A 42,942-nucleotide genomic window follows, 5' to 3' on the forward strand; every position below is an offset into this window, starting at 1 on the left:
TGGTTGGTCATGGGTGCCTCAATAACCACCTACCCCGAAATTTTGAGGGGATACGAATTACTTTTGGAGTTAATGCGTCGAAACAAAATCCTTAATTGGAATCAGTTGCAACAAAAAACAGGTTTGAGCAGTGCAGCATTGTGGCGATTGCGAGACGGTGACGCGGCTTCGCTGAGTTTGGATGAATTGAGTAGAATTGCGTTATGCCGAAGGCATCATGCGGAGCATATCGCGCTCTCCATCCCGTTGGGAAATTTTCTCGATAAGTTGGGAATTCTTCCACCACATCCGGAATTAGAAATTAAGCGTCGGGAATGTTTGGAATTACAGCAGCAGTTACAGCAGCTTAATCAAGAAAAAGAGACTTTGCGAAAAGATGGTTTGCGATTGCATTCGGAATTGCAACAGCAGCAACTTGAATTAACCCAAGAATTTCGTAAATCAACATTTGAGAAACTGCAAACCCTGCTCGTAAATTATCCCAGCATTGATCAAATGGTAAAGGTAAAACCAGAATTACCCGCGAAAAATCTGCTTTCGAGCTTCACACCCCTAGAAAATTTATTAAAAGAATGGGATTACCAACCCATCGGTAAACCTTGGGAACAAGTTGAATACAATCCCCAAATCCATCAACCAGACACCGGGGATATTGCAGAAAGTGAAATGGTTTATATCCGTTTTATTGGATATCAACATCAAGGTAACATTCTTTGTCCCGCTAAGGTTAGTCGTACTCTTCCGGGTGCGGGGAAATAGGGGGATGGGGAGACAAGGGGAGAAGGAGAAATAAAAACTCCGCGCTCCTTTGCGTTAACCTTGGCGCTCCTCTGCGTTTAAAAAAAAATAACTCCTCACTCCCAACTCCTCACTGATAACTGTTCACTGTTAACTGACTCATGAACACCATAATCATCGACTTCGGAACCAGCAACACGGTTGTTTGCACTATTGACACAATTACTCAACAACCGCGCACTTTAAAATTCGATTCCCTTTCACGTCGCTTTAACGAACAAGTTAGCGTTATTCCTTCTCAGGTATTCGTCAAGTCACATAATAAATTGATTTTTGGCGAGCCTGTACGCGCTCAAAGGTTGGGTTTTAGTCAGCCACAACGTTATTTTCAAGCTTTTAAACGGGATTTAGCGGCGGATTTTGTTCCCCCTCCCCGCGTTTTGGATGATGTTAATTACAGTGCTGAAGCGATATCGGAATTATTTTTAAAAGAAATTTGGCAGCAGGTTAAGCAACAGTTGGAACCCAGTCGGGTGATTTTTACCGTTCCGGTGGGTGCTTTTGAACGATATTTGCACTGGTTTAACGGTTTGGCAGAAAAGCTGGATATTCCCGAATTGCAAATCGTTGATGAATCGACAGCAGCGGCTTTGGGTTATGCTGTCAAGCGCCCCGGTAGCTTGGTTTTGGTGGTGGATTTCGGTGGTGGAACTTTGGATTTAAGTTTGGTGCGTACTGTTAAGAGTAATTCTCAATATAATGCGGTACGTGCTGAAGTAATTGCGAAATCCGATGCTTTTGTTGGTGGGATAGATATCGATAATTGGATTGTCGAAGATTACCTGAGAAAAACGGCTTCGAGTCGGGAAGAAGTGGGCGAAGTTGGTTATCAGAATTTGTTGGAAATTGCGGAAAGATTGAAAATGAAGCTTTCCACCGATAATCAAGCTAAGGAATCTTGGTTTGATGATGAAAATTTTATGTCTCACGAATTGCAGTTAAATCGGGATGAATTGGCGGATATTTTGGAGAATCGGCAATTATTAGAGCAATTGCGACAGACATTAGATGAAGTGTTGGCAATTAGTTTAAGTAAAGGAATCGACAAAGCAGACATCGAACAAGTTTTGTTAGTGGGTGGTAGCTGTCAAATTCAAGCCGTACAGCAACTAATAATTTCCTACTTTGGCAGACAGAAAGTTAAATTAGACAAACCTTTTGAAGCCGTAGCGCATGGGGGTTTGGCTTTAAACGAAATGGTAGAAATAGACGATTACTTGCGTCATAGCTATGCAATTCGGTTGTGGGAACCTCATAGTAAAAATTATTCCTACATGACATTGATTGAAAAGGGTACGAATTATTTAGCAGACAGCGATGAAAAAGCCAGAATTAGCGAACCTTTGACATTACAAGCCGCCATTGAAGGACAAAAAGAGATTCGTCTCGACATCGGGGAAATTGCGGAAATGTCGCAAGCTGAGGTAACTTATGATGCTCAAGGGAGAATGACAAGCAGCCATTTGGTGAAACAGGAAACCTATCGTTCCTTGGATACCCAGCATCAACAGGTTTGTATCGCGCATTTGCAGCCACCGGGAGAATTGGGAATCGATCGGGTTTCGGTGCAGTTTGCGGTTAATGAGCAAAGGATGTTAATTGCGACGGTGCGGGATTTATTGACAGGGAAAGCGTTGATTGTGAGAGAGGCGATCGCTAAGTTGAAGTGATTTGAATTATATCAAATCTGTTGGTGTTGAAGTTATATTTTTAACGCAGAGGGGCGCGAAGGTAAGCGCAAAGGAGCGCTGAGGGAAGAGTTTTAAGAGAGTTTTTTTGTAAGGAGGTAATTATAATGTCGGATAATCAACCTAGGGAATATGACGCGGTGCTTGGTGGTGGAAATCATACAGATTGGGTTTACAGTGTAGCAATTAGTCCAGATGGTAAAACTCTTGTTAGTTGTAGTAGAGATAAAACAGTTAAAATTTGGGGTTTAAAGTAGAAAAATAATCAACTTCAACTCACCGCAAAACCCGTATACTGTCGTACTTTAGGATGCCGAAACCCTAAAATAATATCTTCTTTGGGAACACCTGCTTCCATTAAATCGGTTGCAACACCTTCTTCAGTATCATCGTATTGAATCCAAAATTTATTATCAACTAAATCCAAGTGAATGGGTGTAGTGTGTAAATACTTGTCCCCATTCCAACCAATATCTAATACTAAATAGCGCCCATTTACATCATCAAATACCACTTGAGAATTATAATTGTCTGGTATCGAACCACGGTATTCAGCTTCTGCGGTTAATATTTTTTTGATAATCTCTTGATATTTACATTTGGTATCCATTGATTTATCTCCTGTTTTTGTTCAATAACTATTCATAGAAGTAAGCAATGTCCTTTGATACCTACAAAAACATCGGTGAAGTTTTAAAAGAATATAACATAAGTTCTACTGAAGAAAACTTCATCATCGAAACAGCAATTCTTATTCGCGAAACCTTTCAAGAAGAATTAACGTTTTCATTAAGAGAATTTAACTATCAAGAATCAGAATATGCTATTTGTGAAGCGATAATTTTTCCCGTATTAAAAGAACTTTATCGCAGTTACCGAGATCAATTCACGTTATGGAGTCACAAAGCACTCGTTTATGATGATAAATTATCCGGAATACCAGATTATCTTTTAGCAAAAAAATCTGCTTTAGGAAAAGAAGTATTTGAAAGACCTTTTTTTGTAGCTGTAGAAGCGAAAAAAGATGATTTTATCAAAGGCTGGGGGCAATGTTTATCGGAAATGGTAGCGATTCAAAAGATTAATGATTCAGTTGAACAATCGATATTTGGTATTGTATCCAACGGGCAAGTTTGGCAGTTTGGCAAGTTAACAGATAGTTTATTTACCAAAGAAATCAATCTTTATACTATATCCGATTTGCATAAGTTATTTGCAGCACTTAATTTTGTATTCAAGCAATGTGAGATTCAATTGGAATTCTCAAGCAAAGAAGATACAAACATAAAATAATTATCTATGAGGTGTATTGCTTTCTCCCACAACTGGGAACACTAATAATAGTGAAGTGGTAAAAATGCAATTTTAAACCCATATCAGCCAAAGCTTTAATTAATGCGTCTGTATCTTTAATTTGGGTTTTTATAGCAGTGAAATGTGACATGATTATTATTAGTAATTTAATAATTTTATGATTTATGAAAAACCCCACAAATTAGCGGGGGGTTGGGGGGATCTCAATGTTTGGAACACTATATTTTTTGTCATGGATGTTCCCATCTTAAATTTATAGGAATCCGTAACACACCAAAATCCAGATAATGGTGCGTTACGCTCCGCGATAACACACGCTACAAAAATAGATTTTGAATTCCAAACTGTAAACACAATCCAAAATCCAAAACAAACGCATCCGTTGTTAAAATTTAAAATCCAAAATTATCTAAACCCAACTCCCCACAACAACCCTCACCGTACCATCTTCCAAAACTTCCTCTTCCTCAACATTAAAACCCTGTTCCTCAACAGTAGCCATCAGAGTTTTATGAGCATACTTTTGAGTAATTGAATTCACAAATTGCTTTTGATTAATCTTCGCACCCCAAAAATCAGCTACTATTTCATAACTTTCACCTTGGCGACGAAAACCCAAATCGTAACCATTACTTTGGCGAATTACATATTCAGCTTGAGTGCGATCGCCATTATATCCCCGCACCTTAGCATTGCACTCGACTTGATAACCTAACTCCTGCAACACCTGATGTAAAATTTCACCGTGCTTAATTTGAACCTTAATACTTGTAAAGTGAGACATAATTAATTTGGTAATTGGTAATTGGTAATTGCTAATTGGTGATTGGGCATTGGGCATGGGGCATTGGGGGGGATTGCGAATATTAATGTTATTTATGTAGTGGGAGCATCTTGCTCGCTATTTCTCCCCATCTCCCCCTCTCTCTTCAATCCACCTCCAACGGCGATATCCCATTCCCGGAGCTATACTGTTTCAATTCTTCTACTAGATGCACGTCATTTGATGCACTTCTCGCACCTGCTTGGGCTGCCCATTGTTTTAATCCGTCAATTTGTTCTTTCGCTATGGAAGCTAAAGGTACGGTAACTTCTATTGCTCTAAGAATATCTTCGGTGATAAAGTCGCGACGCTGCCCGTTAACTTTACTCGAAAATGCGTTGTGCATTGCTTCAATTATTACTTGCTCTATCTCTGCTCCACTAAAATTTTCTGTTTTACTTGCTAATAAAGATAAATCAAAATCTCGCACCCGATTTGCACGTAATTTTTGTATATGAACTTTGAAAATGTCTTGTCTTTCGGCTTCGGTGGGTAAATTTAAAAAGAATATTTCGTCAAATCTTCCCTTCCTTAACAATTCTGCTGGCAATATCTGCACGTTGTTGGCTGTAGCAACAATAAATACCGGGCTGCTTTTCTCCTGCATCCAGGTAATCAAGCTACCAAATACCCGTCGCGATGTACCGGAATCTCCATCAACTCCGCTGCTAATATTGCCGAATGCTTTGTCTATTTCATCTATCCACAATACGCATGGTGCCATTGCTTCGGTAAGCTGGATCATTTGGCGCACGCGGCTTTCACTTTCCCCGACGATTCCACCAAATAAACGCCCCGTATCGAGTCTTAATAACGGTAAACGCCATTCGTGAGCGATGGTTTTTGCGCTCAAAGATTTACCCGTACCTTGAATTCCTACGAGTAAAGCTCCTTTGGGATTGGGTATACCGTAACGTCTGGCTTCTTCGGTGAAAGCATCTTGACGCAACTGCACCCATTGTTTAAGTTGATCTAATCCTCCGACTCTTTTTAAGGATTCGGAAGGTGTAAAAAATTCTAATATCCCTGTTTGACGAATGGTTTGCTTTTTCTCTGCCAAAACACCGCTAATATCAGACTCATTAACCTGCTGCTTGGCTGCCAAAGCTTTCGCCAAAACTCGCTGAATCCGGGTGCGACTCAATCCCTGACAGGCTTTCACCAATTGCTCCCGCGCCAAACCTGCTAATTTCAGCTTGTCGGGTACCACCAATTGCTCTATTAAATAGTTAATTTGAGCTACGTCGGGTAAAGGAAAATCAACGACGGTAACTTCCTCCTTTAATTCTTCAGGTACTTCCAAAGTATGGCTGGTAAGAATAATCGACTTGCGACTGCGCTTTAATTCCCGGGCTAAATTTCGCAACTCTCGCACAATCGGCGCACTTTTTTCCGTAGTGAGATTTTTTATATAGGGGTGCAAATCCCGCAACACAAAAATAACCGATTTTTGGGCATCAGCTTTACCAATGCGAGCCAGCGCTGGCATCACAGAGCCTTTATCCGCACCGTTATCGCTCCAACCCCGCACGACATCCCAAAACAATACCTGACGCGCTGGTTGAGAAAGCGCAGCAACTTTAAATAAAACCTCTTCCAATGGCTCTTCTTCCACGGCAACCATATATAGTAGAGGATACCGCGCTCTAATCATCAAATCTATTTGCTCCACAAGCTCAAAGTTAGGAATATCCTTACTTACACCTGCTTTACTTGTATGAGAATTAGTCATAACACCCCTATTCCGAATTGGCAATAAACCAGAGGTTTCACACTCCACATTAGCAGAACATCTGTACTTATTGCTTCAGTTTATTCGCTTTCAAGCAAAGTGCCAATAGCATTTCAGGGAAAATCGCATATCTTATTAAAAGTTTTACAATATGTTTGGGAATTAGGGATGGGGCATTGGGCATGGGGAGTTAATTAGTAGCTAATTAATTATTCTCCCCCCTCTACCCCCTCTACCCCCTCTCCCCCCTCTCTCTTTGCACAAACCAAATCCATGCTGATAAATTTATTACGCCGCTGTTTTGCGATCGCTATTTTATTATTAATTGCAATCGGATTGACTACTCAAGAATCAACAGCGATGCTGCGACAACATCACGATGCACCGGGAGTTTTACGCTATCATTCCCAAGTATCTATCAAAGATAAACAAGAATATAATTGGCAGGTATTGCTGTTTAAAAAGATTAATCCCGGTGTAAAACAAGAATTAAATTTGAGAATAGTTGGCTTTCCCGGTATCTTTGAATTTTCTCATCCTCATTCCTTAGAAATAATTACAGCGTCGGGTAAGTTGCTTAATGCATCCGATGTTTACGCTACTTCATCGCCTGCTGCAAATGTGGGAGAATACAGCTTAACCGATGTCTTACCGAAATTAACCAAAATAGAATCTTTAAAATTAAATTTACCATTATTAGGTACAAAAAAGAATATTTTAGAAATACCCAAAACCGTTGTAACTGAATGGCAACTATTAGTAACAGAAGTTGATTGAGATTAATTGACTTATAAATTCTATTTATTGTAATATATAATACAGGTAATTAGTTTTGAATACTGTCTGTTTGCTTTTAATTAAAGATAATTCTGATGTAGTTATTCAAGACAAATAAAAATTTTACGCAACTTTACAAAAAAATACATTTCAGCTAAGTATGAATAACAGCACTTTCTCTTAGATTAATATTTAAGGGACTGGTTTAATATGTATTTTTTTTATTTTAATTTTTATTCTCTATTTCTTCTCGATCGATGATTATCTTTAAATAAAGAACTTCAACAATATCCTCTGCGATGTTGTAGTTGTGTGTTATTCAATTTTCAACTCTCCTAAGTATTTTAGGAGAGTTTTTTTTCATGCATATATTTATCTTTTAAAATCTCAAATTCCAAATTATCCCAATGCCGATTTTTTAAAAATTCGTTTTTTGGTAACTCGCGCTTAAATTTCATTCCTATTTTCTGTAAAACTTTTCTAGATGCCATATTTTCAGCAATACAGCGCGAGTAAATACGGTACAGTTTCAAACCCTCAAAGCCAAAGTTTAAAATGGTACTTGCGGCTTCTGTAGCGTAACCTTTTCCCCAATAATCTGGTGAAATTTCATAACCAAGCTCGGCTTCATTAGATTCTGTACTTTCTTTACGGATACCGCAGTTTCCAATTAATTTATGCTCAGATTTCAATATTAATGCTAACTGAAACTTAATTCGCGGTAGCTGCTGTTGTTGCTCTATAAAAATTTGAATAAAAGCTTCTACATCTTTACGCTTACGATTTTCCCATTCATAAAATTGTAGATAGCGAGAATCAGATTGATAAGCCAAAACTGCCTGCCAATCTTCAAAGGTAAATTCCCTCAATATTAGTCTTTCGCTAGTAAGGAGCATTGTTTTTTCATCCGAAATTATTACAAATATTATTTGCATTAAATACCGCTCTACAAAACCTCAACAATTCCGCTTCCAAAAAATCTCTCTTTGCATAATTAGCCATCACGCTGACAAACTGGACATTCTCAAAAACATAACCCTTGCAAGAATCGATCCTATCCAAACTAGCTGTTTTCGGATGTAGTATATTACTTTCCCAATCGCTAGTTGTTTCAAGATTGTCTAACTTCCATCCTGTATATGGGCACCTACCATTCTGTTTTTCCCAAAGCTGTTTTAGATACTCCAGGGTAATATTACATTCTCGTCCATTGCTCTTTACTCTTCTTCTTGTAAGTCTATGATGTTGACGAAATGGTGAATATTTGTCTCTTCGGGCATTATTCGCTACTCTTAAACTTATATTATCAATATCTATATAATTATCTTTACCTAAAATCCTATATCTATAAACGTCTATACAGAATTTAATTAAATCTTGTTCACTAAAAATATTTTTCGCAAAGTTGGCAATTACAGCAACAAACTGTATATTCTCAGGAATGTAACCCAAAGAAGAATCGATACGATCGACACTTGCTCTGTCTATTGTCAAAATCGCATTTTGATAATCAGTAGTACTAGGTAATAGAAGTAACTTCCAGCCAGTGTACGGACAAATTCCTTTTTGTTTCTCCCATAATTGTTTTAAATCTGCTAATGTGACAGAGCATTCATGTTTTCTGTGCTTGGCAGACTTTTTCATCACCTTTATATGATTTCGGAAAGGTGAATATTCATCGGTTCTAATGATATCCTTTAAATGGGCAGTTGTTCTATTTGCATTATCTCCAAAATTCGCTAACCCTTGAAACTTTCCGAAACACGATTTAGAACAATAATGAGGTCTTCCTAGTTTCTCGCTTCTATTAAATTCGCTGCGACTTTTATTAAATTCCTTTCCACAAGCAGGATTTTTACAGATAACTATTACTTGCGACTTACTCATAAATGATTTCAAAATTACTTACACAAAAACAAATCCACCTCTACATTTAAGTATAAGGTGGATTAAGTGTTTATGTACTAGTGGATCTGGGCAGAGTCGAACTGCCGTCCCCAATGGGTATTTACCCCCGCATCGTTCACAGGTATAGCCTCGTTAACCCTTAAGGCAGGGACCGTTCATTATCCCGAACGGTGGGATGCTTTGGTAAAGTCTTTTCTAATAAGTCCACCAAAGGGAACTTATTAGAGCATCCGTTGGGGGTTGCTCTCTAATCCTTAACGGAGTCAAACTAGAGAGAAGCGTACGAAAAAAGTTTAAGCAGTTACTGCTTGACGCTTGAATGCTACAATGTTGTTTGCAGTTATTATTTGTTTTGAGACTTGATTTACGAGATTTGACTCACTCTCGACCTGAATCAACGAGTAGCTTTCACCACCAGGTCGAAACCATTACAGACCCATGTGATTCATATTCTATTATAGTGCGCTTTTTTGAAAATTGCCACAACGGATTTTGGATTTTAGATTGGGTGATTGCAGCGAAAAGAGATGAGATATAAATTAGGTTTAAAAATAAATTGTATGATGTTTGTTGAAATGGGAAGATACCAGTTTGGCAAATAGCCCGCAGGCTAAAAGCCTGGGGCTACAAGAACAAAGCCCCACCCTTCCAGGGTGAGGGTTCGATTTGTCCAAAATTGGGATTTTCAATTACCCAAGCGCTTGGGCACCACCCACAACTTCTAAAATTTCTTGGGTGATTGCTGCTTGTCTGGCTTTGTTGTAAGACAATGAAAGACTTTTCATTAGATCCGCTGCGTTGTCGCTAGCACTACTCATTGCTGTCATCCGTGCTGCTAGTTCGCTGGCTGCGGATTCTTGCAATGCTCGCAATAGTTGGTTGCTTAAGTATAGTGGCAGCAAGGAATCCAGAATCTGTACTGGATCTTGTTCAAAAATCATGTCGCGAGGGAAAGCACGCATTTCGGTAGTAACTTTCTCTCTCTCAACTTCAAATTCACCACCACGACTTGTTAAACGGAAGAATTCGTCGTCTGCTGCTAAACCTTTAGGATCTAAAGGAAGCAGAGTTTGTACTACCGGACGTGAACTAACCAAGGAGACGAATTTGGTGTAAACTAATTCGATTCTGTCTACTCCTTCCGATAAAAATAAGGAAAGTAATCCGTCAGCTATATCAGAAGCTTCGGAAGCTGTAGGGATTTGTTCTAAGCCGGTATATGAATTTTCAATCGGTTGTTCGCGACGTTGAAAATACTGGTTGGCTTTACGTCCTACTAGTACAAGTTTGTAGTCTAAACCTTCAGACTGTAATTCTTTGGCGCGATTTTCCGCACGCTTAATTACGTTGGTATTGTAGCCACCACACAAACCGCGATCGCCAGAAATTACCAGCAAACCTACCGTACCAACTTCGCGCTTTTTCATCAGCGGTAAGTCTACATCTTCAAAGGTAAGACGGCTTTGCAAACCAAATAAAACTTGCGCCAAACGATCGGCAAATGGACGAGTAGAAGTTACCTGCTCCTGAGCGCGACGTACTCTTGCAGCCGCAACCAGCCGCATGGCTTCTGTAATTTTCTTAGTATTTTTAACCGAACTGATCCGATCCCGTATCGCTTTTAAATTAGCCATATTCTTGATTTTAGATTTTAGATTTTGGATTTTAGATTTATATCCAATGTCAAATACTGTTGACAGAACATTCCTATTTCACATCGAAACTTGTATGAGATTTTGAACTTTAGATTCAATCCAAAATCCAAAATCCCAAATCCAAAATTGTTATGCAGTTGCCATGAAGGTCTTTTTGTATTCGGTAATCGCTTCTTTGAGTGCTTTTTCTTCGGTTTCACCAAGGGCTTTCGTCTCGGAAACTCCTTGCTTGAATTCAGTTTTGTTGTTCTTCAAGTATTCTTGGAATCCTTCAACAAAATCTGTAATTTTATTAACTGCGATATCACTTAAATATCCGTTAAGACCCGCATACAAGATTGCAACTTGCTCGTATACTGCACGAGGCTGGTTTTGTGGCTGCTTTAAGGTTTCGCGCAAGCGCACACCTTGCGCCAATTGGTCTTGGGTAGTTTTATCTAAGTCGGATGCAAACTGCGAGAATGCTTGCAATTCATCGAATTGTGCTAATTCCAACTTCAACTTACCGGCAACTTTCTTCATTGCCTTGGTTTGAGCGGCGGAACCCACGCGAGATACTGAAATACCGGGGTTAATTGCGGGACGAATACCGGCATTAAATAAGTCAGAAGATAAGAATATCTGACCGTCGGTAATCGAAATTACGTTGGTAGGAATGTAAGCGGATACGTCACCAGCTTGGGTTTCAATGATTGGTAACGCGGTCATGCTACCTGCTCCAAGGTCGTCGCTGAGTTTTGCAGCGCGTTCCAACAAGCGGGAGTGGAGGTAAAATACGTCTCCAGGATATGCTTCACGACCGGGTGGACGACGTAGTAACAAGGACATTTGACGGTAAGCTTGTGCTTGCTTGGTCAAATCGTCGTAAATAATTAAAGTTGCTTTGCCTTTGTACATAAAGTACTCAGCAAGTGCAGCACCAGAATAAGGAGCCAACCACTGTAGAGGTGCGGGTTCGGAAGCACTAGCTGCAACTACGATGGTGTAATCCATCGCGCCTGCATCTTGTAGAGTTTGTACTACGTTAGCAACGGTAGAAGCTTTTTGACCGATCGCAACGTAAACGCAAATTACGTCTTCTGACTTCTGGTTAATAATGGTGTCGATCGCGATCGCAGTTTTACCAGTTTGTCTGTCACCGATAATTAATTCTCGCTGTCCTCTTCCTACAGGAATCATCGCGTCAATAGCGGTAATTCCGGTTTGCATTGGTTCGTGTACGGAACGACGTTCAATAATACCCGGAGCCATCGACTCAATCAAACGACCTTCAGAAGTTTGAATATCACCTTTACCGTCGATCGCTTCACCCAAAGCATTGACAACTCTGCCAATCATGGCATCGCCAACGGGTACCTGAGCAATTTTACCAGTAGCTGTAACGGTACTACCTTCTTGAATTTGGCGACCGTCACCCATCAATACCGCACCAACGTTGTCTTCTTCTAAGTTAAGAGCAACACCAGCGGTACCATCTTCAAATTCTAACAACTCGCCAGCCATAGCTTTTTCCAAGCCATAGATACGAGCAATACCGTCACCTACTGACAACACGGTACCAACATTCTGCACTTTGACCTGTTGGTCGTATTGCTCGATTTGCTGTTGGATAATGTTACTAATTTCGTCTGGTCTAATGCTAATTGCCATTTTTTTTATCTTCTTTCTTACGATAGGGAATATTTGATAATTTTAAATTTTAGATTATTGATTTATTAATACCTAGCAGCTAGCTCCTAGAATCCGAAATAAAAACCAACAGCTAATTACCTTTAATCCAAAATCAAAAATCTAAAATCCAAAATCGTTTTAGTTGTTCAAGCTCAAAGATAAGCGGCGTAACTGACCCCGTAAACTGGAATCAATTACCTGAGAACCGACTTTAATAATTACGCCACCAATAATGTCGCTATTAATCTTACTGTCTAACTCGACTTCGCGAGCATCAGTCATCGACTTAACTTTTTCTTTGATTGTCTGCTTTTGTTCGTCGGTGAGAGGAACGGCAGAAATCACTTCCGCTAATACTGTTTGATTTAGTTCTCGCAACTTCGCCAAATATTCTTGACCTATATCATCCACCAAAGTGATTCGCCGTCTATCTACTAGCAGCATCAAGAAGTTACGAAAGATTGGGTTGGTGTCGTCGCTAAGAATCTTGCTAATAACACCCTTCTTATCTTCACCATCAATAAACGGATTAGCAAAAAAGTTTTGCAGTGGCTGGCTTTCTTTCAGTAAGTTCAACAAAGAACGTACATCAGAGTCAAACTTATCTGCAACGTTGTTTGACTGCGCTATAGACATTAGCGCTTCAGCGTAAGGACGGGATATTGCTGCGGTTGCTGCTGTGTTACTTGCCATGATTAACTTCCTAATTGCGCGATGCTACGGTCAACTAATGTATGCTGAGCATCGTCAGCAATTCCACCACGGAGTTGCGACTCTACTTTTTCCAAAGCCTGAGCGACTACGCGCTGTCGCAGCTGGTTTATAGCTTTGTCCCTTTCTGTATTCAAATCTGCTGCTGCTGTCTGCTTCATTCTTTCCACATCAACAGCGGCTTGTGCGAGGATTGATTCTTTAGCTTTACCAGCGTTTTCTTGTGCTGCTTGCTTGATTCTTTCAGCTTCTGCTTGAGCTTGAGCCAATTTCTTTTGTTGGTCAGCTAAAGCGGTTTGTGCATCCTGAGTACGTTTTTCAGCAGCTTTGATCGCGGCTTCAATCTTCTCGCGGCGTTCTTTTAATTTACTACCTAGAGCTTTCCGTCCAAAAACGAATAGCACTACGATAATAATTGCCAAGTTAATTAAGTTAGTATCAAAGATGTCGGTATTCAAACCAAAACCTTCGTGACTTGCTTCTTCTACTAACTCACTTCCGACGGCGCTGGCTTCCGCCATCAATATTAAAAAAGTCCCCATTTTATCTCATCCACTATTGCGCTGCTTTCAGCATAAAATATACGATGCCGTATCAATCAAGCATCTATAAAAAAACTAAATCTCTCTAGAACCTTTAGGACTAGTAGTAATTTACTTTTTTTATAATTCGTAATTAATCAATATTAGTCAATTTTTATTTTAAGCAGGGCGTTGGCTAAAATATCAAATTGCCCCTACCTTTGATTTCAAGGTATTATAGAACAATCCAAAATCTAAAATTGAATTCACCCTTTAGTTGCATATGGGGTAATAATTACGAATTACAAAGTAGTAATTACTGAATTCGAGCCAAGCAAATTTACAAACTTTCCTTTATGGAGCAAGTTACAGTTTGTTATCGCTGTGCTGCTAAATCCGCTCCTAAAAGCTTTTCTAATATTTGGCGAGAAAGACCATCAACTTCTTTTTCCAAAGAAGCATAAGCCTCTTGTTTTTGCTGCTCGATTTCTTGAGATGCTTTTTCTCTTTGTGCTTGTGCTTCTTGTTGGGCTGCTGCTACTTTTTCGGAAGCAGTACTCTGGGCTTCCTTTTGAGCATCAGCAATTACTTTTTGTGCTGCTCTTCTTGCACCTGCTAATTCTTCTTCATATTGCTGCGCTAATTTTTCTGCTTTCGTCAAGCCTTCTTTTGATTGCAATTGATTATTGCGGATAAACTCGTTCCGCTCATCAATTGCTTTACCCAAAGGCTTGTAAAAAATTGCGTTGAGAATTAATGCTAAAAGTAGAAACTGAATTGCCATTAAAGGTAGAGTCGCATCTATATCAAATAGACCACCTTCTTTGGCAACTTCTTCTACTGCGAATAAAGTTGTCCAGTGAATCATTATTGTTTGCTCCAATTATTAACCTTAGTTCTGAGCCTGAAAACCAAATATTTAAGTTATGAGTTATGAGTTACTAATTAATTCCTAACTCCTCACTCTTAACTCTTAACTTATGTACAGACGTAGCACTGCTACGTCTCTACAACTTTGCTCTCAGTACTCAGTACTTAAACTATGCGAAGGGGTTAGCAAACAATAGTACCAAGGATACAACTAGACCGTAGATGGTTAGTGCTTCCATAAATGCCAAACTTAATAGCAAGGTACCGCGAATTTTACCTTCTGCTTCTGGCTGACGAGCAATACCTTCTACAGCTTGTCCAGCAGCGTTACCTTGACCGATTCCAGGTCCGATAGCAGCCAAACCAACAGCTAGAGCAGCAGCTAAAACGGAAGCAGCAGAAACTAATGGATCCATGATAATTATTCCTTGGTTTACTTAAATAGAATTGGTTTTCAATTTGTTGTTAGTTGATAGTTGTTAGTTGTTAGTTGTTAGTTGTTAGTTTTTAGTTAATAACTAATTATCAAACAATTAACTTCTACTACCAATAACTAACCGCGATTATCGGGGTTTTAATGTTCCCCTTCAGCACCGTGGTGGTCTTCCAACGCTTCACCGATGTAAGCAGCCGCCAGGGTAGCAAAAATTAGTGCCTGAATAGCGCTGGTAAATAGTCCCAAAGCCATTACAGGTAGTGGCACAAATAAAGGTACTAGTAAGACTAATACTCCCACAACTAGTTCATCTGCCAAAATATTTCCGAACAAACGGAAGCTTAGGGAAAGAGGCTTTGTAAAATCTTCAATTATCTTGAAGGGCAACATGAACGATACCGGCTGAACGTAGTTGCCAAAGTACCCTAAACCCTTCTTGCTGAACCCAGCGTAAAAATACGCCAAAGATGTCAACAATGCTAAGGCAATAGTTGTATTGATGTCACTAGTAGGAGCAGTTAATTCGCCTTCAGGTAACTCTATCAACTTGAAAGGAACAAGTGCCCCAGCCCAATTTGACACAAAAATGAACAAAAACAAAGTGCCTACAAATGGCACCCAGGGGCGATATTCTTTCTCGCCAATCTGGTTTTTAGCCAAATCTCGAATGAATTCGAGGGCATACTCCATTAAATTCTGTATACCGCTCGGAATCCGCTTAATATTACTACTTGCTAAAAGGGAAACCAGCACCAGCACGGCAATCACAAACCAGGAGGTAAGAAACACCTGTCCGTGTAATTTTAAGTTACCGATTTGCCAGTACAAATGTTTTCCTACTTCTAATTCTGCAAGAGTCACAGAATTAAAAGAATTCAGAAAATCTATCATTTTGCTGACCATCACTACGTTTCGACCATATTAACTGGATAATAGCTTTTTAAACTTACCCAGCTTTATGCTAGTCAGGATTGAATGCCACACGAATTACGTAGATTATCAGCGTTGCTTTATAGGTTAAAAAGCCTAAAAATATAGGCAATATTTCCAATTGATTCCACTTTCCTGCTAGCAAAATCAACAACACTATTAAAGCTAACCGAGTTTTACTCAGTCCTTGCTTTTCTCTACCCAAGCGCTCAACATCTTTTGCCAACATCCTGAGATAAACTAAACCCGCACATCCTCCAATTAAATAATTTAGAGCAATGTTTAAGGAATAAAATATCCAAACAGAGATAAAAATAATCCCTGTTAAAGCAAGAGTAATACCTAACAACTCCCGATAGAGTTTATAGAAATCTTGCATGGAATCCGATTCTGCATTCTCAGAACCAGCTTGAGCATTTTCTATTGTCGAAGGCGCGGATTCAATCGTATTATCTGACAAGCTCACGGGACTTGAAACCAGTACAGAAGTTTGATGTTGACTGCAAATCCAGTCAGTTGAATCATATCACGGTTGGGTAACATTACTTTAGAAAAAAACAATTAACTTCTTGTTACCTAAAAGCATCATTCAACTAACTGTCTACCTTAATTTTTCGACACATTTACAAGCATAAACAACCTTGGTGAGGAAAAATCGTAGTAAAAAGTACAGGACTACACGGATGACAAACAGAGAATACTATGTGTCTCCGAAGCTATCCGATTCGACATTCTTGGAGAGAAGGCGATAGCCACAGAAAAACGCTTATCAAGGATTTTATCCCCGAATTCACAGAATTGTCATCAGCGATATTAGCATTTGGTCAATGTTTAACTGTTAACTGATAACAGTCTTGGATTGGGAATGGGTAATGGGTAATTGGGGATTGGGAGAGAGGGGGAAGAGGGGGAGAGGGGGAAGAGGGCGTATAAAAATTATTAATTCCTCACTCCTAACCCTTCTAACCTTTGACCTTTGACCTTTGAATTTTAACCTTTGACCTATAACCTTTAACCTTTAACGTGAAGTAAGCATTACTAACTGTTGTTTTTGAAGTTCTTTGACTTTTTCTAAGTCGAGTTTAATGTTATTCAAAATTTCTCTTACGGTTGAGTTTCCGTTGCAGGCTTTCATGAACTCAATTTCGTTTTCTGACAATCTAACTAGTTGATAGTCGTAATTAAATATACTTGATGCCGGAAATCCATCTATACAAGGATTTAATTCTGGAGTTGCTGCCAGGAGTGCATTATCGTCAGTCCAATCGGCTTTATCTAAAGGTGGACGACTCAGGAAAAATTCGTAGTGGCTAATATCTGGGTCTAATAATTCTATCAGTCGGTAACGTTCTCTTTCTCCCAAGTTTCCGGCTCTTTCGATTAATTCTGGTGCTTTTGCTAAAAGTCTTTCTAAATTCCAGTAGCTGGGATTGGAGAAACCAACGAAATCTAAACCGGAAGCGTCAATTAATTCAAATAAGGTTTCGATATTATAATCAATTTCTTGGGGATGAACGTACATATCGGCGAAATTTTCATCGCGCTGGTTTTCTAAAGCCCATCTTTCTTTCTCTCGTTTGACTATACGGTTATTTTCTGGAAGTGAATCAAATATTTTTCTACCGACACTGACACCATCGCGATAATCGCCGCGTTTGTCATTTTGAAGTAGTGCGATCGCATCCTGCATTAACCTAATTTCCCAGCGTCCCAATTCAGCATATACAAAGATGTGCATCAAACCACCGGGGGCTAATTTTTTGGCTAAGGCTTGAATACCGCGAATTGGCTCTGATGTATGATGCAAAACGCCGACGCAGTTAATTAAATCGAATTCACCGGGTATTTTTTCTACATCGAATAAACTCAGGTGATGAAATTCAGCACGATTTGCACCGGAGCGCTGACATCTTTCTTTGGCAACATTTAGCGCACCTTCACTTAAATCAATTCCCACTACCGAGGCTTGGGGATTCAGATGAACTAAATATTCCGTTCCTACACCCGTACCGCAACCCGCATCAAGAATACGAATATCTTGTTTTTGCGGTTTTCTTCCCGTGCAAAAATTGTAAGCAGCCAACCAATTCCAGCGCCAATTGTAACCCGGTGGTGGTTCGTCGAGTAAAGGTTCTGGAGGAAAGGGGTAGGTATTATAAAGGCTGGCTACTGCGTTGCTTACTTGTTGAGTATCTGACATGAGGATTTTGGATTTTAGATTTTTCGTTTTGGATTTTGGATTAGAGTTGTTTTTATATTTTGGTGTAGAGACGTAGCAGTGCTACGTCTCCATAAATTTAGGTTTGTATCAAGAATTTTGTGAAATACTATATGAATCTTTCCTACCATATTTTGTTGAGTTTTGGAAATTGATAGGTAATAAAATGTGGCAGCACTTTAGCGCTACTACGAGCCTTAATATTAATTTATCGCATCTATCTGTAGATATAGTTTTTATTAACTCTTAAATGGTTGTACGCTAGGAACTTCCGGATGATTTCTTAAGTCTTATTAAACGTGAAATAACCTTTTTATGTTAGTTTTCACATATCAATAAATTGATTATTTTTTATGTTTAAATCAAAATCAGCTTCTCGCTACTTATTAGCAATGATCGGATTTGCTTTACCAATATCTATTGCTTTAACTTTAACTTCAGTGCAACCCGCTCATGCTTGTAAACCAGCACCTGGCGCTCAAGCATCAACTTTGGCTCAAAGAGTAAATAAAACTCCGATTGTATTTCAAGGAGTTGTAACAAGAGTTAAAGAAGATACCCTTACAATTCAAGTTAAACGATACTTGAAAGGTGTGGGGCCGAAACTTGTCAATCTGAAAGGATTTAATCAAACTTCTTGCGATAATATTATTCAAAAACCGGGGGGAAATTTTATATTTTTTGCAGAGAATGAAGGAAAGCAGCCGTGGAATGCAGTTTATGATGGTGCATTTGGTTCGGTACGCCCTTGGGATGCTAAAACTAGGGAAGAGTTGAGGGAATTAGGATTAATTGGTAAGAAAACAACAAATAATTCTAAATGCGCTTTTGATAGCCGAAAAACTGTAGAAACGGTAGAAAATCAAGTTGGTAGAATTCAGCGTATCCACGATAAACTTTATATTATTGTAACTGAAGATAATCGCGGCAGATTTGCACCTTGTAATTTCCCTAATAAGTTCAAAAAAGATGGATTGAGGATTGTCTTTAGTGGAGAAATTAAAGAAAGTTATCCTAACGAACGTTGGGCAGCTACGCTCTTTAAATTGACTGATTATAAGCTTTTAAATACCCAGGATAAATCAACAAAAGCTAGTGAATTTAATTCTGTTGATCGCAAAGAATAAAATTGATGATAAATTACGATTTATCGGGGAAAGTCGCTTTAGTAACTGGTGTTAGTCGAAATATCGGGATTGGTGCGGCTATTTCCCGTTATTTAGCCGCATCAGGTGCCAATGTCTTTACAACTTATTATCGACATTTTGACGAACTTATGCCTTGGGGTAGTAACTCAAGTGAAGCAGAAGAAATAATTGAATCGCTGAAGTTAGAAGGAGTTAATGCATCAGGAATTGAAGCTAATTTAGCTGAAGCTGAAACTCCTAAAAAACTGTTTGATGAAATTGAGAAAACTTTGGGAAATGTAGATATTTTAATTAATAACGCTGCTCATGATGAACAAGCGGATATTTATGCTTTATCACCTGAATTGCTTGATACTCATTATGCCGTAAACGTTCGCGGTACAACGTTATTATGTGCTGAGTTTGCCAAACGACATGATGGAAGAAAAGGAGGAAGAATTATTAACCTTACTTCCGGACAAACTTTAGCACCGATGCCAGAAAGTTTACCTTATGCAATTACAAAAGGTGCAATAGAAGCGCTTACGATAAGTTTAAGTGCAAGTCTTGCTAGTAAAAATATTACCGTTAATGCTGTAGATCCAGGTGCTACAGATACGGGTTGGATGAGCGATGAATTCCGCTCAAAACTTGAGAATAAAGCACCTTTTGGAAGAGTAGGGATACCAGAAGATGCTGCAAAGACAGTGTTATTTCTTGCTTCCGATCAATCACAATGGATTACCGGACAAATTATTCGTTCTAGGGGAGGAATGTAAATCAATTAACAATTATCAAATAATTTCTAAAGTTAAAACTAAAAAATAAATGCCATCTTGCTTTCGTTGAAATTTATGAACTTGCTTAAAACCAGCTTTTTCATATAGTCTTATTGCTTGCTGATTAAATTCAGCTACGGTAACGCGAAACAAAGTTGTTGAAAAATGACTTTGAGCGAAATCATATACAGCATTGATTACCCGAAAAGTAATTCCCCGTCTGGTTAAATTTGGACGCATACCAAATCCAACATCTAACGCTTCAATATTGTAATTACCACCTTTGACTCTTGCATCTGTACCAAAGCAACAGTAAGCAATAAGTTCATTACAATTATTGAACATACTGTAGTAGGCGTTTTCAGGATTTAAAAAATCTTGTACGGTTTCTTCAATTTCTGAAAGATTCGGATTATAAAAGTCTAATGATTCATCATAACGCCAACTTAAAATGATTCGGGCGCTTTCCTCGTTCATTGGTGAGAAAATATAAGACATATATTTCGTGACTGGAAGTATAATGCCGCCAACAACACTATAACCTTCATTATTGCATCAGCTAATTTTGGATGAAATTTACTGATTAGAAACATAATTTTTCCGCTAGTTCAAATAAGTAGGATTTTCCATCAACAGTGTTATTCAAGTTTCATCTCCAGAACTTTTTCAAAAGCTGGCATATCCAAGAATGCAGTCACTGAAGTGACTTCTTCACTCTCGAAAGTGAAAAACCAGGCATAGCTGTTCTTATACTGTTTCCCATTAATTAAAGTCGTCTCAGCATCAAAATGAATAATAACAACGTCACCGTCTTGATAAACCTTCCACTGGGTTGGCTTTAAGGGCGCGGCTATGCGCTTGGTAAACGGTTTAATCAGCTTTTCTTCAAAAGGTTTACGTGTGTAAGTACCTGCGTATTTATTAAAGCCACTAATCGTCCAGCGCATATCTTCTGACAAAAGCTCGAAAGGGGAGCCAGTGCCCTTTTGCCATTGCTGAAAACTCTCCTCGACAATGACCTTTTTACTTTGCGCTGTTGTTCCATTTTCAACAGAAGTTTGCCCCACAACGCTACAACTGACCGTGAAAATAAGCGCTATAGCAGCTAGAAAATGAAATGGTTTAATCATGATGATGTCCTTTTTTGTTTGTCGAAGTTATTCAGAGATATCTATCTGTTGAACAGCTAAGCTCTTAGTTTTGCTTTACTGCAATAAAGGTCTGCACTAATGCTCTTCAGAATGCGCTAGTCGTAGGTCGGACAATGATTTCATTTACATCAACATCATTGGGTTGGGATACCGCGTATAGGATAGCTCTAGCAATCGCATCCGGTGCGAGGGAAATTTTGCGAAATTCCTGTAAAGCTTCTTTTGCAGAGGCTTCCGTGATATCTGAACCCAGTTCCGTCTCCACAACACCCGGAGAAATGGTGGTAACGCGAATATTCGGCGATTCTTGGCGTAGTCCTTCTGAAATTGCCCAAACGGCATATTTTGTAGCGCAATAAACGGCACCCGTCGGAACTACAAGATGTGCGCCGATTGATGCTGTATTAATAAATTGACCGTCACCCTGTGCCTCCATAATCGGCAGACCAGCGGCAATTCCGTTCAATACACCATGAATATTTACGTCAATCATCTTGTCCCACTCTTCAACCTTCAAGGCATTCATTGGCGAGAGTGGCATTACGCCTGCATTGTTAAAAATTACATCGACACGACCAAACTTGTCTTTAGCAAAGTGAATGAATGCTTTCATATCTTCGCGGTCGGTGACATTCAAAGCTTTGTATTCTGCTGTACCACCTTGGACACGAATAGCTTCGACAATATTTTCTAGTTTTTGGGTTCGTCGTGCCCCTAAAACAACTTTCGCGCCGTTCTGAGCCAGTAACTTGGCACTGGCTTCGCCGATACCACTACTGGCTCCTGTAATCGCAATGACTTTATTTTTTGCATTTGACATGATGACCCTCCTTTGCTATTTCTCGCAATCAAACAGATATTTTTCTCTTATTTTCGGCTTGGTCTGTTAAGCAAAGCGATTTACGTGGTATTTTGCGACCATTGCCTTATCCTTTCATCGTGTTTTTAGATGAGTTCATCATAGCGGTGACACGGAGGTTTATTAATACACAAACCTCGCAGATAATTGCCTAATTCTCTCAGATGGGGTTTTACCAAAATATTCTTTGTGATTAGTATAGAAATGTGGCTATGGGATGGGAATACTGCATAATGGCTGAAAGACTGAGATTCAGTGGAGTTATGAATTTGTGTCAGGATCTAGCAGCATTATTAACTCAGCATACCGATGGTAAGGGAAACGGTGTTCACAAAACCGCTATCCCTCAGCTGGAATTTATGCGGGAATTGGAAGCCTCAAAGGGGATGTGCGGTGTCACTGAACCCACTCTTGCTATCATGGTGCAGGGCAAAAAAGAAGTGTTGCTAGGAGAGGAGACTTATCAGTACAGCACAGCTCAATATCTAGTAGTCTCGGTGGATTTGCCCCTCAGAGCTTTTGTTGTGGAAGCAACACCAGATAAACCTTACTTAGGCTTCAAGTTAAAGCTAGACCCCATCCAACTTTGCGATATTATTAACCAAATCCGACTTAGTACGGGTAAGAAAGAAGACTCGATGAGAGGCTTGTTCGTGAGCGATGCTGATATCCCACTGATTGATTGCGCTATCCGCTTGACAAGGCTTCTGGATACACCACAAGATATTCCATTTCTGGCACCGCTGCTGATTCGCGAAATGTATTATCGCCTTTTAGTAAGTGAACAAAGTGAAGCGGTTCGCCAAATTACTACATCTGGTAGCAATATGCAGCGTGTTACTACGATGATTTTACGTATCAATAATGACTTTACAAAATCATTCCGAGTTGAGGAATTAGCTGAACAAGCCAATATGTCTCCGGCATCCTTTCATCGTCATTTTAAGAAAGTCACGTCTATGAGTCCATTACAATATCAAAAACAATTGCGACTATTGGAAGCACGTCGGTTGATGCTTGCCGAAAATGCCGATGCAGCTAATGCAGCCTATCAAGTAGGTTATGAAAGCCCCTCTCAGTTCAGTCGCGAATATTCTCGTATGTTTGGCGCACCACCAATAAAAGATATTGAACGTTTACGGCTGGCTTGAATTTGGCACGAACAATAAAATGTCGTTGTAAACTCTGGTACGCAGCCAAATCATATTAAGTCATATAGCTCAGGTTAATTAGAACCATAATATTACCACCGCGAATTGGAACCATTATTATTAATGCCCAATGCCCTATTCCCTCCTTTCTTTTAATTTCAAAACAATTTCTTCATGCTTGGCTTGAGTAATTGGATAAAAATAAGCTATAACCAAATCAATAATTAAAATTAAAGTTGGCAGGGGACAAATTATTAAACGAATTGCCCATAATGCGGAATCTGGCTGTACGGGAGTTTAGTGGCAACTGTAGGAATTAATCCCGACCAATCTAATGTTTTACCAACTAAAAATAAGGCTGCTGCAATACCAAATTTTTGCAATTGTACTACAAATCCGTAAAAAATTCCTTCTCTACGTTGCCCGGTATTTAGTTCATCTAAATCTACTACATCCGGTAACATTGCCCAAGGTGCAATATAAGCAACAGAAATACCAATTCCTGCCATTACTGCCAAAATATACATTAATACAGTTTGTCCCGGTTGAAGAAAGAAAAATCCGGCTTGAGCGATAATTGTTCCAGGAATACCCATACAGTAAATAGCTTTTTTACCAAATTTTTGTCCCATAAAACTCCAGAAAGGCATGAGAATTAATGCTGTTCCCTGCACTGCTAAAGCCATTTGGGTGAAGTGAATTTTGGGTAATTGCATCCAATCTACGACCTAATAAGGTAATATCGCTGCCGTTACTTGGGTTCCCAACCAAGAACAAAGATAAATCCCAATTACGTAAAGAAATGGTTTGTTGCTCAGAGCTATTTTAATTTGTTTTAAAATCGGTTCTGAAGGTGCTTGCTGAATTTTTTCGCGTTCATTTTGGATTATTTTATAGTACTTGTAAGTTCCCCAAACACATAAATAAACCGCTAAAAGTCAGATGAAACCGCTGATTGCTCCTAAATATAAATAGCTTTGAGGAGCTTCAACAATATCTAAAATAACTTGAGCTAATATTAGAGCGAATATACTTCCACCAATTGCAAAAGCAACTTAAGGAATAGATAACAGGGAATAGGGAACAGGCAACGGGAAATGGGGATGAAATTAAAAATAATTTTGCTTCATTTTAATTCACTAAGTTTTATGTGCCAACTTCAAATGGGTAACTCAATTACAAACTCTGTCCCCTCTCCCGGAGTAGAAATGCAGCTTAATTTACCTCCATGTTTTTCTACCACAATAGAATAGCTAGTTGATAATCCCAAACCCGTACCGTTTCCAACTGGTTTTGTGGTAAAAAATGGATCGAATATTTTATTTAAAATCGATTTACTTATACCAACGCCATTATCGGCAATTCTAATAAGAATATTCTGATTATCTTTAGGTGAGGTACTAATAGTTATCTTTGGATTGTCAAAGTTTAAGTCATTTTCCTGTTTCTGACGTAACGCATCAATGGCATTGTCGATGATATTGATCAAGACTTGATTTATTTGGGCAGCATAGCAATTAATATCGGGAAGTTGATTGTATTCTTTAATCACTTCAATTTCTGGATATTTATTATTAGAGCTAATTTTAAGCTGCTTTATTAAAAGAGTGCTATTAATCCCGGAATGAATGTCTACAAGTTTCATTTCGGCTTCATCCAGGCGAGAGAAGTTTCGCAATGACAGAACAATGTCACGGATGCGTTGTGCGCCTGTTTTCATTGAAGCAAGTAGTTTTGGTAAGTCGTCAATTATAAAATCTAGCTCGATATCGGCAATTTTTTCTTCAATTTCAGGTGGAGTTTGAGAAAGAGAATTTTGATATAAATTAATCAAGTCAATTAATGATTCTACGTATTCGTTTGCTGGGGTGAGATTACCGTAAATAAAACTAATGGGATTGTTTATTTCATGGGCGATACCAGCCACAAGTTGTCCTAAACCGGACATTTTTTCGGCTTGAATCAATTGGGCTTGGGTGTTTTGTAATTCTTTAAAGGCTGATTCTAGCTGAGTTGCTTTTTGGGTTACTTCTTGGGTGCGTTGTTCGACTTTTTGCTCCAAAGTATGGGAATGCTCTTCTAATTTGCGATACAATTGAGCATTTTCCAAAGAAATTGCAGCTTGGGTTGTGAGCAAATTCAGGATGTTTACACGATTTTGTGTAAACGCACCAATCGTTAAGTTATTTTCTAAATACAGCAAGCCAATTAATTTTCCTTGATTTAAAATCGGCATACACAGCAGGCTTTTTGGTTTTTGCTGCATTACATAGGAGTCGGCGATGAAATCGTTTTCTGCTGTGGCATCATCTAATACAACTATTTTGAAGCTACGTTTAACATAGTTAACTATTGTGGTGGGGATGTCTTTGCTGTCTTGATATGGTAAATTTAACAGCGTTACATTTTCATTTAGATTAGCTACTGCTTTGAGCATTAGGTTATTTTCTTTAAGCAACACCAAAGCTGCTTTTTTCGCCCCTGCGTTTTCCATCGCTACTTGCATTAACTTTGAAATTAATTGTTCTAGTTGAATTTCATTTGATAACGCTTGTGAGGCTTTAAAAATGCTGGCTAAATCGAGAGATTCGGTTTGAGTGGTGTTAGAACGAGTTGTTTGGATATTTCGATTGAGAGAAGATTTATCAAAGCTTTGAAACTGGGTTTCACTAAATCCAAGGTGATTGTCCTGGTTTTTTAATATTGGTGCGAGTAATTGGGGATAGCGTTTTTCTAAGTCGTCGGTTTTAGCTTCGGCTCCCCAACGGGCGTAACAATAGTATGCTTGAAGCATATACACGGCTGCAAATTTTTCTTTACACCATTCAACAAAGAATTTAGCTGCAAGTTCGTTAGCTAAGGCTTCTTCTTGAATGTACTCATTGGCTTTTGCTCCAGATATAGCCTTTTCGTATAGCTCAATCGCTTCTGCTTTTTGCCCTAAAACTCGTGCTTTTTCTGCTTCTACCAAATCAACCTTATGTTGGTGATTCATGGGAGCATAATCCGCCCATTGTTGTTGTAACCGCATTTGATTTTCTTCCACTCTTTGCAATATCTCTGGTGTCTTGGGAGATTGCGTCAAAGTGGCTAGAGCAGTCAAAGAATCATAGAAATAAAACGCGGGTTCGCAAACAGTTCCAGCAGCACCCATTAAATAATTTCTGAGTTCATCTGCATGGTTTTGAGCAGATTCAATCTCTCCTTGGAGGTAACAAAGCATCAACTTGCACAAATAGAAGAAAGACAACCCATACAAGTCATGGGCAGCTTTGAGCAGTGATAGAAATTCAGACTCTGGGAGGGCTAGAGCTTCCCCAGACAACAAACTAAAATCCTCCCCATCTCCTATCAAATTTAAAATTGATTGCCAATAAATTTGACAGTAATTTGCTACTGTCAATTGATTCAATTCCACCAAGCCACTACAATAATCACTTACCTTGCGCTTGAGGGTGATAAGGGGTTGACCACACCAAAAAGAATTGAAACAAAAAATCTGTGCACTATATCCTGCCATCTCGTGATTTCCCACTTCTAAGGCATTTGTATAGCTTTCTTCTAAAAGCGGTAGCATTTTTTTTGTGTGAGATTTGCGGTGTAAGGTAAATAACGCGGCGGCGTTGATTACCTCTGGCTTGAAAGCTTTAGCATTTAGTTGGGAGACGATCTGGAGCGCTAACTGACCAAACTGTACTCCTGTATTCACATCCAGTGTCATATTACAAGCGATGCTACCATAACAGGCATAAGCAAAGGCTGAAGCGGATGTGTTCCCATATTGAATGGACAGCTTGACTGATAAGGAAATCAGCAATGGAAACAGTGGAGAATCGCAAACGTAAGCCACTGGTATGATGCTATTGGCAATCTGAATAATGGCGATTTTTTCTGCATTCGTCATCTGAGGCAGTTGAACTAAGTCTTCAATTTTTCTGTCTCCAATCAGTTTGCTAATCTCAGCAATTGCTTGTTGAATATCCTTCTGTGACGGTGTTTTTGGAAAGGTGACACCCAATTGTTGTAAAAGTTGTTGGGCAATGGTAATGGCTGAAGTTAGTTGATTTTGGCAGACATTAGATTGAATTCTAATTCGATACACATTTACCTGTTCTAGCAAAGAATGTGCTTGTTTGATGACAATATCAATTAATTGTTCCATTTCCTCAAAGTCACCATTAAGCATTGCCAATTCAGCTGCTAGTTCATACAAAGCAAGGTTTATTTCATATTGCCTTTCCCAAGCATTTTCTCCCAACAAAGATAATCCGATTTTGGCATAGGAGTGCCCTGCTTGATATGCATTAGCACTTTTAGCTTTGCTACAAGCAATGAGATTGAGTTGGGCTAATTGATCCCGTTCTTTTTGTTCGGTAATTAAAGCAGTTCCATAGTTTAATTGATTGACTAGTTCAAAAATGCTGTCTTCTCTTGCTGAGGGAGAAATCTGTTGCAACAACAGTTGTCCAATGTAGTAATGAGTTGTTTGTTTTTGGTTGTCGGGAATCAATGAATAAGCCGCTTGTTGAACCCTGTCATGTAAAAATTTATAGTTTACGATTTGCTCGCTCAGCAATGTATCTTGTGTTTCCCGATCAAGATAAAACTTGTAAACTTCACTACTCGGTAAAATCAAACCGAATTGTAAAGCTTTCCACAAAGACTGGGCAGTTTCAGTTTCCGACTTTTGACAAACTATTGCCAATGTTGTCAAATCAAATTGATTACCAATACAAGCCCCTAGTTTCAACACATCCTGTGTTTCTTCCGGCAATTTTTGCAACTGCAACGCCATAAAATCAACAATATTATCAGTAAGTGCTAATGCCTTTGCCCTTACCTTGGCAATATCGCATTCCCATACTCCTTCGCCCTTAGTAAGGGAAGATTGAGTTATATCAAATTTTATCAACCCATCTTCATACAGTGCTTTCAAAAATTGCGTACTAAAAAATGGATTACCCTTAGTTTTTTGATAAACCAATTGCGTCAGTGGTTGTGCTATGAGGGGTGAAGAATTAAGAGTATCGGCAATCAGTTGATTTAAGCTTTTTGTACTCAGTGATGCTAATGTAATTGTGTTAATTATAGTTTCAGAAGAGGCAATTTCTTCCAAAGTTAACATCAAAGGATGAGCCACAGAAACTTCGTTATCCCGGTAAGCACCAATTAATAATAAATATCTGCTTTGTGACTCGCTCATCAAAAATTGCATCAATTTCAAAGATGCCGAATCAGCCCACTGCAAGTCATCTAAAAATATTACTAAAGGATGGTCTTTGGTAGTAAATACTTGAATAAATTTTTGAAATAATAAATTAAATCTATTTTGGTTCGCAATACCCCATAATTCTGGTACGGGAGGCTGTTGGCCAATAATTTGTTCGAGTTCGGGGACAACTTCAACAATAACCTGTGCGCTATCACCTAAAGCTTGTAAAATTTTATGTTTAAAACTTGACAATTGAATATCACTTTCACTCAACAATTGTCCCATTAAATCCCGAAATGCTTGCACAAAAGCATAATAGGGACTATTACGGTTAAACTGGTCAAATTTTCCTTTAATAAAATAACCGCGTTGCTTAACAATCGGTTTATGAATTTCGTTAACTACAGCAGTTTTACCGATACCAGAAAAACCTGCTACCAGTATTAATTCCGCTTTCGGAATGTTTTCCTCGTTACTAGGCTTTGAACGAGAATCAGTGCCAGCAACCCGCTCAAATGCTGCTAATAGTGTTTGAACTTCTGCTTCTCGCCCATAGAGTTTGTCGGGAATAATAAATCTGTCACAAATATCTCGTTTAGCAATTTCAAAATATTCTATTTTACCTGTATCCTGAAGCTGTTTTAAACAAATTTCTAAATCAGACTTTAATCCCAACGCACTTTGATATCTATCTTCAGCATTCTTCGCCATTAATTTCATTACAATATCGGAAATCACCTGGCTATATGCACTATTAATAGAAGGAGGCGTTTTCGCAATATGACAATGCACCAACTCCATCGGGTCGTCAGAGATAAATGGTAATTGTCCGGTGAGCAATTCATAAAATGTTACTCCTAAAGAATAGAAATCGCTGCGGTAGTCAATTCCTCGGTTCATTCTTCCAGTTTGTTCGGGTGAAAGATAAGCGAGGGTTCCTTGTAAAGCATTAATATTTTTGATTTCTTGGGTTTCTTTCGGAAGTAATGAAGCGATACCAAAGTCAATAAGTTTAACTTGTTTTGTTTCTGGATTAATGAGGATATTTTCGGGTTTTATATCTTTGTGTATGACGCGGTTGTGGTAGAGATGATGAAGAATATTGGTAATTGGCAACGCAATTGATAATATATCTAGTAGAGATGCGATATGTCCTCTCTTCATATACTCACGCAGTGAAATCCCCCCAAAATCTTCCATTATCAAAGCATAGCTATTATGGTAAGATTCAAGAGCATAAGGACGAATAATTCCGGGAATATCTAATTTTTTAGCAATGGTGTACTGATTGCGAAATTGCAAAAGTTCGCTGAAACTGGGATAATCTTGCCGCAACAGTTTAACCACCACCGGACGCGGTTTTTTCCCGGATATCTCTTGAAAAGCCCGATATACCACTATCCTAGAACTACGGTAAAGTTGCTCCACGATACGGTAGCCAGGAAGAGTAATAGTTAAATTTGCTTCTGACATATTGATTAACCTTAGTTTTGAAGTTCACCTCTATTAATCAATATGCCCATTTGTTAGGAGTAAATAACAATTTCAATCATAATAAATATGGTTCTTCAACACTTAGTATGCTAAAAATACATTAAAAAAAGTGAACATAAAGATTAAATAGCGCAAATTGACTCGTTGGAGCGGCGAATTGAACTATCGCTGCGCTTGATTCAATTGCGTTGAGACGGGCTTACAATTAACTCATAAAAACCCTAAATACTCATAGCCCGCCTCAACGCCGCTACGCTATATGCCGCTTCGCTAACGAATCATAGTTCAATTCTTAAATATAAATAAGTATATCAAATAATTACTAAAAATTTAAAAGTAACTAGCTTTGTGTTACTAGTTAGAAAATAAAGTTATAAAATCGGGTATATCTTACTATAATGACTTCAAAAAAAGATATTAAAATATTAACACAACTACTGGATTTGTCAGGAATAAAAGTTATCTCACATCATCAATACAAAGGTGTTGGAATAATATTACAAATCGAATCAATTAATAATGAAAGTATCTGTCCCCGTTGTGGAAAAAAGAGTCATCATTTACATCAAAATCATAAATCTATAATTAAAGATTTACCTCTAGGAGAGCAACAAGTATTTCTAGAAATAAATAAACGACAGTTTAAATGTCAAAAATGCCAAAAACCTTTTACGCCTATACTTACATTTTGTAGAAACAAGAAGAAAATATACTAAAAGGCTTGGCAATAAAATAAGAAAAGAAGTATTAGATTCAGATATTCATAGTGTTGCAGAAAAGGGTATTGTGACTACTAGAGAAATAGAAAGAATGCTCAAAGATGCTTCAAATAATGCAACAATTAGAAAGCCTTCATATCTAAAAACACTTGGTATTAACGAAATAGCTTTAGTTAAAGGTAAAGGGAACTACTGTGCTGTATTGGTAGATTTAGACAAGTCTGAATTACTTGCAATTTTACAAGGAAGAACACAATAAATAATCATAAAAGTACTTAATTCATGGGGAAAAGAAATTTTAGATAAAGTAGAGGAAGTAAGTATAGACTTATGGCGAGGTTATAAAAATCTAGTTCATGAACTAATGCCAAATGCACAAGTTGTTGCAGATAGATTTCATGTAATGACACAAATAAATCAAGAATTAGATAAGACTATAAAATTAGAAAAACGAAAATTAGAAGATTTAATCAAAAAATCTAAATCAAAATCCGATAAAGATGAATATGAAAAAATTTTTAATGGATTGAAAAAAACTAAATATGCTTTACTAAAGAATGAATTAGATTTAAATGAAGAACAGAAGACAAAACTTTCTGAAGTTAAACAAGTATCTCCAAACCTAAAAATAATGCATGAACTAAAAGAGAACATAAGAATTATTTTTAACGATACGTATGATTGGTTAGCAGGACTACACAGGCAAAGTCCACCTTTGTGGACTAACTAATAAATTTTAACCCGCGCAGGCGGGTTTTGCTTGTGTAGCCGCGACTTATAGTCGCCAGATAAAGAACGTTAGCAACATCCTTTAAATTTCCAAAGCCAAATTACCAATGCCCTACTCCCTGCTTTCTTTTAGTTTCAAAACAATTTCTTCATGCTTGGCTTGAGTAATTGGATAGAAATAAGCGATAACTAAACCAATAATTAAAATTAAGGTTGGCAGAGGACCAATTATTAAACGAATTGCCCACAATGCGGAATCTGGCTGTACGGGAGGTGCTTGAGATGCAACTGTAGGAATTAATCCCGACCAATCTAATGTTTTACCAACTAAAAATAAGGCTGCTGCAATACCAAATTTTTGTAGTTGTACTACGAATCCGTAAAAAATTCCTTCTCTACGTTGTCCGGTATTTAGTTCATCTAAATCTACTACATCCGGTAACATTGCCCAAGGTGCAATATAAGCAACAGAAATACCAATTCCTGCCATAACTGCCAAAATATACATTAATATAGTTTGCCCTGGTTGAAGAAAGAAAAATCCGGCTTGAGCGATAATTGTTCCAGGAATACCCATACAATAAATAGCTTTTTTACCAAATTTTTGTCCCATAAAACTCCAGAAAGGCATGAGAATTAATGCTGTTCCTTGCACTGCTAAAGCCATTTGCGTGAAGTGAATTTTGGGTAATTTCATCCAATCTACGACGTAATAAGGTAATATCGCTGCCGTGACTTGGGTTCCCAACCAAGAACAAAGATAAATCCCAATTACGTAAAGAAATGGTTTGTTGCTCAGAGCTATTTTAATTTGTTTTAAAATCGGTTCTGAAGGTGCTTGCTGAATTTTTTCGCGTTCATTTTGGATTATTTTATAGCGTTTGTAAGTTCCCCAGACACATAGATAAACCGCTAAAAGTGAGATGAAACCGCTGATTGCTCCTAAATATAAATAGCTTTGAGGAGCTTCAACAATATCTAAAATAACTTGAGCTAATATTAGAGCGAATATACTGCCACCAATTGCAAAAGAAGATTTAAAGCTAGTTAAATTAGTGCGCTCGTTGTAACTTTGAGTTAGCTCGGCTCCTAACGTAGAATAAGGAACCCATACTGCACTAACAGCAGCGTAATAAATAATAAAAAGAATAGTGTAATAAGCGAAGAGTTGCCATTGGTTTGCAGTCGGTGGAATAAACCAAAGCAAGAAAAAAGATATAGCTAGAGGAATCGCACCAATAAGCATCCAAGGATAACGTCTACCCAAAGGAGAACGAGTTTTATCGCTCAACCAGCCAATTAAAGGATCATTAAATGCATCCCAAGCTTTACCAACTAAGATGATGCTACCAGCTAAACTCGCATTCAATCCGGCAACATTAGTAAAGAAAAATAGTACAAAAAATACCAATATATTATTCGGAATTGCTCCTCCTAACTCTCCAGCACCATAAGCTAATTTAGTTGTGAAGTTTAATTGTTCTCTCTGAGAAGTAACAGTTCTTTGTGGAGAAGAATTATTCATTATGGGAAATTGTTATAAATATTACTTTTCCCCGCATCATATATTAGATTTTGTTTTGAGTAAAGTTAACTTAAGGAATAGGGAACGGGGATTTAATCAAAAATAATTTTGCTTCGTTTTAATCCACCAGGGGTTGCAAACCCCTGGCTAATAGCAAAAGTCCTATGAATAGGACTAAAAATATATAATAAAATCAAAAAAATTTAAAATTTGAGATATTTCAGCTTTTTTGTAAAAAATATTTAGACGTTTACCCAGTCATATTTATATGACTTTTGCTATTAGACTGGGATTTGCAATCCCAGTCGTGTTGATAATAGTGCTAATCTAGCTCTGTTCCCTTTTTTTAAATCGCTCTCGAACCTTTGATTACAGTTTCTCCCACAGGTAAATCTAAACCATCTTTTGGTTCGATGGAAATAAAAACTTCGGTGGTACTTCCCCACTTTTGCAAAGGAATTTTCAGCAAGACTTTACCTTGAGAATCCGGATTGAATTTCGCGCATTTAATTTTTTTGCCATCAACAAAAGCCCACAAGCGATAGACTTTATCTTCTGGTAAATCGGGTAGATTTTTTAAAGTTAATATTGCGGCTTCTGAATTCGGTGCAATTACCAAACTACCGGAAGAGGAAATATCGGGAGTAATACTTTTTAGTGCTAATAAACGATTATTTGGTTGTTTTAGTACGGATAAAGCTTCTTGATAGCGAGATAATTCTTGCTGTGTTTTGGATAATTCGGCTTGTAAACGGTAGTTTGATAAATCAGTTTCTGCTGTTGCAAGTTTTTGATGCAGTCGATAGTTGAAAAATCCCAAACTCGCAATTAATCCTAATGCTGTTACTCCGGCTATTTTTAACCAGGGTTTGGGGGAGACGGGGAGAGGGGGAGATGGGGAGAGGGGGGGAGATTCGGTTTGTTTTAAGTCGGTTGCTGCTGCTTGGAGAATTTGCGATCGCAATCTTTCTGATGGTTTGGTTTCGGGTAATGATAGGGGAAACAGCGCTAAGGTTGCTTGTAAGCTTTCGACTTCAGAGGCTAATTCTGGATAAGTTTCTAAATATTGTTTAACTAAAGCTGCTTCTTCTGGGGTTAAATCGCTCAAAACATAACCTGTTATCAAAGCTTCCCAGTTTGATGGTAATTCTGAGGGTTGCATAATTAATCTACTAAATCCTTACCTTACCTCCGGCTTCCCTCTTCTTACTAAGGAGAGGGGCTGAGGGTGAGGTTCTATATCTAATTTGACCCACTTTTTTATTTGATGATTGATTCAATTGTTATACAAATTAGATGCCAAATTTGATTTATTAAAAACGGTTTTTTAAAATTAAATAGTTAATTATTAATCTGCTGCGTAGTCGTATCTAATGCCGCAACATAATCGCCTTTATTGGGATTTTTTTGAAATAACTTCACAACTTCACCCGTTCCCGGATTCATCACAGCAACGGTAGCGGTTTTCGCTTTATATTTTGCAAATACATCTTCCAAACCTAACTCTTAGCTTTAGCTTCAGATGCTTCAGTTGTACTTTTATCCGTAACATTAAAAACCACAAAATTAGCTTTAGAGCCGTACTCTTTCTTCAAAGTTTCCAAAGTCGGCTTGATTTTCTTACATCCAGAACACCAATCTGCATAAATATCTACAACCACCGGCTTACCCTGTAACTGTTGCGCTAATGGTTGAGTTGCCGATGATGCAGTTGCAACTTCCTCTGTTTTGACTTCGTTAACGCCCTTCGTATTGTTATCGCTACCTGGACTGCTACAAGCTGCTAAGGTAGTAACAATACCCGCAGTAGCAGCCAAAGTTAAGACTTTAATCGTTTTAGTTTTAGTAAAGAAATTCTTCATTTTGATATCCATCCGAATCGAGCTTTATCTATATACAGAGCAAAAGCCTAAATGGATTTAATATTGATGGAAATAATTAGCGGGCGGGCAGGATGCCGACCCCACAAGAGTTGTAGAATTATTAATTAGTAAATTTCTGACATTATCATGTCACTTTTAAGCGTCACAATAAAAATATTCATTTCAACCTTTGACCTTTAACCTCTAACCCTTGACCTGAAAATGTCATATTTATCAAAGAGAATTTTATCCGGTATAGCGATCGCCTTTATCGTTGCTGGATGTTCCTCAGCCCAAAATCCCTTAAATGCTTCATCAGCAATAGGTTCCGAATCAAACTATGGAATCCCACCTTCGGGTGATGTTCCGAAAAGTAATAATTTCAAGACAACAACAATATTAGAAGGCTTAGAACATCCGTGGAGTATGGCATGGCTACCAAACGGAGAAATGTTAATTACCGAACGCCCCGGTAGATTGCGAATCATCCGTAATGGGCAACTCGAAAAAACTCCTATAACTGGACTTCCCGAAATATTCGCGGCTGGGCAAGGTGGCTTGATGGAGGTTTCGCTTCACCCAAAATTTGCCGAAAATCGCTTGATTTATCTAAGTTATTCCCACGGTAACGCACAAGAAAACCGCACCCGAATTGCAAGAGCCAAATTTGACGGTAAAGCATTACAAGATTTAGAAGTAATTTTTGAAGTATCCCCAACTAAATCAGGTACCCAGCATTTTGGTTCCCGTATCGTTTGGCTACCAGATAATACAATGTTGCTAGCGATCGGTGACGGTGGAAATCCACCACTGAAAATTGACGGCGAATACCCCCGCAAACAAGCTCAAAAACTTAACAGTCAACTTGGTAAAATTGTGCGATTCAATGACGATGGTTCGATTCCTAAAGATAATCCCTTCGTTGGAACAGAAAATGCCAATCCTGCTATATGGAATTACGGGCATCGCAATATACAAGGAATGACCTTCGACGCTGAGAATAAAAGAGTTTGGTCAACCGAACATGGCTCAAAAGGTGGTGATGAAGTCAACCTTGAAGAAGCAGGGAAAAATTATGGCTGGCCAGTTGTTACGTACAGTAGAGAATACAGCGGAGGAGAAATTTCTCAAGAACGCTCTCGTCCTGGAATGGTAGACCCCAAGCTCGTTTGGACACCATCGATCGCACCTTCAGGGCTAGCGTTTTACAACGGCGATTTATTTGCGGGTGGTTTAGTTTCTCAAGATGTGCGTCATATAGATTTGGATGGAAAAGGTAATATTGTTGGCGAAAAATCTATTGAGATAGGCGAGCGGGTAAGAGACGTAAAAGTCGCCCCCGATGGGAAATTATACATACTGACGGATGAAGATAATGGGAAATTGATTCGTTTGGAAGCTGTTGGAAGTTAATTTCTAACCTCTCTCCGAAGTGGCTACAACGGGGGGAACCCCCGCAACGCGCTTCTCTCTCCAAACCTCTCTCCGGATGCGGAGAGAGGCTTAAAAAAAACTTGTTTTCTTGTCCCCCTTCCCTAGCAGGGAAGGGGTTAGGGGTTAGGTTTCTGATGATTTTCAATCAATTAGAATTCGATTTACGCTGCGAATGGGGACACCAGGGAATCAATCAACTCGCATCCATCAGCGATGTGGTAATAATAGTCGATATTTTATCTTTCTCAACCGCTGTCGAAATTGCTACTAATAACGGCGCTATTATCTTTCCGTACCAGTGGAAAGACAGTTCAGCAATGGATTATGCAAAATCTATCAAAGCAGAATTAGCAACAAATCGAACTTCGACTACTGGTTATTCACTTTCTCCTCAATCCTTAACTAAAATTTCTACCGGGACTAAACTTGTTTTACCTTCACCAAACGGTTCTTCTTTAACATTGCTTACCGGGAACAAAGCAACTTTAGCTGGGTGCTTGCGAAACTGCGAACCTGTAGCCAGATTTGCTCAAAAATATGGTTCTAAAATTGCTGTAATTCCGGCGGGTGAAAAATGGGAAGATGGTTCTTTACGTGTTGCTTTAGAAGATTTAATTGGTGCTGGAGCAATCTTAAGTTATTTATTTGGAAGTTTATCACCAGAAGCTGAAACTGCTGTTGCTGTATTTAATAGTTTTAAAAATGATTTATTGGGTACTTTGAAAAAATTTAGTTCGGGGAAAGAATTGATTGCAAGAGGTTTTGAATTGGATGTTGAATTAGCAGCGGAGATTAATGTTAGTGATTGCGTGCCTGTATTTATTGATAATGCTTATGTGAACAAAGATAAGTCGTACTATCTATAACCTACGCAGGTGGGTTTTGCTTGTGTAGCAGCGGTTTCAACCGCCAGCCAGCTGATTGGAGTTTACAACCCCCACCAGATATGAACGCAATCGAAAAATCATCGCAATAACCTTTCACCGAATTATCGGTATTACCCTAAATACACGGAGACGTAGCAGTGCTACGTCTCTACACGATCCCCTATGCCCGATCCCCATGCCCAACTTTATTAATGTGATTTCGACATACTTCTTAACAAACACCCCGTTCAAACTCAAAACATTCTAATCTAAAAGCTAGTGGGTTAAAATTTTTGGGAGTCTTGAAGGCAACACGGTTAACGTAAAAACACACCGCTCCTTGAAGCCTAAAGGCAATCCAATATACGCACACGCGCTTATATCAGATAGGAGTTTAAGAAATCACATGAGTGTAAAGGCAAGTGGTGGAAGCTCGGTTGCACGTCCGCAACTATATCAAACTCTAGCTTTATCAACTATTACCCAAGCGGAACAGCAAGACCGCTTTTTGGGAAATGGTGAGTTAAAGGAATTAGAAAGTTATTTTGCTTCAGGTCAGAAGCGTTTGGATATTGCTCAGACTTTGACTGACAATTCCGAAATTATTGTTTCTCGCGCTGCAAATCGGATTTTTGTGGGTGGTTCGCCGATGTCTTTCTTGGAGAAACCAAGAGAGGCTGAACCAGAAATGGCTATGGCGATCGCCGGTGAAGAAGCTCCGGACATGAGAAGAAGTATGGAATTAGGTACCGTCACCTACGTAGAATCGAAAGGCGGATTCTTAGAAAATCTACGAAGCATTTTTAATTCTTCTCCTAGCGGTCCTATTCCTCCTGGATTCAGACCGATTAACGTTGCTCGTTACGGTCCGAGCAATATGTCTAAAAGTTTGCGGGACTTGTCGTGGTTCTTACGTTACGCTACTTATGCGATCGTAGCTGGCGACCCGAATATTATTTCCGTCAACGTGCGGGGATTAAGAGAAATTATTGAAAGAGCTTGTTCTGGTGAAGCAACAATTGTGGCTTTGCAAGAAATCAGAATTGCTTCAATTTCCTATTTCCGTAAAGATCCTGAAGCCACAGCGATTGTGACTCAGTACATGGATGTTTTGGTTAACGAATTCAAAACAGCCACCCCTTCTACTAAGAAACGTCAGCGACCAAGTGGCGACCAACAAGGTTTGGAATTACCGCAAATTTACTTTAATGCGGCAGAAAGAAGACCTAAGTTTGTCATCAAGCCCGGTTTGTCAGGAATGGAAAAAGATATGGTCGTGAAAGCGGCTTATCGACAAATTTTTGAGCGCGATATTACCCGTGCTTATTCTCAGTCGATATCTTACCTGGAATCTCAGGTCAAAAATGGCGATATCTCGATGAAGGAGTTTGTCCGTCGTCTGGGTAAATCTCCTTTATATCGCAAACAATTTTATGAACCCTTTATTAATAGCCGCGCTCTAGAACTTGCTTTCCGTCACTTTTTGGGACGGGGGCCGAGTAGCCGCGAAGAAGTACAAAAATACTTTGATATTATCTCCAGAGGTGGTCAAGCAGCTTTGATTGATGCCTTGGTGGATTCTAACGAATACGCCGATTATTTTGGAGAAGAAACCGTACCTTATCTCAGAGGTTTGGGTCAAGAAGCTCAAGAATGTCGTAACTGGGGACCTCAGCAAGATTTATTGAGATACAGTGCGCCTTTCCGCAAGGTTCCGCAGTTTGTCACAACTTTTGCTGCTTATAATCAACCGCTACCAGACCAGCACGTTTATGGTTCCGGTAATGACCCCTTAGAAATTCAGTTCGGCGCAATCTTTAATAAAGAAACCAGGAATCCTAGCAGCCGTCCCGCGCCTTTCAGTAAGGATACAAAGCGTATCTTGATTCACCAAGGGCCTGGAATTAACAACCAAAACAGCAATCCCAAAGCTCGCGGTGCATTCCCCGGTACTTTAGGTCCAAAAGTTTTTCGTTTAGACCAAGTTCCCAGCACTTTGAGCAGAGGAACTGGTAAGGGCGCAAGCGTTAAGTATTCCGAAAGTTCCACTCAAGCGGTAATTAAAGCTGCTTATCTACAAGTATTTGGTCGCGACGTTTACGAAGGACAGCGTTTAAAAGTTGCAGAAATCAAATTAGAAAACGGTGAAATTACCATCCGCGAATTTATCCGGATGTTGGCGAAGTCGGATTTATTCCGCAAAATGTATTGGACATCGCTCTACGTTTGTAAAGCAGTAGAATACATTCACCGTCGCTTGTTGGGTCGTCCTACCTACGGTCGTCAGGAAAATAACAAGTACTTCGATATCTGTGCCAAGAAAGGTTTCTACGCATTGGTAGACACCTTCATTGATAGCCCAGAGTACGTTGAAGCCTTTGGTGAAGATACCGTTCCTTACGAGCGTTATTTGACTCCTCAAGGTGTGGCTTTACGACAACTGCGTACAGGTAGCATCCGCGAAGATGTTGGTACTCAGGTTGAGAAACAAGAAGCACCAATGTTTGTCGAACTTGGTAGCGTTACCCAAAACCGTACCGAACCAGATATCCAGTCTCGAATTAACCAAGGCGTTAGCAAGCAACGTGAACAGCGTAAAATCTTTAAGTTGGTAGCAAATACCAGCAATAAAGTTGCTGTTCAAACTGTTATCAGAGCTGCTTATCGTCAAATTTTCGAGCGCGATATTGAACCTTACATTGCTTCTGCTAGCGAATTCAAGAATCTAGAAAGCAGATTGGGTAATAACGAAATCAACGTTAAAGAATTCATTGAAGGGTTAGGTTGTTCTAAGCTATACCAAAAAGAATTCTATACTCCTTATCCCAACACCAAGGTAATTGAGCTAGGAACCAAGCACTTCTTGGGACGCGCACCTTTAGATCAGCAAGAATTAAGAAAGTATAACCAAATACTTGCTACTCAAGGATTGCGTGCTTTCATCAATGCGATGGTGAACAGCAATGATTACACCGAAGCATTTGGTGAGGACACCGTACCTTACAATCTCTACCAAACCTTACCAGCGGCGAACTTCCCCAACAGCCAAACCTTGTACAACCGACTTACCAAGCAAACCAAGGACATTGTTGTTCCTAGTTTCGAGCCAGTTAAATCCAAGATGCAGGCTGCTCAAATGCCAATGATGGGCAAAGCAATCGCAGATATGGCTGCCCAAGCTCGCCAAATCGACAAGAGCAGACCGCTGTTTATCCAGTTGGGACGTTCCTTTAACGATGGTAGAGGACAGTCGGTAGAAGTAGGTGTGGGAACAACTCGTCGCAAGCCGTCACGGATTTTCCGCATGACAGCTATGGGCAACCAAGCCGAGAAGCAACAGGTAATTGATGCAATTTACGTTCAGGTAATGGATGTATTTAGCGGTCAAATTCCTTCATACTTCCGCCGTAGCGACTTGGATAGTAAGCTGCGAAACGGTGAAATTACCGTCCGCGAATTTGTTCGTACCTTAGCGAGTTCCGAAATTTACCGTAAGCGCTTCTATACGCCATATCCCAACACCAAAGTGATTGAATTCCTATTCCGTCACATCTTGGGACGCGCACCAGCCACACAAGCCGAAATTCGTCAGTACAACAAGCTGTTAGCTGACGGTGGTTTAAAAGCTGCTGTAGAAACAATGGTAGGGACAGAAGAATATACCCGATTCTTTGAGGAAGACATAGTACCTTACCCACGCTTCCCATCTTTACCAGCAGGAAACTACATCGGTAGCGTTAAAGCCGCAGCCGACTTAGTGAAGCAGTCTTGGTCTAGTATGTCTCCTTCCGTACTCACCGGACGTTATGGCGATCGGTAGATTTTGAGGTCAAAGGTTAAAGGTTAAAGGTAAGAAATTGGGCATAGGGAAGAGTTAGGAGTTAGGAGTTAGGAGTTAGGAGTTAGGAGTTAGGAGTTAGGAATGATTTCTACCCCCTCTACCCCCTCTACCCACTCTTCCCCCCTCTCTCCAATACCCAATGCCCAATCCCCTATTACCAACTACCAAAACAGCCGAACATGAAAATTAATGTTACGAACTGTTAAAAAGAGTTATAAATACTCAACAAAATGCTGGAGAATAACTTCTGTAGATGATTGAGTTTTCTGCTTTGGGTACTGGTGTTTACTTGAACAGGCTCGGAATGTACTTGAAGTTCCGAAGTAAAAAAGCTCGGTTATCGATTTTAATAAAACACCATTTTGAAATAAACTCAGGTTTCATTCGTATTGGAGGAATCCTTTTATGAGTATCGTCACAAAGTCCATCGTTAATGCTGATGCAGAGGCACGTTACCTCAGCCCCGGCGAATTAGATAGAATCAAAGGTTTTGTTACAGGTGGCGAGCGCCGTTTGCGGATTGCTCAAATGCTAACCGAAAATCGCGAGCGCATCGTTAAGCAAGCTGGCGATCAGTTGTTCCAAAAGCGTCCTGACGTTGTATCTCCTGGCGGTAATGCTTACGGTCAAGAAATGACTGCTACCTGCTTGCGCGACATGGATTATTACCTACGCTTAGTTACCTATGGAATCGTTGCTGGTGATGTAACACCCATCGAAGAAATCGGTATTGTAGGCGTTCGCGAAATGTATAAGTCTCTAGGAACTCCTATTGATGCAGTTGCTGAAGGCGTTCGCGCTATGAAGAACGTTGCTACCGGCATGATGTCTGCTGAAGACTCTGGCGAAGCTGGTTCTTACTTTGACTATTTAGTAGGTGCGATGCAGTAGGGCGAATTATCGACACCCTATAACATCTCCCAAATGTTGTAAAACAGTTTGGAAATAAGGAAATAATAAAATGCAAGACGCAATTACTTCTGTCATTAATTCTTCGGACGTTCAAGGTAAGTACCTCGATACCGGCGCTATGGAAAAGCTAAAAGGCTATTTCCAGACTGGTGAATTGAGAGTACGTGCTGCTACCACAATTGCTGCTAACGCTGCTGCAATCGTTAAGGAAGCTGTAGCTAAGTCCTTGTTGTACTCTGATATCACCCGTCCCGGTGGTAACATGTACACCACTCGCCGTTACGCTGCTTGTATCCGCGATTTGGACTACTACCTACGTTATTCCACCTACGCTATGTTGGCTGGAGATCCATCCATCTTGGATGAGCGCGTATTGAACGGTTTGAAAGAAACCTACAATTCCTTGGGCGTACCTGTTGGTGCTACCGTACAAGCTATCCAATCCATGAAGGAAGTAACCGCTAGCTTGGTTGGTCCTGACGCTGGTAAAGAAATGGGCGTATACTTCGACTACATTTGCTCTGGCTTAAGCTAGTAGCATTTTTAGGAGTGCTTGAATTTGTTTAAGTGCTACTAATGATGAAGGTCTGGAAATCAGTTATGAGTGCTAGAAAGTCCGATCGCTTATTGTTTTAGAATTTGAATCAGAATTTGAATCAAAATTTGAGATAATATGTGTTGGCTGTCTGGTATTGATGATTGATTTCCAGCCTCGCAACAATCAAATAAAGATTTGCTTTTTTTGAAATAAATAATAAAGAAATTCAGAGTTAAGTTAATTCTGTAATTCTTCTAATAAAAAAATTCTCAGCTACTACCATAAGGAGATTAAATCCCATGCGGATGTTTAAAGTTACTGCTTGCGTTCCCAGCCAAACCAGAGTTCGCACTCAACGCGAATTGCAAAATACCTATTTCACCAAACTAGTTCCTTACGAAAACTGGTTTCGCGAACAGCAACGTATTCAGAAAATGGGTGGACAAATTATGAAGGTAGAATTAGCTACCGGAAAGCAAGGTATGAATACTGGTTTAAAGTAGATATTAATATAAATTCAAAATAAACCAAAATAAACCAAAAATAATTTATTTAGGGAGTTTTGAAGAGGTCAGAGACGGCCTCTTTTTTTGTGTTTATTTTAAGAAGGGAAATAAAACCTCACCCCGCCCTCCGGGCACCCCTCTCCTTATAAAGGAGAAGGGAAGAGGTAAGAAGGTTGAAGGCTTCC

At 39.1% G+C, this 42,942-nt stretch carries 39 protein-coding genes, 1 other RNA gene and 1 pseudogene; 17 read left to right on the forward strand and 24 right to left on the reverse strand.

Going from position 1 to position 42,942, the window contains the following annotated elements; genetic code table 11:
- Positions 1 to 3 precede the first annotated feature (3 nt).
- The 3 genes from ACM03V_RS30905 (at position 4) to ACM03V_RS30915 (ending at position 2,743) form a co-directional block, all read left to right on the forward strand.
- A complete protein-coding gene (locus ACM03V_RS30905) occupies positions 4 to 759 on the forward strand; it encodes a helix-turn-helix domain-containing protein (RefSeq protein ID WP_414624676.1) in 756 nt (251 codons plus the stop codon).
- 140 nt (positions 760 to 899) lie between these two features.
- Positions 900 to 2,468, forward strand: a complete 1,569-nt coding sequence (locus tag ACM03V_RS30910) for an Hsp70 family protein (RefSeq protein WP_414624641.1) — start codon at positions 900 to 902, stop codon at positions 2,466 to 2,468.
- Between the two features lie 125 nt (positions 2,469 to 2,593).
- Positions 2,594 to 2,743: a WD40 repeat domain-containing protein gene (locus tag ACM03V_RS30915; RefSeq protein WP_414624642.1), complete on the forward strand. Its 150-nt coding sequence runs from the start codon at positions 2,594 to 2,596 to the stop codon at positions 2,741 to 2,743.
- A gap of 14 nt (positions 2,744 to 2,757) precedes the next feature.
- Here ACM03V_RS30915 and ACM03V_RS30920 read toward each other — a convergent pair whose 3' ends face one another.
- Positions 2,758 to 3,096, reverse strand: a complete 339-nt coding sequence (locus ACM03V_RS30920; RefSeq protein ID WP_414624643.1) for a XisI protein — start codon at positions 3,094 to 3,096, stop codon at positions 2,758 to 2,760.
- 47 nt (positions 3,097 to 3,143) lie between these two features.
- Between ACM03V_RS30920 and ACM03V_RS30925 the strand changes: the two genes are divergently transcribed.
- The gene (locus tag ACM03V_RS30925) at positions 3,144 to 3,779 is read left to right on the forward strand and encodes a hypothetical protein (RefSeq protein WP_414624644.1); all 636 of its coding nucleotides are present in this window, start codon (positions 3,144 to 3,146) and stop codon (positions 3,777 to 3,779) included.
- A gap of 430 nt (positions 3,780 to 4,209) precedes the next feature.
- Here the strand turns inward: ACM03V_RS30925 and ACM03V_RS30930 are convergent, their stop codons facing one another.
- A complete protein-coding gene (locus ACM03V_RS30930) occupies positions 4,210 to 4,641 on the reverse strand; it encodes a DUF1257 domain-containing protein (protein ID WP_414624645.1) in 432 nt (143 codons plus the stop codon).
- A gap of 88 nt (positions 4,642 to 4,729) precedes the next feature.
- On the reverse strand, positions 4,730 to 6,355 hold the full coding sequence (locus ACM03V_RS30935) for an AAA family ATPase (RefSeq protein ID WP_414624646.1): 1,626 nt from the start codon (positions 6,353 to 6,355) through the stop codon (positions 4,730 to 4,732).
- 273 nt (positions 6,356 to 6,628) lie between these two features.
- Between ACM03V_RS30935 and ACM03V_RS30940 the strand changes: the two genes are divergently transcribed.
- Positions 6,629 to 7,132, forward strand: coding sequence for a DUF3122 domain-containing protein (locus ACM03V_RS30940; protein ID WP_414624647.1), 504 nt, complete (start codon positions 6,629 to 6,631; stop codon positions 7,130 to 7,132).
- A gap of 344 nt (positions 7,133 to 7,476) precedes the next feature.
- Here the strand turns inward: ACM03V_RS30940 and ACM03V_RS30945 are convergent, their stop codons facing one another.
- The 12 genes from ACM03V_RS30945 to ACM03V_RS31000 all read right to left on the reverse strand — a co-directional run bounded on the left by ACM03V_RS30945 (position 7,477) and on the right by ACM03V_RS31000 (position 18,034).
- Positions 7,477 to 8,028, reverse strand: a complete 552-nt coding sequence (locus ACM03V_RS30945; RefSeq protein ID WP_414624648.1) for a GNAT family N-acetyltransferase — start codon at positions 8,026 to 8,028, stop codon at positions 7,477 to 7,479.
- A 7-nt stretch (positions 8,029 to 8,035) separates the two neighbouring features.
- Positions 8,036 to 9,019, reverse strand: coding sequence for a hypothetical protein (locus tag ACM03V_RS30950; protein ID WP_414624649.1), 984 nt, complete (start codon positions 9,017 to 9,019; stop codon positions 8,036 to 8,038).
- Positions 9,020 to 9,097: 78 nt separating this feature from the next.
- Positions 9,098 to 9,478, reverse strand: a transfer-messenger RNA (tmRNA) gene (gene ssrA, locus ACM03V_RS30955).
- Positions 9,479 to 9,729: 251 nt separating this feature from the next.
- Positions 9,730 to 10,674 carry a F0F1 ATP synthase subunit gamma gene (locus tag ACM03V_RS30960; RefSeq protein ID WP_414624650.1) on the reverse strand — a complete coding sequence of 315 codons (945 nt, stop codon included), beginning with the start codon at positions 10,672 to 10,674 and terminating at the stop codon, positions 9,730 to 9,732.
- 150 nt (positions 10,675 to 10,824) lie between these two features.
- A complete protein-coding gene (gene atpA / locus ACM03V_RS30965; RefSeq protein WP_414624651.1) occupies positions 10,825 to 12,345 on the reverse strand; it encodes a F0F1 ATP synthase subunit alpha in 1,521 nt (506 codons plus the stop codon).
- 159 nt (positions 12,346 to 12,504) lie between these two features.
- Positions 12,505 to 13,059 (reverse strand): ATP synthase F1 subunit delta, encoded by a 555-nt coding sequence (atpH, locus tag ACM03V_RS30970; protein WP_414624652.1) that lies wholly within the window; start codon positions 13,057 to 13,059, stop codon positions 12,505 to 12,507.
- 2 nt (positions 13,060 to 13,061) lie between these two features.
- Complete coding sequence (locus ACM03V_RS30975; RefSeq protein ID WP_414624653.1) at positions 13,062 to 13,619, reverse strand: F0F1 ATP synthase subunit B; 558 nt, start codon at positions 13,617 to 13,619, stop codon at positions 13,062 to 13,064.
- 355 nt (positions 13,620 to 13,974) lie between these two features.
- A complete protein-coding gene (locus ACM03V_RS30980; RefSeq protein WP_414624654.1) occupies positions 13,975 to 14,466 on the reverse strand; it encodes a F0F1 ATP synthase subunit B' in 492 nt (163 codons plus the stop codon).
- 172 nt (positions 14,467 to 14,638) lie between these two features.
- On the reverse strand, positions 14,639 to 14,884 hold the full coding sequence (gene atpE, locus ACM03V_RS30985) for an ATP synthase F0 subunit C (RefSeq protein ID WP_323235760.1): 246 nt from the start codon (positions 14,882 to 14,884) through the stop codon (positions 14,639 to 14,641).
- A gap of 158 nt (positions 14,885 to 15,042) precedes the next feature.
- On the reverse strand, positions 15,043 to 15,795 hold the full coding sequence (gene atpB / locus ACM03V_RS30990; RefSeq protein WP_414624655.1) for a F0F1 ATP synthase subunit A: 753 nt from the start codon (positions 15,793 to 15,795) through the stop codon (positions 15,043 to 15,045).
- Between the two features lie 70 nt (positions 15,796 to 15,865).
- A complete protein-coding gene (locus tag ACM03V_RS30995) occupies positions 15,866 to 16,300 on the reverse strand; it encodes an ATP synthase subunit I (RefSeq protein WP_414624656.1) in 435 nt (144 codons plus the stop codon).
- A 552-nt stretch (positions 16,301 to 16,852) separates the two neighbouring features.
- Complete coding sequence (locus tag ACM03V_RS31000) at positions 16,853 to 18,034, reverse strand: class I SAM-dependent methyltransferase (RefSeq protein WP_414624657.1); 1,182 nt, start codon at positions 18,032 to 18,034, stop codon at positions 16,853 to 16,855.
- A gap of 371 nt (positions 18,035 to 18,405) precedes the next feature.
- On the opposite strand from ACM03V_RS31000, the gene ACM03V_RS31005 reads away from it, so the two are divergent.
- A complete protein-coding gene (locus ACM03V_RS31005) occupies positions 18,406 to 19,179 on the forward strand; it encodes a hypothetical protein (RefSeq protein ID WP_414624658.1) in 774 nt (257 codons plus the stop codon).
- A 5-nt stretch (positions 19,180 to 19,184) separates the two neighbouring features.
- Positions 19,185 to 19,958: an SDR family oxidoreductase gene (locus ACM03V_RS31010; RefSeq protein WP_414624659.1), complete on the forward strand. Its 774-nt coding sequence runs from the start codon at positions 19,185 to 19,187 to the stop codon at positions 19,956 to 19,958.
- Between the two features lie 15 nt (positions 19,959 to 19,973).
- On the opposite strand, the gene ACM03V_RS31015 is transcribed toward ACM03V_RS31010, so the two are convergent.
- The 3 genes from ACM03V_RS31015 to ACM03V_RS31025 form a co-directional block, all read right to left on the reverse strand.
- Positions 19,974 to 20,456, reverse strand: a complete 483-nt coding sequence (locus tag ACM03V_RS31015; RefSeq protein WP_414624660.1) for a GNAT family N-acetyltransferase — start codon at positions 20,454 to 20,456, stop codon at positions 19,974 to 19,976.
- A gap of 140 nt (positions 20,457 to 20,596) precedes the next feature.
- Complete coding sequence (locus ACM03V_RS31020; RefSeq protein WP_414624661.1) at positions 20,597 to 21,088, reverse strand: nuclear transport factor 2 family protein; 492 nt, start codon at positions 21,086 to 21,088, stop codon at positions 20,597 to 20,599.
- A gap of 106 nt (positions 21,089 to 21,194) precedes the next feature.
- Positions 21,195 to 21,929, reverse strand: a complete 735-nt coding sequence (locus ACM03V_RS31025) for an SDR family oxidoreductase (protein WP_414624662.1) — start codon at positions 21,927 to 21,929, stop codon at positions 21,195 to 21,197.
- A gap of 272 nt (positions 21,930 to 22,201) precedes the next feature.
- Between ACM03V_RS31025 and ACM03V_RS31030 the strand changes: the two genes are divergently transcribed.
- On the forward strand, positions 22,202 to 23,119 hold the full coding sequence (locus ACM03V_RS31030; protein WP_414624663.1) for an AraC family transcriptional regulator: 918 nt from the start codon (positions 22,202 to 22,204) through the stop codon (positions 23,117 to 23,119).
- Between the two features lie 254 nt (positions 23,120 to 23,373).
- Here the strand turns inward: ACM03V_RS31030 and ACM03V_RS31035 are convergent.
- Positions 23,374 to 24,009 (reverse strand): annotated as a pseudogene (locus tag ACM03V_RS31035) (MFS transporter).
- Positions 24,010 to 24,278: 269 nt separating this feature from the next.
- Positions 24,279 to 29,804 carry an AAA family ATPase gene (locus ACM03V_RS31040; RefSeq protein ID WP_414624664.1) on the reverse strand — a complete coding sequence of 1,842 codons (5,526 nt, stop codon included), beginning with the start codon at positions 29,802 to 29,804 and terminating at the stop codon, positions 24,279 to 24,281.
- A gap of 419 nt (positions 29,805 to 30,223) precedes the next feature.
- Between ACM03V_RS31040 and ACM03V_RS31045 the strand changes: the two genes are divergently transcribed.
- The 3 genes from ACM03V_RS31045 (at position 30,224) to ACM03V_RS31055 (ending at position 31,274) form a co-directional block, all read left to right on the forward strand.
- The gene (locus tag ACM03V_RS31045) at positions 30,224 to 30,541 is read left to right on the forward strand and encodes a transposase family protein (RefSeq protein WP_414624665.1); all 318 of its coding nucleotides are present in this window, start codon (positions 30,224 to 30,226) and stop codon (positions 30,539 to 30,541) included.
- A 70-nt stretch (positions 30,542 to 30,611) separates the two neighbouring features.
- Complete coding sequence (locus tag ACM03V_RS31050) at positions 30,612 to 30,803, forward strand: hypothetical protein (protein ID WP_414624666.1); 192 nt, start codon at positions 30,612 to 30,614, stop codon at positions 30,801 to 30,803.
- A gap of 63 nt (positions 30,804 to 30,866) precedes the next feature.
- Positions 30,867 to 31,274: an ISL3 family transposase gene (locus ACM03V_RS31055; protein ID WP_414624677.1), complete on the forward strand. Its 408-nt coding sequence runs from the start codon at positions 30,867 to 30,869 to the stop codon at positions 31,272 to 31,274.
- Between the two features lie 111 nt (positions 31,275 to 31,385).
- On the opposite strand, the gene ACM03V_RS31060 is transcribed toward ACM03V_RS31055, so the two are convergent.
- From ACM03V_RS31060 to ACM03V_RS31075, 4 genes are all read right to left on the reverse strand, one after another.
- Positions 31,386 to 32,798, reverse strand: a complete 1,413-nt coding sequence (locus ACM03V_RS31060; RefSeq protein ID WP_414624667.1) for an MFS transporter — start codon at positions 32,796 to 32,798, stop codon at positions 31,386 to 31,388.
- A gap of 346 nt (positions 32,799 to 33,144) precedes the next feature.
- On the reverse strand, positions 33,145 to 33,960 hold the full coding sequence (locus ACM03V_RS31065) for an anti-sigma factor domain-containing protein (RefSeq protein ID WP_414624668.1): 816 nt from the start codon (positions 33,958 to 33,960) through the stop codon (positions 33,145 to 33,147).
- Positions 33,961 to 34,139: 179 nt separating this feature from the next.
- Positions 34,140 to 34,295, reverse strand: coding sequence for a hypothetical protein (locus ACM03V_RS31070; protein ID WP_414624669.1), 156 nt, complete (start codon positions 34,293 to 34,295; stop codon positions 34,140 to 34,142).
- A gap of 2 nt (positions 34,296 to 34,297) precedes the next feature.
- Positions 34,298 to 34,660, reverse strand: a complete 363-nt coding sequence (locus tag ACM03V_RS31075) for a thioredoxin domain-containing protein (protein ID WP_414624670.1) — start codon at positions 34,658 to 34,660, stop codon at positions 34,298 to 34,300.
- 222 nt (positions 34,661 to 34,882) lie between these two features.
- Here ACM03V_RS31075 and ACM03V_RS31080 point away from each other — a divergent pair, with 222 nt between their 5' ends.
- From ACM03V_RS31080 to ACM03V_RS31105, 6 genes are all read left to right on the forward strand, one after another.
- The gene (locus ACM03V_RS31080) at positions 34,883 to 36,073 is read left to right on the forward strand and encodes a PQQ-dependent sugar dehydrogenase (protein WP_414624671.1); all 1,191 of its coding nucleotides are present in this window, start codon (positions 34,883 to 34,885) and stop codon (positions 36,071 to 36,073) included.
- Positions 36,074 to 36,228: 155 nt separating this feature from the next.
- Positions 36,229 to 36,960 carry a 2-phosphosulfolactate phosphatase gene (locus tag ACM03V_RS31085; RefSeq protein WP_414624672.1) on the forward strand — a complete coding sequence of 244 codons (732 nt, stop codon included), beginning with the start codon at positions 36,229 to 36,231 and terminating at the stop codon, positions 36,958 to 36,960.
- Positions 36,961 to 37,366: 406 nt separating this feature from the next.
- A complete protein-coding gene (locus tag ACM03V_RS31090; protein ID WP_414624673.1) occupies positions 37,367 to 40,780 on the forward strand; it encodes a phycobilisome rod-core linker polypeptide in 3,414 nt (1,137 codons plus the stop codon).
- A gap of 426 nt (positions 40,781 to 41,206) precedes the next feature.
- Positions 41,207 to 41,692 carry an allophycocyanin subunit alpha gene (apcA, locus tag ACM03V_RS31095; RefSeq protein WP_414624674.1) on the forward strand — a complete coding sequence of 162 codons (486 nt, stop codon included), beginning with the start codon at positions 41,207 to 41,209 and terminating at the stop codon, positions 41,690 to 41,692.
- A gap of 70 nt (positions 41,693 to 41,762) precedes the next feature.
- The gene (apcB, locus tag ACM03V_RS31100) at positions 41,763 to 42,248 is read left to right on the forward strand and encodes an allophycocyanin subunit beta (protein ID WP_096655630.1); all 486 of its coding nucleotides are present in this window, start codon (positions 41,763 to 41,765) and stop codon (positions 42,246 to 42,248) included.
- Positions 42,249 to 42,550: 302 nt separating this feature from the next.
- A complete protein-coding gene (locus ACM03V_RS31105; RefSeq protein WP_414624675.1) occupies positions 42,551 to 42,754 on the forward strand; it encodes a phycobilisome linker polypeptide in 204 nt (67 codons plus the stop codon).
- Positions 42,755 to 42,942 lie beyond the last annotated feature (188 nt).

Source organism: Calothrix sp. CCY 0018, assembly GCF_963920925.1.
Taxonomy (GTDB): Bacteria; Cyanobacteriota; Cyanobacteriia; order Cyanobacteriales; family Nostocaceae; genus Rivularia.

What these genes read in the sequence shown, in the direction of transcription:
- ACM03V_RS31005 (WP_414624658.1), top strand. Translation starts at nt 18,406, where the DNA reads ATGTTTAAATCAAAATCAGCTTCTCGCTACTTATTAGCAATGATCGGA.
- atpB (WP_414624655.1), bottom strand. Translation starts at nt 15,795, where the DNA reads ATGATAGATTTTCTGAATTCTTTTAATTCTGTGACTCTTGCAGAATTA.
- ACM03V_RS31015 (WP_414624660.1), bottom strand. Translation starts at nt 20,456, where the DNA reads ATGTCTTATATTTTCTCACCAATGAACGAGGAAAGCGCCCGAATCATT.
- ACM03V_RS30950 (WP_414624649.1), bottom strand. Translation starts at nt 9,019, where the DNA reads ATGAGTAAGTCGCAAGTAATAGTTATCTGTAAAAATCCTGCTTGTGGA.
- ACM03V_RS30925 (WP_414624644.1), top strand. Translation starts at nt 3,144, where the DNA reads ATGTCCTTTGATACCTACAAAAACATCGGTGAAGTTTTAAAAGAATAT.
- ACM03V_RS31000 (WP_414624657.1), bottom strand. Translation starts at nt 18,034, where the DNA reads ATGTCAGATACTCAACAAGTAAGCAACGCAGTAGCCAGCCTTTATAAT.
- ACM03V_RS31030 (WP_414624663.1), top strand. Translation starts at nt 22,202, where the DNA reads ATGGCTGAAAGACTGAGATTCAGTGGAGTTATGAATTTGTGTCAGGAT.
- ACM03V_RS31105 (WP_414624675.1), top strand. Translation starts at nt 42,551, where the DNA reads ATGCGGATGTTTAAAGTTACTGCTTGCGTTCCCAGCCAAACCAGAGTT.
- ACM03V_RS31075 (WP_414624670.1), bottom strand. Translation starts at nt 34,660, where the DNA reads ATGAAGAATTTCTTTACTAAAACTAAAACGATTAAAGTCTTAACTTTG.
- ACM03V_RS31080 (WP_414624671.1), top strand. Translation starts at nt 34,883, where the DNA reads ATGTCATATTTATCAAAGAGAATTTTATCCGGTATAGCGATCGCCTTT.
- ACM03V_RS31090 (WP_414624673.1), top strand. Translation starts at nt 37,367, where the DNA reads ATGAGTGTAAAGGCAAGTGGTGGAAGCTCGGTTGCACGTCCGCAACTA.
- ACM03V_RS30975 (WP_414624653.1), bottom strand. Translation starts at nt 13,619, where the DNA reads ATGGGGACTTTTTTAATATTGATGGCGGAAGCCAGCGCCGTCGGAAGT.
- ACM03V_RS31060 (WP_414624667.1), bottom strand. Translation starts at nt 32,798, where the DNA reads ATGAATAATTCTTCTCCACAAAGAACTGTTACTTCTCAGAGAGAACAA.
- ACM03V_RS31065 (WP_414624668.1), bottom strand. Translation starts at nt 33,960, where the DNA reads ATGCAACCCTCAGAATTACCATCAAACTGGGAAGCTTTGATAACAGGT.
- ACM03V_RS30945 (WP_414624648.1), bottom strand. Translation starts at nt 8,028, where the DNA reads ATGCTCCTTACTAGCGAAAGACTAATATTGAGGGAATTTACCTTTGAA.
- ACM03V_RS30935 (WP_414624646.1), bottom strand. Translation starts at nt 6,355, where the DNA reads ATGACTAATTCTCATACAAGTAAAGCAGGTGTAAGTAAGGATATTCCT.
- atpA (WP_414624651.1), bottom strand. Translation starts at nt 12,345, where the DNA reads ATGGCAATTAGCATTAGACCAGACGAAATTAGTAACATTATCCAACAG.
- atpE (WP_323235760.1), bottom strand. Translation starts at nt 14,884, where the DNA reads ATGGATCCATTAGTTTCTGCTGCTTCCGTTTTAGCTGCTGCTCTAGCT.
- ACM03V_RS30930 (WP_414624645.1), bottom strand. Translation starts at nt 4,641, where the DNA reads ATGCCCAATGCCCAATCACCAATTAGCAATTACCAATTACCAATTACC.
- ACM03V_RS30980 (WP_414624654.1), bottom strand. Translation starts at nt 14,466, where the DNA reads ATGATTCACTGGACAACTTTATTCGCAGTAGAAGAAGTTGCCAAAGAA.
- apcB (WP_096655630.1), top strand. Translation starts at nt 41,763, where the DNA reads ATGCAAGACGCAATTACTTCTGTCATTAATTCTTCGGACGTTCAAGGT.
- ACM03V_RS30960 (WP_414624650.1), bottom strand. Translation starts at nt 10,674, where the DNA reads ATGGCTAATTTAAAAGCGATACGGGATCGGATCAGTTCGGTTAAAAAT.
- ACM03V_RS30920 (WP_414624643.1), bottom strand. Translation starts at nt 3,096, where the DNA reads ATGGATACCAAATGTAAATATCAAGAGATTATCAAAAAAATATTAACC.
- ACM03V_RS31085 (WP_414624672.1), top strand. Translation starts at nt 36,229, where the DNA reads ATGATTTTCAATCAATTAGAATTCGATTTACGCTGCGAATGGGGACAC.
- apcA (WP_414624674.1), top strand. Translation starts at nt 41,207, where the DNA reads ATGAGTATCGTCACAAAGTCCATCGTTAATGCTGATGCAGAGGCACGT.
- ACM03V_RS31045 (WP_414624665.1), top strand. Translation starts at nt 30,224, where the DNA reads ATGACTTCAAAAAAAGATATTAAAATATTAACACAACTACTGGATTTG.
- ACM03V_RS30910 (WP_414624641.1), top strand. Translation starts at nt 900, where the DNA reads ATGAACACCATAATCATCGACTTCGGAACCAGCAACACGGTTGTTTGC.
- ACM03V_RS31010 (WP_414624659.1), top strand. Translation starts at nt 19,185, where the DNA reads ATGATAAATTACGATTTATCGGGGAAAGTCGCTTTAGTAACTGGTGTT.
- ACM03V_RS30915 (WP_414624642.1), top strand. Translation starts at nt 2,594, where the DNA reads ATGTCGGATAATCAACCTAGGGAATATGACGCGGTGCTTGGTGGTGGA.
- ACM03V_RS31025 (WP_414624662.1), bottom strand. Translation starts at nt 21,929, where the DNA reads ATGTCAAATGCAAAAAATAAAGTCATTGCGATTACAGGAGCCAGTAGT.
- atpH (WP_414624652.1), bottom strand. Translation starts at nt 13,059, where the DNA reads ATGGCAAGTAACACAGCAGCAACCGCAGCAATATCCCGTCCTTACGCT.
- ACM03V_RS31040 (WP_414624664.1), bottom strand. Translation starts at nt 29,804, where the DNA reads ATGTCAGAAGCAAATTTAACTATTACTCTTCCTGGCTACCGTATCGTG.
- ACM03V_RS30940 (WP_414624647.1), top strand. Translation starts at nt 6,629, where the DNA reads ATGCTGATAAATTTATTACGCCGCTGTTTTGCGATCGCTATTTTATTA.
- ACM03V_RS31020 (WP_414624661.1), bottom strand. Translation starts at nt 21,088, where the DNA reads ATGATTAAACCATTTCATTTTCTAGCTGCTATAGCGCTTATTTTCACG.